This is a genomic window from Kitasatospora sp. NPDC001119 (assembly GCF_053598475.1).
The window spans coordinates 57672-112628 of record NZ_JBSFKI010000020.1; the positions used below are offsets into that span (position 1 = coordinate 57672).

Sequence of the window (54957 nt, forward strand, 5' to 3'; positions counted from 1 at the left end):
ACACCCCGATGACCTCCACCGCGGAGCCCAGCCCCCGGAAGTCCGCCACGTTGCGGGTGTACAGCGGCAGCCCGCGGGCCGAGGCGACCGCGGCGATCATCAGGTCGATCCGGCGCGGGCGCGGCTGCCGTCCGGCGGCGATGGTGAGGGTGACCAGCGTCCCGTAGCGGGCGGCGGCGGCCGCGTCGAAGGGCAGCGGGTCGAAGTCCGCCATCGCCGCGCCCAGCACCTCCAGCCGGGCGGCCCGGCTGGCCGGGTCGCGGGCCATCGACACGCCCTGCTGCAGTTCGGCGAAGGTGATCGCGGTCAGCTCGGGCACGGCCGGCAGGTCGGAGGGGCTGAGCAGCGCCAGGTCGATGTAGACGCAGGTGTCCAGCACCCCGGCCGGCCGCCGCCGGGGTGCTCTGCGGCGCTCAGCCACGCCGCCGCTCGAACGGGTCGTCGCCGTCGTCGCCCACCAGCTCCTCGGGGCCGAAGTCCTCCTCGGCCTCCTTGCGCATCTGCTGGTAGTCCACGCGCGGCAGCTTCACGTGCCGGGCCACCAGCTCCTCCGCCGTGAGCCGCCGACGCCCGGGCACCGGCCGCAGCTCCGCGACCTCGACCCCGTTCCTGGTGATGTGGAACGTCTCCCCCGCCTCCACCGCGTCCATCACGGCGGCGGAGTTGTTCCGGAACTCCCGCTGGGTAATCGTCTTCACCTCTCCACGGTAGCCCCGTGTAGCCCCGTCGGCTACACCCCGGACGGCCGCTTTTCGCCGCTCCGAGGAGGGGGCCTTCGGGTACGAACGGAATCGGGCGGGACCAGGTGGGGGCGCCAGGGGGACACCGTGGGGGACGTCCCCGACACAGGCGGGAACCCGGGGGCTCGTAGGATCGTCCTGCTGGTACGTCAGGAAGCCGATGGGACACCGGGAGGGGGAGCGCGTCGTGGCCGTTGTGGCGATGCTGCTGGGCCTGCTCCGGGTGCTGACCGGGGAGCTGGTGGCCGACAGCGGGACGCTGGCGTCGGTGGCCGCCGTCGCGGCCGTGGCACTGGTGGCCGGGGCGGTCGCCGGGGCGCTGGCCGGGGCGCGGCTCCTGGGGGCGCGGGCGCCGGCGGCGGTGCGCAGCGGGGTGCTGCGGCGCCGGGCGTTCGGTACGGCGTTCCTTCCGCAGCGTGATCCGGACGCCCGGGGCAGGCGACGCCCCAGGGCGCCGGGAGCGGCCCCGGCGGCCGCGTAGTTCCGTCCGACGTCCTTCCAGGCGTTCTTCCGATCGTTCCTGCCGGACGTTCTTCCAGGCGTTCCCCGTGGCCGTCCTCCGCCGATCACTCATGTCCTGAGACCCCGGAGGGCTCGCTCCACCATGTCCGTACTCGCTGTTCTCGACCCTGCCGTCGCCGTGGCGCACGCCGTCGTCGCCGCCGTCGCCCACCTGGTGCCGACCGCCTTGGCCATCGTCCTGTTCACCGTCGCCGTCCGCTTGGCGCTGCACCCGCTGGCGCGGGCGGCGGCGCGCGGGGAGCGGGCCAGGGCGCGGCTGGCGCCGAAGGTCGCCGCGTTGCAGAGGAAGCACAGGGACCGCCCGGAGCGGCTGCGGGAGGCGCTGGCCGAGATGTACCGGAAGGAGCAGGTGTCGCCGTTCGCGGGGTGCCTGCCGGTGCTGGTGCAGATCCCGTTCTTCTCGGTGATGTACCGCCTGTTCACCACCCCGAACGACCTGCTGGACCACACCCTGTTCGGGGTACCGCTGGGTCTGCACGTCACGGGCGCGCAGGGTGCCGGGCAGTGGGCGGTGTTCGGGGTGCTGTTCGCCGGGCTGGCGGCGGTCGGGGTCGTCAACTTCCGCCGGGCCCGGCGCACGGCCGCAGCAGCAGCGGCGACGGCGCAGCCCGCCCCGCAGCCGGGGGCGGGACTGCTGCCGTACCTGTCGTTCGGGTCGGTGCTGTTCGCGGCGCTGGTCCCGGTGGCCGCCGTGCTCTACCTGCTGACGACCGGCGTCTGGTCGGCCGCCGAGCGGGCCTGGCTGTACCGGGACGGGACGCCGGTGCCGGCGGCCGCGATGATGGGCTGACGGCCCGGAGGGGCCGTCAGAAGTGGCGCAGCAGCTCGGGGAAGGCCCCGAGCCGCAGCGTCGCCTCGTCCGGGCCGAGTTCCGCGTGCTCCAGCACCCAGGTGTGCTCGTGCGGGATGAAGACGGTGCGCAGGCCGGCCCGGCGGGCGGGGGCGATGTCGGACTTGGGCGAGTTGCCGATCATCCAGGTCCGGCCCGGGTCGAGGCCGAGGTCGGCGGTGAGCTGCCGGTAGGTGTCGACCGACTTCTCGGCGACGATGTGGACGCCGCGGAAGTGGTGGTCGATGGTGGACGCCGTCACCTTGCGCTGTTGTTCGCCCTGGTCGCCCTTGGTGAGCAGGAGCAGCTGGTGGCGGTCGGCGAGGGCGGCCAGGGTGTCGGCGACGCCGGCGATCAGTTCGACGTCGCGGCTGGTCAGCGGGGTGAGCAGGTCGTCGATCCGGGCCTGCTCGGCGGCCGTGGGGGTGCGGTCGTTGAGCCGCTGGAGGCAGTCGGCGAGGCTCTGCCGGAAGACGGTGGCGCCGTAGCCGAGGGTGGCGGAGTTGACGGCCTCGATCTCGTTCAGCAGGGCCCGGGTGCGCTGCTGCTCCTGCGGGGCGGCGACCCAGTCCAGGAAGCCGTCGATGACCCGCTCGAAGAGGACGTTGTTCTCCCAGAGCGTGTCGTCGGCGTCGAAGATCAGGGTCTGGTCGGTGTGCATCCGGTCGCTCTCCAAGGGGGGTCAGGCGGACGGCAGCAGGCGGGCCGCGCGGTCGAGGGTCTCACGGAGGTTGTCCTCGGTGGTCCGCCGCTTGGCCTCCTCGACGGTGAGCCACTCCAGCGGGGACGCCGGGTTCTCCGGCCGGGCCTGCTCCGGGGTGGCGGTGGCCAGCAGGAAGCGCAGGTCGGCGTGCTCGTGGGCGGGTTCGGCGGGCGAGGCGGGGACGGGCACCACGGCGAGGTGGACGAGGGCGGGGCCGGGCCAGGGGGCGAGGTCCGTCAGGCCGGTCTCCTCCAGACCCTCGCGCAGGGCGATGTCCAGCGGGAGGGTCTCGCCCGGGTCGCCGTGGCCGCCGACGTGCAGCCAGGCCTGCTGGCGGACGTGCCAGCGCAGCAGGACGCGGCGGGTGGGCGGGTGGACGATCAGCGCGGAGGCGGTGAAGTGCAGCGGGAAGGTGCCCCTGTTCCAGGCTTCGGCGACGCCGAGGAGGCGGCGGGCGCGCTCGTGGTCGGCGGTCTCCACCGGGCCCCGCGGACGGTGGTCGGCCAGCAGTCGGGCCGGGTCGGGGCTCTGGGACGGGCCGCCCGTGGTCACCATGGGTCTGCGCTCCTCGTTCCGCGCCGGGACCGCGGACCGCGTCAACCGGCGTGCGGGGGCGGGCAGTCGGGCCCGGGGCTTCGGGTTCCGGCGAACCCGCGCAGCCTAGCCCGGGGGTACTCGGGCGGCCCACCGGTTTTCACCGCGGGCGCTCCGGCGGACGTCCGCGACGCTCGCGCGCGACGTGAGCACCGGACGTTCCGACGACGGACACCTCCCGTACCTCCGGCGGCATGCCGCCTGGTCCGGGCGTTCCCCCGGAGGCCGTAGCCTGTGGTGATCGTTTTCGGGACAGGTGGAGGGATGTCGTCATGGTGGCTGCTCCGGCGCTCGCCGAGCTGCGCGAGGTGTGCCAGCCGCAGGCCAAGCTTCAGAGCCGCAACGGCGAGCACTGGGCGGGCCGGATGTACATGCGGCGGATCTCGCTGCGGACCACCCGGCAGCTGGTGCGCACCTCGGTGTCGCCGAACACCCTCACCTGGGTGATGGTGGTGTGCGGGGTCGGCGGCGGCGCGGCCCTGCTGATCCCGGGCCCGGCCGGTGCGGTGCTGGCCGTCGTGCTGTTCCAGCTGTTCCTGCTGTTCGACTGCGTGGACGGCGAAGTGGCGCGCTGGAAGCGCCAGTTCAGCATGGCCGGGGTGTACGTGGACCGGCTCGGCGCCTATCTGGCGGACGCCGCGCTGATGATCGGCGCGGGTGTCCGGGCGGCGCGTGGCGGGTCGGAGCTGTGGGTGTCGGCGGGTCTGGCGGCCGCGCTGGGCGTGGTGCTGCTCAAGGCCTCGACGGACCTGGTGGACGTGGCCCGCGCCCGCAGCGGGCAGCTGCCGGCGACCGAGGAGTCGACGCAGCCGCGTTCCCAGGGCATCGCGACGGCCCGCAAGGTCGCCTCGCTGTTCAAGATCCACCGGGTGACGAACGGCATCGAGGCCTCGCTGGTGCTGCTGGCGGCGGCCGCGGTGGACGCCGGGCTCGGGAACCTGGACGCCACCCGGTGGACGCTCGCGGGCATCACGGTGATCACCTGGGGCATGGTGGTCGCGCACCTGGCGTCGATCCTCTCCTCCTCGCGGCTGCGCTGATCCGGGCGGCGTCCCGGCCGCCGGGTGACGGGGCGAGGCGCCCTGCTCCCGGGGACCGAGGCGCCCCTCCCCCGCCCGGGGGAGCCCCCGGCGGCGGGCCCGCCGCCGGGGGGACGCGGCGGGCCGGGGCCGCGCGGAAGGGTGGGGGCATGACGACGCCCCGGCCCGCTGCCGCCGCCACCGCCGTTCCCGCCGCGCCCCGTTGGGCCGTGCGCGCCGCCCACCTCGCCGCCGTCACCGCGCTGCCGGCCGGGCTGTGGCGGCTCGGGCTGGTGGCGGGCTGGCACGGCGGGTACACGGAGGCGGGCTACCGGGCGATGGGCCTCACCGGGTGGGGCGCGGTGTGGCCGGTCTTCCTGAGCCTGTTCACCGAGGCGCTGGCGCTGCTCACGATCGGGCTGGTCCGCCCGTGGGGCACGGTGCCGCCGCGCTGGGTGCCGTTCTTCGGCGGCCGCCCGGTCCGCCCGCGTGCGGTGGTGCTCGCGGCCTCGCTCGGCGCCGTCGGCCTGGCCCTGCTGTGGACGCCGTTCGTCGGCTGGTGGGCCCTGCCGGGTACGGGCATGACCCCGCTCGGCCACACCCTGGTCGGCTTCCTCTACCTGCCGACCGTCGCCTGGGCGCCGCTGCTGGCGGCCGTCACCGTGTCGTACCACCGCCGCCACCGGGCGCCGTCGGCGGCGATGACGCTCCCGCAGACGGCCTGAAGCAGAGCCGGGCAGGCATGTGACGCGGATCACGGCAGCGCCCGGGGCCCGCCGGACAGGACCGGGTGTGGAGCAATCGATACGGGCGCGGATCCGCGCCGGGGACGCCGAGGCGTTCGGGCAGGTCTTCGAGGATCACGCCCGGGCGGTGTACCGGCACGCCGTACGGATGACCGGGGACCGGACCGTCGCCGAGGACGTGGTCTCGCTGACCTTCCTGGAGGCCTGGCGGCTGCGCGCCCGGATCGCCCCCGAGCGGGAGGACGGCGCGGAGAGCCTGGCGCCGTGGCTGCTGGGCATCGCCGGGAACGTCATCCGCAACACCCGCCGGGCGGCCCGCCGGCACCAGAAGGCGATGGCCAAGCTGCCGCCGCGCGAGGTGGTGCCGGACTTCTCCGGCGAGCTGGCGGGCCGGATCGCCGACGCCGAGGAACTGGCCGCCGCGAAGGCCGCGTTGGAGCGGCTGCGGCCGGCCGAGCGGGAGGTCTTCGCGCTGTACGTGTGGGAGGGGCTGGACCACGCGGCCGTCGCCGAGGCGCTCGGCCGCCCGGTGGGTACGGTCCGCTCCCGGCTCTCGCGCGCCCGCGCCCGGCTGCGGGAGCTGACCGAGCGGGAGCTGGCCGCGGCGCGTTCGGCGCGGGCGGAGCGGCGGGGCGCGCCGCCGCCGGAGCAGCCGGGCACGCCGCGGCCGGGGCAGCGGGCGGGCCACCGGGCGGCGGAGACCGCGCAACGCCCGGGCAGCACCGGACAGGTACCAGGTGACCGCACCCCCGCGGTCCGGCCGACCAAGGAGACGATCCGATGAGCGCCACCCCCCGGCACCGGTCCGAACAGGCCGATCGGGAGGAGCTGGCCCGGCTGCTGCCGGCCCCGGCCGCTCCGGTCCTCCCCCGGAGCCGCCACCTCCTGCTCAAGGAGCACCTGTTGGACAGCATCACCGACCCGGACGGCACCCCCGACACCCCCCGGCGCACCGCCCCCCGACGCACCGCCCGTCGGCGCGGCCTGCTCCTGGGCGCCGCCCTCCCGCTGGGGCTGGCCGCCGCGCTGACCGGGGTCCTGCTCACCACCGGCACCGACGGCTCCGCCCCCGGCGGCGACGACAGCGGACGGTCGCTGGGCAGCAGCAGCGGTGTCGCGTACACCCTGGAGAGCGAGGAGGAGGTGGTCCGGCTGACCATACTCGAGGACTACAAGCCGGTGGACGTGGACCAGTTGCAGCGCGACATCGACCGGTTCGGGATCCGCGCCCGGGTCTACCCCGGCGAGCCGGGCTGCAAGGCGCGCGAGCCGAAGCAGCCCTCCCACGTGGACCTCACCGCCGGGTGGGACATCGAGCACGGGCCCGGGGAGCCGCTCGTGCTGACCGTCCACCCCCGTCGGCTCCCGGCGGGCACGGAGATCTTCATCTACCTGCCGCTGGCCAGGACTTCGCCGGCCAACAGCTCCCGCGAGATGCAGGCCGGACTGATGAAGTCCCCGGGCCCTTCCTGCATGCCGGCCAAGGAGTACGTCAACCCGCTGGCGAGCCTGTACCCGACCCCTCCGGCGAAATGACCCGGCCCGGCCCGTAGGCGCCCGCCCCCTTCCGTGGAACCAGTCGGACTACATATGCAGTCCAACGACATATACAGTCGTCCGACAGTCGACAGAAGGGGGCGCGCCCATGCCACCCCGCACCACGACCCGGCCCGACCCGACTCCGCTCGCCACCGGTCGAAGCACCGCCCGAACCGCCGTGCGTGCCACAGCCGCCACCGTCCGCGCCGCCGTCGTCCGGACCGCCGCCACCCGGCCCGCCGTCGTGCTGCTCGTCGGCTACCTGGCCGAGCTGCTGTTCCGTCTCGTCCTCGTCCGGTCCATGGACTTCCCGTCCGTCCACCCCGACGAGGACTCCTACCTCGCCGAGGCCCGGGTGCTGGCCGGCGGCTCGGCGACCGAGATCCCGGTCGGCGTGGTCATCCCCGGCGGCTACCCCCTGCTGATCTCCCCCGCGCTGCGCCTGGCCGACGACCCGACGACCGCCTACCACCTGGTCATGGGCGTCAACGCCGCCGTCAACGCCCTGGTCTTCCCGCTCGCCCACGTCGCGCTGCGCCGCCTCGGCCTGAACCGCCGCGTCTCGTACGCCTTCGCCGCCGCGACCGCGCTGCTGCCGCCGGTGGTCTTCTACTCGCAGTTCGCGCTGACCGACGCCGTCCTGCCCGTCCTGGTGCTCGCCTGGCTGCTCTGCCTGCACGGCTGGCTCGCCGACGGCCCGCCGCGGCGCCGCACCTGGCACGCCGTCGGGGCGGGGGCGTCGGCCGGCTACGCGATGGCGGTGCACGACCGCGGCGGCGTGGTGGTGGCGCTGACCGCCGCCGTCCTGCTCGGCGTCCTGCTGCTGCGCCGGGCGCCGTGGCGCGCCACGGCGGCCGGGCTCGCGGCGCTCGGCCTCGGCGTGCTCGGCGCCGAGCTGCTGTCGGCCTGGCTGCACGCGCGGTTCACCGTCCCGGACAGCGACGTCGGCGGCTCGCTCTGGAAGGGCCTGACCGATCCGGGCGCCGCCGTGCAGACCCTCGCCCGGGCGGCCGGTCAGATCTGGTACTTCACCGTCTCCACCTGGGGTGTCGGCGGGCTCGCCGTCGTCGCCTGCCTGTGCGCGGTGTTCGACCGCCGCCGGCCGCCCGCCCTGCGGACCACCGGCGGCGTGCTGGTGGCCCTGCTGCTCGGCACGGCCGTGGCCTCCGCCGCCGCCCTGCCGCTGGACGGCCGGGTCGACGACTGGGTGTACGCCCGGTACACCTCCTACCTCGTACCGTCGGCCTTCGTCGCGGGCGTCGCGGTGCTCGCGCGGTACGGTCGCCGCGCGCTGGTCCGGACGGCGGCGGTCGCGGCCGGGCTCGTCCTGCTGCTCGCCGGGGTCGTGGCGCTGGCGGCCGGCGAGCGGCTGCACACGTCGATGTTCATCCCCTGGACCCTGCCCGACGTCTCCTTCCTGGCCGCGGACTGGGGCCGGATCGACCTGCCCCGCACCTGCGCCGCCGTGCTGGTCCTGCTCGGCGCGGCGGTCCTGGTCCGCCACGCCGGGGGCCGCCGGGTGCTCGGGGCGCTCGGCGTCTCGCTGGCGCTGTTCGCCGCCTTCGCCACCACGACGATCACCGCACAGGTCGCCCGGCCGCACGCGGAGGGCCGCGAGGGCCTGGCGACCGGCTTCACCCGCGCCGCCGGGATCACGGCGGACGACAACGTGGTGTTCGCCTGGGACGTCGACTGGTCACTGCGCGCCGCCCAGACCTTCGAGGTCTACCGGGGGCGGGTCTGGTCCCGCGACCCCCGCTGGCAGCCCGTCCCGGCGGAGGCGAACGTGATGGTCCTCCCGCTGCCCGGGGAGGGGAGGCCGCCGGAGGCGTACTGGCCGGGCCACCCCGCCGACTGGTACGTCGAGCGCTTCGACGCCCGGCAGAACTGGGCGGTCTGGCACCGGCGTTGAGCGCCCCGGTGTCGCCTAACCCGCCGTACCGGCGTGGGCGACGGCGGCGGCGTGGGCGGCGAGGACGGTGTCGAGCAGCCCGGGGAAGCGCTGCTCCAGGTCGACGGTGCGCAGGGCGGAGAAGCGCCGGTTGGCCTCCTCGCGCTGGACGATCAGGCCGGACTCGCGGAGCACCTTGAAGTGGTGGCTCAGGGTGGAGGGCGCGACGTCCACCGGGAAGGTGCCGCAGGCCCGTTCGGGCTCGGTGCGCAGAACGCGGACGATGGTCATCCGGGTGGGGTCGGAGAGCGCGTGCAGGACGTCGAAGAGGTCGATCTCCTCGGCCGCGGGGTGGGCGAGCGCCGGTCGTCGGCGGGTGCTGCGGGGCATGGGTCGACCTCCCTGATCTGCGATGTTCGACATCCATGGAAATGGCGTGGTACCACTGTCCCGCGCCAATTTCGTCGTTCGTCGAACATCGTAGTCGAGGGGGCCCGACATGCGTGCGCTGGTGATGACCGCACCCGGTGGAGCGGAGAACTCGGAGGTCCGGGAGATCCCGGTGCCGCACCCCGGACCGGGCCAGGTGGCGGTCGACGTCGCCCACGCCGGACTGAACTTCGTGGACGTGATGACCCGCCGCGGCGACGCCGCGTACGCCGCCGAGTGGCCGTACCGGCCCGGCAAGGAGGTGTCCGGTACGGTCCGCGAGCTCGGCGCCGGGGTCACCGGCCTGGCGGTGGGCGACCGGGTGGTCGCCGCGCCGGTCGGCGCCGGGCTGGCCGAGGTGGTGGTCGCGGAGGCCGCGCTCACCGTGCCGCTCCCGGACGGGGTGGCGCTGCGCGAGGCCGCCGCCGTCCCGCTGGGCCTGGCCACCTCGGTGCTGCTGCTGACCGACGCGGGCCGCTTCACCGCCGGGGACACCGTCCTGGTCCACTCGGCGGGCGGCGGGATCGGCAACGCCGTCGCCCGGCTCGTCCCGCTGCTCGGCGGCGGCCGGCTGATCGGCACGGTCGGCCGGCCGGAGAAGGCCGCGGCGGCGCTCGCCTCCGGCTACGACCACGTCTTCGCCCGCGGCGCGGCCGACGGCCCTGGCGCCGACGGACCTGGCGCCGACGGAAGCGGTAGCGGCGAAAGCGGCAGCGGCGGCGGACCGGCCGAGGCGATCCGCGCCGCCACCGGCGGCCGGGGCGTCGACCTGGTGCTCGACCCGCTGGGCACCGCCGCCCTCGACCTCGACCTCGCCGTGGCGGCGCCCGGCGCGCGGATCGTGCTGTTCGGCAACGCGGGCGGCGGCGCCGTCGCCGACCTGCCCCCGCTCGGCCACCTGATGGCGGGCAACCTGACCGTCACCGGCTTCAGCCACCGCGGCCTGGCCGCCACCGCCCCCGAGCGGCTGGCCCGCGCCGTCCGCCGGGTCCTCGGCCTCCTCGCCGACGGCGGCCTGGACCTGCCGGTCACCGAACTGCCCGGCCTCGACGCCGTCCCGGCCGCCCACGACGCCATGCAGGAGGGCCGGGCGACCGGCAAGTACGTGGTGCGCGTCGGCGGTTGAGCCCCTCGCACCCGCGGGTACGGCAACGCGCCCTGCACGGGACGTCGACTCCGCCGACTTCCCGTGCAGGGCGCGCTACGTCACTTCACCGGGCGGATCAGCTCGCGGACCCGGCGGAGGCCCCGGCGGAGGGGGCGGAGGACGCGGAGCCGGCCCGGCCGGTGGCGGTGGGCGCGGTACGGACGGAACGCTTCAGAGCCATGTGCATGACAGGACTTCCCTTTCGATGAGGAGGGGACGGGAGTCGCCCGCGACGACGCGTCAGCTCAGCGGCTTGCCCGGGCACCAGGCGTCGCCCCAGGCCGTCGTCTGGACGCAGTGGTGGCCGTCGTGCACGCCGCCGGGTTCCGTCAGCGTCGCGCCGTCGAACACGGAGGCGCTGGCCGGAGCCACCCCGCCCAACCAGGCGGCGGCACCCAGCGCGACCACGGCCAGTGTCCGCGTCACGATTCCTCGCATGACGACAACTCCCATCACTTCGGGGACGGTTCCACACGTTCCGGGCGTTTCCGCAGTTCCTGCCGCATCGCCCGGTCCGTGCTCGTCACCCTGCCAGGCGGCGGATGGCCACGGCATCCCCCGCAGGGGATCATGAGCCTGCCTGGCAGCTTTAGGAGGCATGCGATGCACCCCGTGACCGGCCCCGACCCGACCGTCCCCGACCCGACCGCCGACGTGCCCGCGCTCGACAGCGCGGCCGTCACGCTCTACCGGTGGACGGTGGTGCACGAGCGCCTCACCCCGGCCACCCTCGCGCAGGCGGCGTCGGAGACCGACCTGACCCTGCCGGAGTGCGAGGCGGCCGTCCGGCAGCTCACCGGGGCCTGCCTCCTCCAGGAACTGTTCCCCGACGACCGCCGTACGGACGGGAACCGTACGGACGCGCCCCCGGTCGCCTGGCAGCCCGTCAGCCCCCAGGCCGCGACCGCCCAGCTGCTCTCCGCCCGCGACACCGCCCTGCGCGCCCGGGAGGAGGCCCTGCGCGAGCAGCGGCGGATCGTCCAGCAGCAGCGCGACGGCCTCGCGGCGCTGGTGCCCGTCTACCTCCAGGCCCGTCAGCACGCCTTCCCCCAGGGCACCATCGACCGCCTGCCGGACAAGTTCGCGGTGCGCTCGCTGCTCGCCGACGTGATCGACTCCTGCCGCAGCGAGGTGCTGGTCTCCAAGCACGGCGGTTCGTTCTCCCCGGCCGCCCTGCGCGAGGCGCTGCCGCGCGACCTGGCGCTGCTCGACCGGGGCGTCCGGATGCGCAGCCTCTACCAGCACGCGACCCGCTTCGACCAGCCCACCCGGGTGCACGCCGAGCAGCTCATCGAGGCCGGCGCCGAGATCCGGACGCTGCCGGAGGTGCTGCCGCAACTGATCATCGTGGACGGCTCGCTGGCCCTGCTGCCCGCCAGCTCCGGCGGCGCCCTGATCATCCGCGAGCCCGACCTGCTCTCCTACCTGCTGACGGTCTTCGAACGGGACTGGGAGAACGCGGCCCCGTTCGCCAGCGGCCCGCAGGCCGCGCACGACGTCACCAAGACGATGAAGCAGAGCATCCTGGTGCTGCTCGCGAAGGGCCTCAAGGACGAGTCCGTCGCCCGCCGCCTCGGCATCTCCCTGCGCACCTGCCGCCGCCACGTCTCGGACCTGCTGGACGGCCTCGGCGCGCACAGCCGCTTCCAGGCCGGCGTGGTCGCCGAACGGCTGGGCCTGACCTCGCACCCGGTCCCGGACGCCCCGGCCCCCGACGAGGAGCCCGAACCGGCCCCGGCCTGCCCCGCCTGCGGCGGCCCGCTGACGGCCACCGCCCCCTCCCCCGCCCGCCCGCGCCCCGGCGGCCGCCCGCCCCGCTACTGCTCGCCCCGCTGCCGCTCCCGCGCCTACCGCACCCGGCAGCGGGAACGCGCGGACGGCGTCACGTAACCCCCCGGCGGCGTGACGTAACCCGGGATGCGCCCGCGAACCGGGCCGGTGGAGTCGGGCCGGTGGAGTCGGGCCGGTGGAGTCGGGCTGGTAGCCGTCCGGGCATAGCCCCGGGCGCACCGGTGTTGGGGGCGGGCATGACCAAGGTTCTGGTGATCGGCGCAACCGGCAGTGTGGGCAGGCACGTTGTGGCCTCGCTGGTCGAAGGCGGCCACGAGGTAAGGGCGTTGGTGCGGGACGAGGCGGCATCCCGGCTCCCCGCGGGCGTCGAGGCCGTCCAGGGCGACCTGACCCGGCCCGAGAGCCTGGAGCCCGCGCTGGCCGGCGGGGTGGAGGCGGTCTACCTGATGTGGCCCGGGCTGCCCGTGCGGCCCCGGGTGGTGGAGCTGATCGCCCGGCACGCCCGGCGGGTCGTCTACCTGTCGACGGACGTGGCGGACCTCGCCGACGACGAGCCGGCCGTCGTCTTCCACCAGGAGATCGAGCGGCTGATCCGGCGCTCGGGCCTGGAGTGGACCTTCGTCCGGGCGATCGACTTCGCGGGCAACCTGCCGGCCTGGGCCGACCAGGTGCGGGAGGGCGTGGTCCGCCGGCCGTACGGGCGGGCACGGCGATCACTGGTGCACGAGCGGGACATCGCGGACGTCGCGGTGCGGGCGCTCACCGAGGACGGGCACGGCGGCGCCGCGTACGTGCTCACCGGCCCGGAGTCGCTCTCGCACGCCGAGCCGGCCGGGATCATCGGCGAGGAGCTGGGCGTCGCGGTGCGGTGGGAGGAGCTGCCGCCGGAGACGGTCCGCGAGGAGCTGACGGCGGCCTGGGGGAACGCCGCGTTCGTGGCGGCCCGGCTGCGCGCCTGGGAGTCGTTCACCCGGGAGCCGGAGCGGGTGACCGGCACCGTGGAGGAGGTGCTCGGGCGTCCGCCGCGCGATGTCCGCAGCTGGGTGCGGGACCACGCGGCGGACTTCCGCTAGGGCGGCCCGGGCGGGGGTCAGTACCGGACGGCCTTGACCACCACCGGCAGCAGCGTCCGGTCGGCCGGCTGCCTGCTGAAGGCGACGGGCTCGGCCGTGCCGTTCGCCGGGACGTTCTCGGCGCCGACGACGGCGCTGTCCACGGTCTTGCCGCTGGTGTCGGTGAAGTCGACCTGGACGGCGTAGGAGGCCGCTTCGAGCCCCCGGTTGCGGATCGTGACGACCACGGCGTGCAGGCCGCCGGTGTTCTGCCGGTTGATGCCGGTGATCGCGACGTCGTTCACCGCGTTGCCGCCGTCCGGCTCCCCGCTGAGCACCGAGGCGGCCTTCTCCCTGGTCGTCACCTGCTGCGCCGAGACGGAGGCCTCGAAGGCGGAGGCCGCCGCGGCCTTGGAGGCGACGGACGCCGCGGAGGCCTCCGAGGCCGAGGCGATGGCCGCGGACGCCGAGGCCAGCAGCGACTCGGCGGCGGAGGCGACGGCGGAGGGCGGCTCGCCGGAGAAGGCGCCCGCGTTGGGCGGGGTGGCCGTCGCCGATCCGGCCGCCGTGCCCGAGGAGCTGCTGCTGCAGGCCGCGAGCACGGCGACGCCGGAGGCCGCCACGATCAGCGCGACCGTCCGCTGCGGCGTCCACCTCCGGCCCGGTCGGCGGTGGCTGGGGGGACTGTGGAGTTCACGCACCGAGGGATCCCTCTCCTGGTCGGTGTTCGGCGGCCGAGGGGCCCGTACGTCCCCATGCTTGGCAACATCCCGCTCCACAGCGACAGCTCCTGACCCGTCCGAGTGGCCCAGGCCCCCGGCGGAACGGCGGACCGGGAAAGACGAACCGCCCCGGGCGCGCGAGCACGGCGCGCCCGGGGCAGGGCTTCGAGGACCGGCGGAGCTCAGGCCTTGGCCTGGTCCGCCTCCTCGGCACCGGCCCCCGCCGGCACCGGAACGGAGCGCAGCCGGGACGCGGGCGGCGCGGGGATGACGGCGGCGACGGCGGCCGCGATCAGCGCGACGCCGCAGCCGATCACCAGGCCGACCCGGAAGCCGCCCTCCGAGGGCAGGGTGTGGCCGCCCAGGGTGACGGTCATCTGCGACAGCACCACGCCCATCACGGCGGCGGACACCGAGGTGCCCAGCGAGCGCATCAGGGTGTTGAAGCTGTTCGCCGAGGCCGTCGCGGTCAGCGGCACCGCGCTCATGATCAGCGCGGGCATCGCGCCGTAGGCCAGGCCCACGCCGCTGTTGCAGACGATCGTCACGATCAGCACGCCCCAGGTGGAGCCCATCAGCGGCAGCGCCAGCCCGTACCCGACGGCGATCGTCAGCGCCCCGGCGACCAGGGTGAACTTCGGTCCGCGCGCGGCCGACAGCTTGCCGCCGAACGGGGAGACGACCATCATCATCAGCCCGCCGGGCGCCATCCACAGGCCCATCGCCAGCATCGACTGCCCGAGCCCGTAGCCGGTGGCCTCCGGCAGCTGGAGCAGCTGCGGCACGATCAGCGCCTGGGCGTACATGCCGAAGCCGACCAGGACGGAGGCGGCGTTGGTCAGCAGCACCCGGGGGCGCGCGGTGACCCGCAGGTCCACCAGCGGCTCGTTGACGCGCAGCTCCCAGCGGGCCCAGAGCAGCAGGATCGCGGCGGAGGCGGTGAACAGGCCGAGGGTCCGGGTGCTGCCCCAGCCCCAGTCGCCGCCCTTGGAGACGGGCAGCAGCAGGCAGACCAGGCCGACGCTGAGGCCGATCGCGCCGACGTAGTCGAAGCGCCCGCCGGCGGCGGGGCGGCCGTCCGCGGAAGCGGAAGCGGCCGGGGCCGGGATGATGACCCAGAGCAGGCCGATGATGACGACGGCCAGTACGGCGGTGCCCCAGAACAGCACGCGCCAGCTGGCGTAGTCGGCGACGCCGGCCGCGATCGGCAGGCCGAGGCCGCCGCCGATCCCCATGGAGGCGCTGACCAGGGCGATCGCCGAGCCGAGCCGCTCGGGCGGCAGCACGTCGCGCAGCAGGCTGATGCCGATCGGCACCAGGCCCATGCCCATGCCCTGCAGGGCCCGTCCGGCGATCATCGGCACCACGGAGTCGGCCACCGCGCACAGCACCGAGCCGAGCAGCAGCGGGACGCAGGAGGCGATGAGCATCGTCCGCTTGCCGAGGAGGTCGCCGAGGCGGCCGCTGATCGGGACGAAGACGGCGGCGGAGAGCAGGGTCGCGGTGATGACCCAGGAGGCATTGGACGCGCTGGTGTGCAGGAGTTGCGGGAGCTGACTGATCAGCGGGGTGACCAGGGTCTGCATGATCGCGGCGACGGTGCCGGTGAAGGCGAGCACCGCCACGATCGGACCGGTGCGGGGGGTGGGGGCGGGGCCGTTGATGACGGGCCTCCTCGGGCGGTCGAAGAGCAGTCGAAGAACGTTCGAAGAGCGTTCGAGAGCGGAAACATGCACAAAACACACGATGTGCATGAAACACAAGACGGTCAGCTTACACAGGATGTGCGCGATGCACATCATGTGTGCCGCGCACGCCTCTGGCATACTGAAGGGTGATCCACGGAGAACCCGCAGGTCGAAGCGGTGATGAAGGGACTTCGACATGACCAGCCCCACGCACGAGGTCGCCCTCGAGTTCCTGGTGTTCGCCCGGCACCGCGACCTCAGCCAGGTCAACGCCCGCCCCGAGGGCAGCCAGCTCGAACGCAGCGCCTACATCCTGCTCAGCCGGGTCGACGCCGAAGGGCCGATGTCCATCGGCCAGCTGAGCGACGCCTTCGCCCTGGACGTCTCCACCCTCAACCGGCAGACGGCGGCCCTGAAGAGCGCGGGACTGCTCGAACGCATCCCGGACCCGGACGGCGGCATCGCCCGCAAGTTCCGCCTCACCGAGGAGGGCCGGCGCCGGCTGGACGCGGAACGCGAGGCCCACGTACGGGCACTGAACCTCGTGATGACGGACTGGCCGGAGGAGGACATCGCCTCCTTCGCCGGCTTCCTGCGCCGCTTCAACACCGGCATCGAGCGGCTCGACGGCCGCCCCTGGCCGCGCGACTGAGCCGACGCGGGCGCCGCGCGGGACGTCGGCCCGGCAGGGGAGCGCACGGGAAGTCGGCGGGGCCGACTTCCCGCGCGGGGCGGCCTGGAGAATGCCCGGCATGGGAACGGACATCAACGGATTCATCGAGTGCCGGGCGTGGTTCCCGCGCGACGAGGACGGGAAGCCGGCCTGGCAGGCCGCCGTCGCCCTCGACCTCCTCAACACCACCAGGAACTACGACGCGTTCGGCTGCCTCTTCGGGGTCCGCAACCACGCCAACTTCCGTCCGCTGGCCGCCGATCGCGGGCTGCCGCCGGACGCCTCGCAGACCGTGCGGGCGGCGGTGGACACGTACGGGACCACCTTCTACGGCACCACCTGGATCACCTGGGCCGAGGTGAGGGCCGTGGACTGGGCCGAGGCGGCGGAGGCACCCGACAGCCGGCTCCACGAGTACCGGCGGACCCCCGACGGGCTCACGCTCGTCGGCAAGAGCGCCTGGAACCGGCGCTTCGGCGAGACCCTCGGCATTCCCGTACCGGTGCCGACACCGGGACCGGGGCCGGAGCCGGGCGAGGTCCGGACCTGGCCCGAGGGCAGCGAGTGGGTGGTCGACGACGTCGTCTACCGCTCCGAGCGGATGGACCGCCGCGACGCCGTCCGCGAGGACGGCGAGTGGAAGCCGGTCTGGACGGTCATGGAGGCCCTCGCCTCGCAGCACGGTGACGACAACGTCCGGCTGGTGGTCTGGTTCGACTACTGAGCGGCGCCCGCCCGCAAGCGCCGCCCGCCGGTCGCAGCTCGGCAGCCGGCTCAGCCGTCGGCGCGGATCCGGTCGGCGACCGGGAAGTCGGTCCCGCAGTCGGGGCAGGTCGCACCGCCGAACACGTGGGTGAGCGCGTGCGCGACCTCGCGCTGTCCGTCGGCGAGCGCGAGGTCGTGGAGGCGCCGCCCGATGCCGTCCAGGTCCGCGGGGGCGGTCGGCCGCAGGGGCCGGGTCTCGATGTCCCCGTCGGCGAGCGCGTAGTCCTCGCCGGTGGAGAAGTGGCCGCGTTCGCCGAAGACGATGAACAGGCCCTCCCCGCAGCCCGGGCAGGAGACCTCGTACTCCTCGCTCCCGAGCCCCCAGGCCAGGTCCTCGCTCCACCCCGCGACGCCTTCGAAGCCCAGGACGGCTTCCAGGAGGTGGACGTACTCCCCGCGGTCCGTGGCGGTCCGCAGGTACCGGTTCGCGGCTGCCAGCAGTCCGGCGATCTCCGCCGCGTGCTCCGCGCGGACGTCACCCGCCTCGTGCAGCTGGTCGGCGCCGGCCGTGATCGCGCCCGCCAGCACCACGGCGTTGACCGCCTGGTCCCGGTCCCCGCGCCCGGCCAGGTCGGCCAGCCAGGGCAGTGCCGCGAAGCTGGCCGGGTAGACGCTGCCCTGGTGGCACAGGGCCGACCACAGGTCGTTCCAGAGTTCGGCGCTGGGCTCCGCCGCGATCCGGTCCAGCAGGGCGGGTACGTCCTCGGCGGAGCCGTAGGCGTGGTGGAGTCGCGACCAGTCCGTCATGCGGCGATCCAACCAGGTCGACGGGCGCCACCCGTCAGCGGGCCGGGGGGAGTTGGGCGAGGAGGGCGGGGCCGGTCCAGGCGGGGGTGGCGGCGGGGGCGGCGGCCTCGGCCCGGCGGACGAGGGTGATCAGGCGGGCGTTGGCGGGGGCGGTGAGGCCGTGGCGTTCGGCGAGGGCGACGATCTCGCCCTGGAGCGAGTCGATCTCGGTGGGGCGGCCTCGCTGGAGGTCCTCCCACATCGAGGAGCGGGCGGTGGCGTCGATCCGCAGGCTCGCCCCGGCCAGCCGCTGGAACAGGGCGTCGGGCAGGCCGAGCACCCAGGGCATCAGCCCCGGCGGCACCGGGCCGAGCCGAGCCGGTGCGACCCCGGCGGCCCGGAACGCCGCCAGCGCCTCCCGCTGGCAGCGCGCCACGCACCGCCGGTACGCCCGCTGCCCGACCTGCTCGCGCAGCGGAAGCCCGGAGAGCGCGTTGACGGCGTTGTTGAGGTTCAGCAGCAGCTTGGCCGCCTGGACGGCCGGCATGTCCGGCCGCAGGTCCAGCCGGAGCCCGCTCGCCCGGGCCGCCCCGGCGAGGGCGGCGGCCCCCTCCCCCGCCGCCAGCATCAGCGACCCGCCGCTGCCCTGGTGAACGGCGGCGGGCCCGGTCCGCACCACGTTGTACGGGACCATGCCGGCCAGCACCCGGTGGGCGGGCAGCGCGGCCGCGAGCGCCCGGGTGTTGCGCAGGCCGTTCTGGAAGCTCACCACCACCGTGTCCGGGCCGAGGTGCGGGGCGAGTTCGCGGGCGGCGGTCGCGGTGTCGGCGGACTTCACGGTGACCAGGACGTGGTCGGCGCCGGCCACGGCCGCCGGGTCGGTGGCGGCGGTCAGGTCCCGTACCTCGCGGCGGGCCCCGCCCGGGCCGGTGAGGGTCAGCCCGGCCGCGTCGATCGCCGCCATCGCCGCCGGCCGCCCGATCAGGGTGACGTCGGCGGTCGCGGCGAGCATGCCGCCGAGGTGGCAGCCGATGGAGCCGGCGCCGAACACGGCGATCCGGAGCCTGCGTTGGGCGGGGGTGGCGGGCACGGGGGGCTTCTCCGAGGGGTGGGCGGACGGGGAGGGGGCGGGGAGGGCGGGGGCCGTCAGTCGAAGAGGTCGGGGTCGGAGGCGGTGATCTGGTCCCACAGCGGGCGAGCCTGGAACCAGCCGGCCAGCGGGGTCCCGACCTGGCCCCGGGTGATCAGCGCGGTCTCCCGGTCGATCGGCTTGGGGGTGCCGGCCGCCATCGCGAGCAGCTGCGCCTGGCAGGAGCGCTCCATGGTGACGAACCACCAGACCGCCTCGGCCACGGACTGGCCGACGGTCAACAGGCCGTGGTTCTGCAGGATGACGGCCTTGTGGCTGCCGAGCGCGGCGGCAACCCTCTTGCCCTCCTCGGTGTCGGTCACGACGCCCCGGTAGTCGCTGTACAGGCCGTGGTCCTCGAAGAAGGCGCAGGCGTCCTGGGTCAGCGGGGCGAGCGGGATGCCCAGGCTGGAGAAGGCCTTGCCGTGGAGCGAGTGCGAGTGGGCGGCGGCGACCGCGTCGGGGCGGGCGGCGTGCACCTGGGAGTGGATGGCGAAGGCGGCCCGGTTCACCGGGCGGGTGCCGTGCAGCAGGGTGCCCTCGTGGTCGACCAGGATCAGGTCGGAGGCCTTGATCTGGCTGAAGCTCATGCCGAACGGGTTCACCCAGAACCGGTCCGGGTGCTCCGGGTCGCGGACGGTGATGTGCCCGGCGACGCCCTCCGAGAAGCCGAACCGCCCGAACAGGCGGAAGCCCGCGGCGAGTTGCTCCTTGCGGTACCGGCGCTCCTCCTCCACCGAGTCGAACACCGGCGGCAGCGGCAGGGTGACCCCTTCGGGGGCGGGGCCCACGACGCCGATCGCCGCGTACGGGTCGGCGGGCTTCTGCGGTACGGGCATGGCGGCTCCTCGGGGTGCGGTCGGTCCGATGGGCAGGGGTGACGTGTCACGCCGGATTTCCGGCGGACGTACGGAAGCGGTGGAGCAGTTCGCGGGCGGGCGGGCTGTCGGCGTCGAAGGCCTGCATGCCGTGGAGGTCGGACGGCACCCCGGGGCCCGCCAGCCAGACGCCGTGGCAGCTGAAGCAGAAGGAGACCTCGAAGAGGAGCCCGCCGGGGCCGTGCGCCCGGATCCCGTACCCGGGCGCGAAACAGCGGCGCAGTTCGCCCTCCGGCAGCTCGCCCATCAGGTCGAGGGCCTGCCGGAGGTGCTCGGAATCCCAGACGGTGAGGACCTCGCCGGTGACGGAGTCCGAGCCGTAGGCGCTCCTCGGATCCGCGATCCGGACCACTTCGATGAGGACGGTCTGCGAGGCGACGTCGGGGAGCAGCATGCGAACAGGATCACAGAGCGGGACTGTTCCCGGGAAGGTGTCGTCACTCCAGCCGGTGGCGGACGTCGCGGTTGCGCTTGTACTCGCGCATGAGCGCGAGGAGGTTGATCAGAGTGCTGGCCGGAACATTGCCGATGTCGACCAGGCGGCGGCCGTGGAGGTTGATGTCACCGGGAATGGCGGACGGCCAGAGGAGGCCGAACTCACGGCCCTCGGTGCGGAGTTCCACGATGAGTTCGGTGACCTGGCGCGAGGTGAGGTGGAGCAGGGCCGGGTCGGCGGGGTGGATCGGGTGGTGGGCGCTCACGCGGCACCGTCCTGCCGCAGCTCAAACCAGACGGTTTTGCCGAGATGCTGCGGGTCGACACCCCAGCGGTGGGTGAGGCCGGCGACGAGCTGGAGGCCCCGGCCGGTCTCGGAGAGGAGGGCGTGGGGGCCCAGGTTCGGGAGGAGTGGACTGCGGTCGGAGACGGCGACGCGGAGTGTGTCGACGCGGTGGTCGATGAGGATGACCGGGGAGGTCGTCTCGCCGTGGCGCCACGCGTTGACGATGAGTTCGACCATGGCGAGTTCGGCGTCCGCGATGAGGGAGGGCGGCCAGCCGGCGCTGGCCATGCCGTCGCGGAGGGCGTCGCGGGAGAGGGTGAGGGAGGGGGAGTTGATGTTGCGCACAGTGTCTCCCGATGGGGGAAAGGGTGAGACCGGCGGATGCGTCGCCGTGAACGAACCCACTGGACATGGGTGTTCTTCGGTGCCCGAGCGGCGTTACTGACGATCCGTTCGGTGATCGGTGCATCACAGACTGTAGGGCATAGGACGGTACATGTGCGAGCACTTCTCACACATGTACCCCTAAATGCGGCTGGACTCGCTGTAGTGCCCCGGTGGATGCTTGGGCACATGCCACCTACCCCAAGTGCACGCAAGCAGCGGGTTGGCATCGAGCTGAGGAAGATGCGCGATGCCGCCGGTACGACCACCACAGAGGCGGCCACCGTCCTTGGCGTGGATCGCACGAAGATCACACTCATCGAGCAGGCGACCTACTCCGTGTCTCCCGAACGAGTGGTCGCGCTGGCTCAGAAGTACGGCGAAGCCGACTCCGAGTACGTCGAGGCCCTCGCGGCGATTGCGGGCGACAAGACCAAGGGTTGGTGGGAGGAGTATCGCGGATCGGTTCCGCAGGGCTTCCTCGACATCTGCGAGTTCGAGCACCATGCGAAGGGCATGTACTCGTACCAGATCTGCCATCCGCCGGGCCCCATGCAATCGGAGCGCTACAGTCGCGCGATCTTCCAGGACAACCAGGTCCGGTTGACTCCGCGCGTCGTTGAGACGCGTGTCGAGCAACGGATGCTGCGATCCGAGATGTTGATGGCGAAAGGCACCCATCCATACACGGCGATCGTCCACGAGGCGGCTCTTCGCATGCAGTTCGGCGGCCGTGACGTGGCGCGGGAACAGCTGGACTGGATGCTGGAGTTGTCCCAGCTGCCACATGTCACGCTTCGAGTGATCAGCTTCGCGGCTGGAGGCTTCAAGGGACCCGGCCAGGCCATCTACTACGCGAACGGGCTCGTACCCAGGCTCGACACCGTCAGCTATGACTCCATGGAGGGCCCGATCTTCCTCCATCTGGCTGAGCACCTGGAGGAGTACCGCGCAGTCGTTGAACAGATGGCTGACAGGTCTCTCTCGGTTGCCGACTCCCGCGATCTGATCGCGAAGATCAAGAAGGAGATATAGCCGATGGAGAACCGTTCCTGGACCCGGCCCAACGCGTGCTCCAATGCGGGCAACTGCCCAGAGGTAGCAATCACCACCGACGCCGTCTATGTCCGCAGCAGCCTCCTGCCTGACGCCATCGCCCAGCTCACCCCCGACGAATGGCGTGACCTCGTCTCCGCCATCCGCGCGGGCGAGTTCGACGTCTGACGCCTCCCCCGCCGCACCGGCCGGCCCGCTCCACCCTCCGGCCGGTGCTCCGGCGGCCCCGATTCGGCGCACGGGCACTGAGCTGCTAATATTTCTTTCAGCGCGAGGAACATGAGCCCTCGTCAGGCGTCAGCGGTGCTACCAGAGCACGTCCTACTTTCAGTAGGAAGAGTCCGTGCAACCCGGGCCTGGCGCTCCATCACCGGAAGGGTCCGGCACCACACAGGTGCCGGACCCTTCCGCATTCCCCCGGCACTTAATCACTCGGCATCCTCTCCCCCGACTGACATCGTGGCGGGCATGGACCAGACGAAGCCACCCGTTCCCGACCTGCACGGCAGCATCGAACAGAACCTCGCCGAGCACGCCTGCCACCTGCACCGCCACCTGGAGCACGCGACCGTCACCGAGACCGCCGACCTCCTCATCGCCGACAGCGGGCTCGACGACGACACCTTCAACATCGTTGCGGCGGCACGCTTCACCGCCGGCACCGCCCCCGCCCGGCTCGCGGAGACCGTCCGGACGCTCACCGCGACCGGCCGCCCCTTCTCCCGGTGGGTCGGCCCCGCCACCACTCCCCCGGATCTCCCCACCCTCCTCTCCGCCGCCGGCCTCCAGGCCTCCGAGACCGAGACCGGGATGTGCCTGGACCTGCACACCGCCCCACCGGAGCCGTCCGCCGACGACCTGGACATCCGCCTCGCGACCACTCCCGAGCAACTCGCCGACTACGCGACGATCGTGGCGGCGAACTGGGACCCGCCGGCCGCCACGGTCCGCCGCTTCTACGCCGACGCGGCCGGGTCCGCCCTCCCCCCCGACTGCCCCGCCCGCTACCTCGTCGGGTACGTGGCCGGGCGGCCGGTCTGCTCGGCCGAGGTCTTCCTCTTCGCCGGGGTCGCCGGGATCTACAACATCGCGACCCTCGCCTCCGAGCGCCGGCGCGGTTACGGCGGAGCCATCACCCTGGCCGCCCTGCGCACGGCTTACGACGCGGGCTACCGCACCGCCGTCCTCCAGGCCTCCTCCGACGGTGAGCCCGTCTACCGCCGCCTCGGATTCCAGCCCTGCGGCCTGTTCACCGAGTACGCCGTCGCCCCCTGAACCCCGAACCCCCGGCCTCGTGGCACCGCGATTCGGCACACCGGCACTGAACTGCTAATATTCCTGATGTCGCGAGGAACATGATTCCTCGTCAGGCGTCAGCGGTACTACCAGAGTACGTCCTACTTTCAGTAGGAAGAGTCCGTGCAACCCGGGCCTGGCGCTCCACAGTCGGAAGGGTCCGGCACCACACAGGTGCCGGACCCTTTCGCGTTCCCCGCCCCGGCGAGGACGGCAACGGCCTCCCGTACCGGTGTTGATCTTTTGTCTACCAACTGGCGGTGCAATGACGCCACGGCCCGCGATCCGGCCGTGTCGAGCATCCAGTTCGGAGAACCCATGGAAAAGCGCCGCTCTCACCGCCGTTACCTGAGCGCCCTCCTGGCCTTATTCATGTCCCTGGGCCTCGTCGGCCTCCTCGCCCCGGCCGCGAGCGCCGAAGCGGACTCCTCGTGGCTGTCGTTCACCGCCGACAAGCGGCCGGACCTGTGCCTGGACGCGTCCAACGGCACCGGGCCCAAGGTGCAGCTGTGGACCTGCAACGGCTCCGACGCGCAGATCTGGTACTGGAACGGCGGCCTCTACCAGATCCGGAACAAGGCGACCGGCAAGTGCCTGTCCATGGAGGGCGGTCGGACGGACCAGCAGACGCCGCTGGTCCTCGACGCCTGCTCGAACCGGAAGAACCCCACGCAGAGCTGGTGGTACTACAACTCCAAGGGGACGCCGATCTACACCACCGAGGGCAACAAGCTCTGCGTGGACATCCCCAACGGCAACTTCGCCGAGGGCGTCCAGCCGTGGGCGTACGGGTGCAACAACTCCGACGCGCAGAAGTTCAACGCCGAGTGGCCCAAGGCCGTCAGCGACAAGGACTGGCTGCAGGCCTGCGCCCAGGGCTACTTCCCGGGTGACCCGAACAACACCGCCAACTGCACCTACCGGAGCGAGAGCTACACCCAGGGCTTCACCGACTACCAGCGCGGGGAGACCCACAGCAACTGCGCCCCGGGGAAGACCACGGCCGACACCATGTCCCTGAGCTTCCGGCAGTCGCGGACCTCCGAGGACAGCACGTCCGTCTCGGTGGGGCTGTCCACCTCGCCGGGGATCCTGGGCTCGCTCATCACCAAGGTGTCGCTGAGCATCGAGACCCAGTACGGGCACAAGTGGTCCTACACCAACGAGTACACCGGCACGCGCCAGGTGACCGTCAACCCCGGCCGGAAGGGCGCCCTCTACGTGCGCGTCGCGCACGCCGACAGCACCGGGACGTACACGGTGACGCTCAAGAACCCGGTCAACGGGGTCGCGAAGCGCGAACTGCGGAGCAGCGTCAAGCTCAACGCCCCGAGCGACGTCAACTGGTACGAGACCGCCTCGTACGAGGTCGGCTGCGGGCAGGAACTCCCCGCCACCGTCAACGACATCCCCAGCGGCGGCGGTGACCGCGGCACCCACGGCGCGGGCAACAACGGCCAGCGCGGCGGCCACCCCGACGGCTCCTGGGTCACCCTCGTCAACCAGGGCACCGGCCGGGCGGTCGACTCCGCCAACGGCGCCTTCGGCGACGGCAACAAGATCCAGGCCTGGAACCAGCACAACCCGAACGAGGCCTCCCAGGGCTGGCGGCTGGACCGCAAGGGGGACACCGGCGACGGTGTCCCGCAGTACGCGCTGACCAGCCGCCTCCGGGACGCGCAGGTCCTCAACCTCGCCGGCTCCAACAACCGCGACGTCCAGCTCTACCACTGGGACGCCACCGCCAACGGCATGTGGGCCTTCTTCGGCAAGGGAGACGGCTGGTACGAGGTCTACTCGGTGGCCGAGCGGAACAAGTGCCTGACCGACAACGGGTACGGCAACCAGATCACCATCGAACCGTGCACCGGGCGCGCCGAACAGCGTTGGGGCACCTACCTCTACTGACCCGGATCACCCGGCCCCGGCGTTCGCCGTCGTGGGCCGGAGCCCCCGGGACACGAACCCGCCCCCGCCGGATCCGCCGGCGGGGGCGGGAAGGTGTCGCCGGAGGCTCAGGGGGCGGCGGGGGCAACCACGTCCCAGAGCTGACGCGGGCTGTCGTCACGGAGCGCCTTCACCACGTTGGCGCCGTTGCTCTGCGCCGCGATGACGTAGTCCTGGTCCGTGGCCTCGGCGATGACGTACCTGTCGCCCGTCCGGTCGATCTGCCACTGCTGGGTCGGGATGTTGGGGTTGCACGCGACGAGCGGGATCGGCGTGCCGGGCTCCGCGAACGCCTGGAGGCACTTGTCGGGCTTCCCCTTGGACTCGATCAGGTAGCCGCCGGGGGTCGGGCGGAGGATCCAGTCCTGCCAGACCGTGCCGTTGGCCTGCCAGGTGATGGCGTCGGTCCCGTACTTGGCGGAGTCCAGGAAGCCGTTCACGGACTCGTTGTAGAAGCGCACTTCCTGGCCGCCGACGCGCACTTCGCCCGCCGAGGCGGGCGAGGCCGAGGCCACCGCGCCGGTGACGGCCAGGGCGGCGGTCGCGACGGCGGCCGCCTTCTTGATGCTGAACAAGGATTTCTCCTTCTGCGAGGGTGATTCCTCGAATTCCGTGACCGCGTACAGGGCCACGGAGCCGAGGGAACCACCCGCACCGGGCCCCCGCAACGGCAAGTAACCCGGGTGGAGTCAACGCACGAATCGCATTGCCCCGTCTGCCGCAGCGCGGAGTTGCGCCCGGGCTCCCCCTCCCTCCGGCGCAGTCCCTCGGCTCACCATTACGCCAGTCCTATTTGCGCATGATCAGAAAAAGGCCTGATCTCATCCTCTGCGAATTCCCGGAACGGAAGCCGGTTTTCCGCCACCGGGGGCCGGGGTAGGGCCGAGACGTTCGCATCCCGACCGTTTCATCATCACGGCGGGCGCGAAATCCTTGATGCTTTCTTATCGGAAGGACACCCTCATGCACAGGACCCTCCGCAACGCCCTCGCCACCGTCATCGTGACGGGTGCGCTCACCACCGCCGCCGCTCCCGCCGCCCTGGCCGCCGAGCAGACGCCGCCGACCGCGGGGGTGCAGGCAGAGCTCCGCAACCCGAAGACGATCAAGGTGGCCGACTACAACCAGGCCCGCGGCACCCTGATCAACGCCGGCAGCAAGACGGCCGCCAAGTCCCACCCGGCGCACGGTACGAAGGACGTCCCGGTCTCCCACGGCGTCAGCCTGCTGGCGGAGGCCCGCGACGAGTTCCGCGCCGCCGACAAGAACCTGCCGGCGAGCCAGAAGAGGTCCGACATGTCGATCCCGCACTACAACGCCATCCACAACGCGGCCAACACGATGCACATCGACACGTGGTGACACCGCCCCGCTGAGCCCGAACGCCCCGGCCCTCCCCCGGACTTCGGGGGAGGGCCGGGCCGGCCTCAGCCCTCCGGGGGCTTGGGCTCCTCCCGGGGCGCGCTCAGGCTGCCGTCCGGGTGGACGTCGAAGACCGTGAGCTTCTTGCGGCCGGTGATGGTGATCCGGTCCGGGCCGGACCAGTCGGCGCGCACGAAGTCGCCGCCCCGGGTGTCCCAGATCCCCATGCTCCAGTGGCGGGCCGACCAGCCGCTGCCGGCCACCAGCTCCACCCGGTAGACCGGATCGATCGAGGCCATGTTGGTCATGGTCAGCACCCGGTCCGGGTGGCCCGGGGCGGCCGTCCGCGCGGTCCGCCCCTCGCCGCTCACGAGCGCCAGGAACGCGATCAGCGGCCCACCGAAGACCAGCGCCACCATGGCGACGGCGCAGCCGATCTGCGACACCCAGGTCCGGAACTCCATCCCGATGTACAACGCGACGGCGGTCAGCACGACCGCCGTCCCGACCAGCAGGACCGGGTGGTCGAGCCAGCGCTCGACCACCACGAGCCCTCCCGACCGGGACTCGTACCGACCCACCGCGTAGGCCAGCAGCGCCAGGAGCGCCGCCCCTCCGAGCCCCCACACGATCCTTCTGCGGCGTACCGCTGTCACCTTCGCCCCCCGGCGGTTCTTGACCGAACTTTGGCGCGGACCCTACTACAGGCCCGCTACCGCGGCCGGGGCGTGGACGACGGGCCGCCCAATGTCCCGTCCTCGCCCACGGTGAACACCTGGACCTCCTTCTCCGAGGTCACCGTGATCCGGTCCGGGCCCGACCACTCGGCCCTGAGCAGGCGTTCGCCCGGCCCCCTGGCACCGAGGGACCAGTGGCGCGCCGACCAGCCGCTGCCGGTCAGCAGCTCCACCCGGCGGTCCGGCTCGAACGAGTCGGCGGCATCGGTGAAGACGAGCACCCGGTCCGGGTGGCCCGGGGCGGCCTCCCGCGCGGTCCGCACCCCGGAGTCCCCGGCCGCGAGCGTCGACAGCGCGAGCGGCACCCCGAGCAGGACCAGCGCCACCAGGCCGCCGGCCAGGCCGATCTGCGACTCCGGCGTACGGAAGTCCAGCTCGACGATCAGCGAGACCAGCACCAGCACGACCGTCGCCCCGACCAGCAGGACCGGCCGGTGGAACCAGAGTTCGAGCTCCACCAGCCCTCCCGAACGGGAGGCGTGCCGGCCCACCAGGTAGGCCGACAGCGCCACGAGCGCCACGCCTCTGAGCCCCCACGCGATCCCTCTGCGGCGTACCGCTGTCACCTTCGCCCCCCGGCGGTTCTTGACCGAACTTTGGCGCGGACCCTACTACAGGCCCGCTACCGGGACCGGGGCGTGGACGACGGGCCGGCCGGCGTCCCGTCCTCGCCCACGGTGAAGACCTCGATCTCCTTCTCCAAGGTCACCGTGATCCGGCCCGGACCGGACCACTCGGCCCTGACGAAGCCGTCCTCCTCCTCCCAGGTGCCGAGGCCCCAGTGACGGGCCGACCAGCCGGTGCCGGCCACCAGCTCCACCCGGTAGACCGGATCGATCGAGAAGGCGACGTCGGTGACGCTCAGCACGTGGTCGGAGCGGCTCGGGTCGGGCTTGCGGTCGACCAGCCGGCCGTCGCCGCCGAAGACGTACGCCAGGCCGCCGACCGCCGCCCCGATGACGAGCAGCGGCGACAGGACGGCCGCGAAACCGATCTGCGCCCACCTGGTGCGGAACTCGACCTGGGCCACCGCCGAGGCCATGGCCAGGGTGACGGCCGTGCCGAGCAGCAGCACCGGGTGGTTCAGCCAGCGCTCGACCTCGACCAGCCCGCCCTGGCGGGAGGAGAAGTAGCCCGGCAGGTACACCAGGAAGGCCGCCAGCGCCGCGCCACGGAGCCACCAGACGACCTGCCCGCGGCGCGTCACCGTCATTTGCTCCCCCCGGAGTTGCCCTTTGCCGGGACTTTACTACGGGGGTGCCGGGCGGCCCGGACGGCGGGTGCTCCGCTGTCCGGGCCGCCCGGCCTGGTCACTCCGCGCTGGTCACCCGGCCCTGGTCACTCGGCCCTGGTCACTCGGCGCACCGGCGATACCCCCGTCACCGCCGGTAGAAGACGCTCCGCGACCAGAAGTAGCCGACCAGCGTCAGCACGGTGCACCAGGCGAGGGCGATCCAGGCGCTGCTGCCGATCCCGGTGCCCAGCAGCAGCCCGCGCAGGGTCTCGATCATGGGCGTGAAGGGCTGGTACTCGGCGAACCAGCGCAGCGCCGTGGGCATGGAGTCCGTCGGCACGATGGCGCTGCCGATGAAGGGCAGGAACTGCAGCGGCATCGGCATGTTGCTGGCGCTCTCGACCGTCTTGGCCACCAGGCCGATGCCGGCCGATATCCAGGTCAGGGCGATGGTGAGGAAGAGCAGCAGCCCGGCCGCGGCCAGCCACTCCACCGGTCCGGCGTTGGGCCGGAAGCCCATCGCGAGGGCCGTGCCGACCACCAGCACCAGCCCGATCATGGTCTGGATGACGCTGCCGACCACGTGCCCCGCCAGGAAGGCGGAGCGCGAGATCGCCATCGTGCGGAAGCGGTTGACGATGCCCTCGGTCATGTCGGTGCAGATGCCGATCGCGGTCACCAGCGCCCCGGACGTGGCCGCCATCAGCACGATGCCGGGCGTGACGTAGTCGATGTAGTGGCCGCCGCCGATGCCGGCGCCCAGCGTGCTGCCGTAGGCGTAGTTGAAGAGCAGCAGCATCATGACCGGCGTCACCACGACCGCGAAGGTCAGGGACGGGTACCGCAGCGCGTGCTTGAGGTTGCGGCGCAGCATGGTCAGCGAGTCGCCGAGCGCGTGGCCGGCGGTACTGGTGGCCATACGCGTGGCCGTGTGCGTGGCCGTGTGCGTGGCCGTGCTCATCGCGCGCCCTCCCCGGTCAGTTGGAGGAACACGTCGTCCAGGTCGGCCGTCTCCACGACCAGTGACTCGGCCTGCACGGACGCGTTGTCGAGGGCGTCCAGCACGGCCTTCACCGTGAGGACGGAGTTGTCCCCCGGGATCTCCAGCCGCAGTGCCTCGGTGTCGGCCGTGGCGTACGGGAACAGGGCGGCGGCGGCGGCCAGCGAGCCGGCGTCGGTGAACCGGAGCCGGATCCGCCCGCCGGGGGCGTACCGCTTCAGCTCCTCGGCCGTGCCCTCGGCGACGATCCGGCCGCCGTCCAGGACGGCTATCCGGTCGGCGAGTTGGTCGGCCTCCTCCAGGTACTGGGTGGTGAGGAAGATCGTCACCCCGTGGTCGGCGACCAGGCTCCGGATGATCTCCCACATGGTGCGCCGGCTGCGCGGGTCCAGCCCGGTGGTCGGCTCGTCCAGGAAGATCACCCTCGGGTCCCCGACCAGGGTCATCGCGAGGTCGAGCTTGCGCCGCATGCCGCCGGAGAAGGTGGCGACGGCCTCGCGGGAGGCCTCGGTGAGGTCGAAGCGCCGCAGCAGCTCCTCGGCCCGCCTCCGCCCCTCCCGACGGCGGAGGTGGTTGAGGTCGGCCATCAGCAGCAGGTTCTCCTCGGCGGTGAGCAGGTTGTCCACCGCGGAGAACTGGCCCGTCACCCCGATCGCCTTCCGCACCCCGTCGGCCTCGCGTTCCACGTCGTGCCCGGCCACCCGGGCCGAGCCGCCGTCGGCGGGGATCAGGGTGGAGAGGATCTGCACGGTGGTGGTCTTGCCGGCGCCGTTGGGCCCGAGCAGGGCGAACACGCTGCCCGCCGGAATCTCCAGGTCGATGCCCCGCAGGACCGCCTTGTCCCCGTAGGACTTGGTGAGCCCCGTCGCCGAGACCGCCGGGAGCGAACGGACCGCCACGTCCGCCGGGGCCGCCGCGTTCGCCGCCATCACGCCCGCCGGACGATGACGTTGCCGACCTGGGTGCGGCCGCGGACCTCGACCGTCTCCACCGCGTCGCCCGGGCCCTTGGTGGGGCCGAGGTCGTTGCGGACGCCGCCGACCTTGCTGTGCACGTCGAGCCAGGCCGCCGTGCCCTCCGCGATGCCGACCTCCACGTCCCCCACGCTGGTCTGCAGGGTGACCTGGCCGCGGACCACCCGGCCGACCCGGATGTGGCCGTGCGCCGACTTGGCGGTCACGTTCCCCTCGGCCTGGCCGACGTGGATCCGCCCGTTGGAGGCGTTGGCGTGCAGCTCGCCGCGGACCTCGTCGATCTCGGTGTCGCCGCTGCTGTTCTTGACCGTCAGCCGGCCGCCGACGGAGCCGATCTCGATCCGGCCGGCTCCGGAGACCTCGGCGTCCCAGGCCGTCCCCCCGAGCCGGATGTCCCCGAAGCCGCTGTCGAGCCGGGCGCTGTCGGCGTGCTCGACCTGGATCCGGCCGAGCGAGGTCTTCAGCCGGCAGGCGCCGAGCGCCCCCTCGGTGACGAACTCGGCCATCGGGGACTCGCTGTGGACCTCGGAGCCGACCGGCAGCTCAACCAGGATCTCGACCGCGCCCTTCTTGCCGCTGAAGACGGAGCGCTGCTTGGGGGCCTTGATGCCGAGCCGGCCACCCGAGAAGTCGACCTGGGTCTGCTCGGCGGCCTTGACGTCCGCCTCCTTGGCCGGGTTGGCGGGCCGGACCTCGACCACGGCGTCGGTGCGCTTGCTCGCCTTGATCCAGACCGAGCCGATGTCGAACTCGAGGATGGCGGAGATCGGTCCGTCGGTCTCGTACGTAGGCATGGCTGTCCCGTCCTCTTGACTCGTGTGGGTGTCCCCGCTGGTCGGAGCGGGGGTGACGTCGAAGGTGCAGAAGGTGGTGCGGGAGGTGCTGCGGGCGCTACGGAGCTGTCAGTGGACCCAGCCGGTGAAGCCCTGGCCGCCGATGCTGCGCGGGACCCGGCTGCCCGGGTCGGCGACCGGCCGGCGGGCCGGCTCACCGCCCTCCAGGGCGCCGGCCAGGGCCCGGACCAGCCAGGCGTTGAGCGAGAGGCCGGCCTCGACGGCGGCCTCCTCCGCCCGGGCCTTGAGGTGGGCGGGCAGCCGGAGGTTGATCCGGGCGGTGCCCGTCTCGTCCGACTCCGACGCCACCGGAGGCACCACCGGTGGCACCACGGGCGGCACGACTGGTGCCACCGGCGCCGACGGTGGTGCCATATCGCCGTGGAAGGCATCCGATCCGGGCGGCGCCGTCACCACGAACTCCGGGTCGAGTCCGCGCAGGCGCACGTCCACCGAGCCGGGGGCGAGGTCGCGGGTGACTTCCCCCATGGCCGCCGACAGCGCGTTGAGCAGGGTGAGCCGCACGGCCGACTCCAGCGGGAGCGTCAGCCGCTCGGCCAGCGCGCGGGCTTCGTCCCCGCCGGTGGCGGCGGCCACCGCGAGCTCGTTCCGGAGGTTTTCCACATATGGCGTGAGGTCCATGGCCGTAAGCATGGCACAGCGGTGGCGCCATGTCGAGCATTTATGGCACCAATGTGGCGCCATCACCCGAACGGCGGTGACGCCAACCCGCACCGGAACACGGAACCGCCCCGCCGACCCCCGGGAACGAGGGGGTCGACGGGGCGGTTCACCAGGGGAAACGCGGACCGCGGGACGGTCAGGCCTGCTGCCAGCCCGCCAGGTAGGCGTCGATCTCCCCGGTCAGCCGGGTCTTGCCCGCCCCGTCCAGGAAGGAGGCCTCGACGGCGTTGCGGGCCAGCCCCGCCACCCCGGCCTCGTCCAGGCCCAGCAGTCGCGCCGCCACCGCGTACTCGGTGTTGAGGTCGGTGCCGAACATCGGCGGGTCGTCGCTGTTGACCGTCACCAGCAGTCCGGCGTCCACCATCCGCTTGATCGGGTGGTCCTCGATCCGCTCCACGGCCCGGGTGGCGATGTTGGAGGTCGGGCAGACCTCCAGCGGGATGCGGTGCTCGCCCAGGTAGTCGAGCAGCGCCGGGTCCTTCACCGCCTGGGTGCCGTGCCCGATGCGCTCGGCGCCGAGCATCCGGATCGCGTCCCAGACCGTCTCCGGCCCGGTGGTCTCGCCCGCGTGCGGCACGCTGTGCAGGCCGGCCGCCCGGGCCCGGTCGAAGTACGGCTTGAACTGCGGGCGCGGCACGCCGATCTCCGGGCCGCCCAGGCCGAAGCTGACCAGGCCCTCGGGGCCCAGCTCGGTGGCCAGCCGGGCGGTCTCCTCGGCGGACCGCAGCCCGGCCTCGCCCGGGATGTCGAAGCACCAGCGCAGCACCACGCCGAGCTCCTTCTCGGCGCGCAGCCGGGCGTCCTCGATCGCCTCCATGAAGGCGACCTCGGGGATGCCCCGGCGGACCGAGGAGTACGGGGTGATGGTCAGCTCGGCGTACCGGATGTTCTGCCGGGCCATGTCCTCGGCCACGCCGTAGGTGAGCGCGCGGACGTCCTCGGCGTCCCGGACCAGGTCCACCACGCTGAGGTAGACCTCGATGAAGTGCGCGAAGTCGGTGAAGGTGAAGTACTCGGCGAGCGCCGCCGGGTCGGTCGGCACCTTGGAGTTCCCGGCGTACCGGGCGGCCAGCTCCGCGACGACGCGCGGCGAGGCCGAGCCGACGTGGTGGACGTGCAGCTCCGCCTTGGGCATCCCGGCGATGAACGCCTCGATGCTCCGGTCGGTGGAGCCGATCCGGCTGGTGTGGGGGACGATCCGACTTCCGTCCGGCTGGACCACGGTGGTTCCCTTCTTCCTTCTCCGTGCTTCTACGCGCGTATCGCGAAGTTCGGCCCAGGATAGGCCCACGCCGGGGGCGCCGTCCCCGGATCACCCCCCGAGCGCGACCGCCACGGTGTGGATCAGCAGCCCGGCCAGGGCGCCGACCACGGTGCCGTTGATCCGGATGAACTGGAGGTCCCGGCCGACGTTGGCCTCGATCTTGCGGGAGGCGTCGTCGGCGTCCCAGCCCGCCACCGTCTCGGAGATCAGCGAGGTGATCTCGGTGCGGTAGGTGTCGACCAGGTACTGGGCGGCGTCCTGGAGCCAGCCGTCCACCTTGGCCTGGAGCTTGGGGTCGGTGGCCAGGCGCTCGCCGAAGCGGCGCACGCCGTCGCGGATGCGCCGGCGCAGTTCGCTGTCCTCGTCCTCGGCCGCGCCCATCACCAGGGTGCGCACGGCCGCCCAGGTGGAGTTGATCAGGTCCTGCACCTCGGGGCGGGCCAGCAGCTCGCCCTTGGCCCGCTCGACCCGGGCGATGGTCTCCGGGTCGGTCTGCAGCTCGGTCGCGAAGTCGGCGAGGAAGTTGTCGATCGCGCCGCGGGCCGGGTGGTCCGGGTCGTCCCGGATCTCGGTGACGAAGCGCATCAGCTCCTTGTAGACCCGCTCGCCGACCTGGTGGTCGATGAACCTGGGCGTCCAGCCCGGGGTCTTCTGGGTGACCTTCTGGACCACCTCCTCGTGGTTGGTGGTCAGCCAGCCGTGCGCCCGGACGGCGACCAGGTCCACCACCCCGTGGTGCCCGCCGTCCGCGACCACCTTGCCGAGCATCCGGCCCATCGGCTCGGCCACCGAGGTGGCCGCGGCCCGCCTGGTCACCGCCTCGGCGACCACCGCCCGCACGTCGTCGTCGCGGAGCACCGCGAGCAGGCCACGCAGCGCCGCCGAGGCCTCCTTGGTGACCCGCTCGGCGCTGCCCGGCGCGGCCAGCCACTCCCCCAGCCGGCGGCCGATGCCGAGCGCCGCCAGGCGGCCGCGGACCACGTGGCCGGAGAGGAAGTTCTCGCCGACGAAGTCGCCGAGCGAGCGGCCGAAGGCGTCCTTCTTGGTCGGGATGATCGCGGTGTGCGGGATCGGCAGGCCGAACGGCCGGCGGAACAGCGCGGTCACCGCGAACCAGTCGGCCAGCGCGCCGACCATGCCCGCTTCGGCGGCGGCCGCCACGTACCCGGCCCAGGGGCCGGCGCCGGCCGCCTTGGCCCAGGTGGCCAGGGCGAAGACCAGGGTCGCGAAGGCCAGCAGGCCGGTCGCGATGGTCTTCATCCGGCGGACGCCGCGTCTCTTCTCCTCGTCGGCCGCGGTGAACCGGACTCCGGGGCCGGTCCCGCTGAAGGCATCGTCACTCACCCCGCCAGTCTGCCCGTTGCCCGGCGCGGACGGGGGCGCGCATCGCGATCACGCGCCCCGGGGGCCTCACGGGGCCGGGCGAGGAGGGGCCTCACTCCCCGCCCAGCACCATCCGCCGCACCTCCGCGCCCGCCCATCGCTTCGGGTCCGTGCACCGCCGCCCGTCCAGCAGCACCCGCACCCCCGGCAGGTCCACCGGCGCCAGGTCCCGGTACTCCGGGTGGTCCGCCTGCAGCACCGCCGCCACCACCGGCTCCCCGCCGTACGGCGGCAGCCCGAGCGCCGCCAGCTCCTCCGCCTCGTACAGCGGGTCGCTGACGTACGGCCGCGCGCCCGCCGACCGCACCGCCTCGACCAGCGGGAACACCCCGGAGTACGCCGTCTCCTTGACCCCGCCCCGGTACGAGGCGCCGAGCACCAGCACGCCCTGCCCGGCGATCCCGCCCGGCACCGCGCCCGCCAGCACGCCCACCGCGTACCCCGGCACCGCCAGGTTGGCCTCGCGCGCCGCCCGGACCACCGTCGCCCCCGGGTCGTTCCACAGGTACAGCCGCGGGTACACCGGGATGCAGTGCCCGCCGACGGCGATGCCCGGCCGGTGCAGGTGGCTGTACGGCTGCGAGTTGCAGGCGTCGGCGATCTCCGCGAAGTCCACCCCGACCTCGTCCGCGTAGCGGGCGAACTGGTTGGCCAGCGCGATGTTCACGTCCCGGTACGTCGTCTCGGCGAGCTTGCTGAACTCGGCCGCCTCCACCGAGGCCAGCTCCCAGACGCCGTTGGGCCGGGGCAGGTCGGGGCGCGGGTCGAAGTCCAGCACCGCCCGGTAGAACTCGGCGCCGCGCCGGGTGGAGGACGCGTCCAGGCCGCCGACCAGCTTGGGGTAGCGCCGCAGGTCCGCGAAGACCCGTCCGGTGCGGACCCGCTCCGGACTGAACACCAGCGCGAAGTCCGTCCCGGCCGCGAGCCCCGACCGGGCCGACAGCCGCGGCGCCCAGCGCTCCCTGGTGGTGCCGACCGGCAGGGTGGTCTCGTAGCTGACCAGGGTGCCCCGGCGCAGCCCGGCCGCGACGGCGTCGGTGGCCGCGTCCAACAGGGCGAAGTCCGGGCTGCCGTCGGCGGCGGTGACCAGCGGGACGACCACGACGACGGCCTCGGCCCGGGCGACCGCGGCCGCGGTGTCGGTGGTGGCCCGCAGCAGGCCCTCGGCGACGACCCGCTTGAGCGCCTGGTCCAGGCCCGCCTCCCGGGGGAACGGCGGCACGCCCCGGTTGACGCTGTCCACCACGCCCGGCGCGATGTCCGCGCCGGTCACCCGGTGGCCCTTCAGCGCGAACTGCACCGCCAGTGGCAGGCCCAGCTTGCCCAGCCCGACCACGCAGACGTCCAGGCTCATCCCCGTCCTCCGTTCACCGAGTCGGCCAGCCGGCGCCACGCCGGGTTCCTCCGCAGCCCGCGCCGCACCTGCTCCGGAACGAGACCGCGCCACAGCTGCCGCGCCAGGTCCAGCGGCCCGGCGGCCGCCTCGACCTCCGCCACCGCCGCCTCCTCGCGCAGCAGGAACAGCTCGTCCGGCAGACCGAGCCGGGCGTCCCGGAACGCCGGGTAGCCCGCGTACTGCCGCCGTCCGTCCACCACCACCGGCGGATCGCCGTGCGCCGCCTCGTAGCGGACCTGGTCGCGCAGCGCCTCCGGCCGTACCGCGCAGGCGAGTTCGAGCCGCACCCGCTCGGCGACCGGCAGCCGGTGGTACACCTCGCGGGCACCGAACCGCTCGACCAGCCGGGCGGTCTCGACGCACACCCGCTCCTGCATGTCCGCGGTCAGCAGCAGGAAGCCCTCCCGCAGCAGCCGCGGCACGTCCCAGCCGAAGCTGCGGGCCCGGATGGCGTCCAACTCCTCGCCCGGCTCGGCCAGTTCGACGGCCACCTGCTGCAGCGCGGCGATCCCGCGCAGCCGGTCCAGCACCCCGGCCCGCTCGGTGACGTTGCCCCGGTCCTCGCGCAGCACCAGGAAGTAGCAGTCGTAGGAGGCGAGGACGGACACCCTGGCCGCCCGCAGGCAGGCCTCCAGGGTGAACGGCTGGTCCGAGAAGACCTTCAACCCCTCGTCGCGGCGCAGCCCGTGGCGCCGGACGAGGTCGAGCCGGAACAGCTTGGTGTCGGCCAGCGCCCAGGCCAGCGCGGAGTCGGCGAAGCCCACCGACTCGGCGTCGGCGTGGAAGATCCCCTGCGGCACCAGCCGCCCGTTCACCCCGACCTGCTTGGGCACCACCACGTCCGAGCCCCAGGCGTCGGCGGCCGTGACCAGCCGCTCCAGCGCCTCCTCGCCGAGCCAGTCGTCCGCGCCGAGGAACAGCACGTAACGGCCGCGGGCCAGCTCCAGGCCGCGGTTGGTCGGGCCGGCCGGGCCGCCCGAGTTGGACTGGTGCACCACCGTGAACAGCCCGGGGTGGCGGGCGGCGTACTCGTCCAGCAGCTCCCCGCCGCCGTCCGTGGAGCCGTCGTCCACCGCCACCACCTCCAGCCGCCCCGGCGCCAGGGACTGCCCGACCAGCGAGTCCAGGCAGGCGGTGAGGTACGGCATGGTGTTGTAGACCGCGACCACCACGGTCACGTCGGGTACGGCCATCGGGTGGCGGGCCTCCGGTTCCGGACATCGGCGAGTGATGCCGGGTCAACTCACGGTGGGGGCCGGGGGTCACGACGATCACCCACACCGGTGACGCGGAACAGAACGCACCCCCGGTCGTCGCACGGGTGAGCGACGGCCGGGAGGGCGAACCAGGCCCCGGCACCCGTCAGCCGATCGCGACCTCCGCGTACATCCGGGCGATCACGTCCTCGATGGCCGGCTCGCGCACCGACAGGTCCACCAGCGGGTAGCGCGCGGCGACCGCCGCCACGATCGGCGCGGCGCTCTCCTGGGCCGGGAAGGCCAGCCACTGGCGCGGCCCCTCGACCCTGGTGACCCGGGCCCCGGGCACCTCGACCGGGTGCCCGAGTTCCTGCGCGAGGTCCACCACCAGCGTCCGCTCGCTGCGGCCGGTGGCGTGCAGCCCCTCCAGCCCGCCGTCGTACACCAGCCGGCCGTGGTCGATCACCATCACCCGGCCGCAGAGCTGCTCGATGTCGGTCAGGTCGTGGGTGGTGAGCAGCACGGTGGTGCCCCGGTCCCGGTTGACCTCGCGCAGGAACTCCCGCACCCGGCCCTTGCTGACCACGTCCAGGCCGATGGTCGGCTCGTCCAGGTAGAGCACCCGGGGGTCGTGCAGCAGCGCCGCCGCGAGGTCGCCGCGCATCCGCTGGCCGAGCGAGAGCTGGCGCACCGGGGTGTCCAACAGCCCGCCGAGGTCGAGCAGTTCGACGCAGCGGTCGAGGTTCTCGCGGTACCGGGCGTCGGGGATCCGGTAGATCCGGCGGGCGAGCTCGAAGGAGTCGCGCAGCGGCAGGTCCCACCAGAGGGTGGTGCGCTGGCCGAAGACGACGCCGATCCGGCGGGCCAGCGCGACGCGCTCCCGGGCCGGGTCGACCCCGGCCACCCGCAGCCGTCCGGAGCTGGGGACGAGGATGCCGGTGAGCATCTTGATGGTGGTGGACTTGCCGGCCCCGTTGGGCCCGATGTAGCCGACGCACTCGCCGGCCTCGACGGTGAAGCCGAGCCCGTCCACCGCGCGGACCTCGCGCCTGGCCCGGCTGAACCGGCCGGTGCGGGTCCGCACGGTGAAGGTGCGGTGGACGTCCTGCAGTTCGATCAGTGCCATGGGGTTCCTCACGAAGCGAAGCGAAGCGGCGGGGGTTCAGCTGCCGGTGCCGCGGTAGGCGCGCAGCCCGGCCCGCCAGGCGAGTCCGGCGGCGAGGACGCAGACCGCGGCGGCCACCGGGGAGGCGAACTGGAAGGCGGTGGGCAGGCCGAGCGGGTCGGGCCGGTCGAGGATGCGCAGCGTGGGCAGCCAGTTGACGAAGGCCAGCGGGACGCCGAAGACCACCGCGGCGACCAGCTCCTTGGCGAAGATCGTCGGCGGGTAGTGCAGCAGGGTCGCGCCGCCGTAGGTGAAGGAGTTCTGGATCTCCTTGGACTCGCCCCACCAGAACTGGACGGTGGCGCCGCCGACGTAGACCGCGCCGAAGATGACGGTGCCGCAGAGCAGCAGGACGGGCACCAGCAGCACCCGGTCCCAGGTCCAGTGCACGTCCAGGGCGGTCAGCGACCAGACCAGCACGGCGACGGCCTGGAGCGGGCGGCCGAGCCGGCGCAGCGTGAAGCGCTCCGCGCACAGCTGGGAGAGCGCGGGCGCGGGCCGGATCAGCATGGTGTCCAGCGAGCCGCTCCGGATCCGCGCGCCCAGGCCCTCGGCCGAGCCGACCAGCAGGTTGGCCGTGCCGAGCGAGAAGGCCGCGGTGGCGTAGAGGAAGGCCGTCTCCGGCAGGCTCCAGCCGCCGAGCCGGTCGGTGTGCCGGAACATGATCACCAGCACCACGAAGTCGAGGGAGTGGGTGACCAGGCTGGCCACCAGGTTCAGGGCGAAGGAGGCCCGGTAGGCCATCATCGAGCGCATCCACATCCGGGCGCAGAGCCACCAGGAGCGCAGCGCCCAGGCGGTGCGGGGCCCGAGGGGCTCGCGGGGCCCGAAGGAGTCGCGGGGCCCGAGGGGCTCCCGTACGAGCTGCTCAGCCACCCTGCACCACCACCCTGCGGGTGGCCAGCCACTGGGCGCCCCGCCCGGCGGCGAGCAGCACCGCCGCCCAGCCGAGCTGGAAGCCGAGCGCCCCGAGCAGCGCGGCGCCGCCGGTCCGCTCCAGGAAGACGTCGGTGGGGACGTTCACCAGGGCCGACCAGGGCAGCACCCGGCCGAGGTCGCCGAGCCAGCCGGGGAACAGCGCGACCGGCAGCAGCATCCCGGAGAAGAACATCGAGACCACCAGCATCACCGAGCGCACCCCCTCCGAGTCGTGCAGCCAGAAGCCGGTGATCGAGACCAGGAAGCGCAGCCCGAAGCTGACGATCACCGCGAGCAGCGCGGAAAGCAGGAAGAACGCCCAGGTCAGCGGGTGTTCGGGCAGCCGGATGCGGAACACCAGCGCGCCGATCAGCATCGGCACGGTGCCGCGCACCAGCGCCTGGAAGCCGGCCCGGCCGAGGTCGGAGGCCAGCCACCAGCCCTGGAAGTCGACCGGGCGGTAGAGGTCGACGGCGATGTCGCCGCTGCGGAAGCGGTCCTGGAGGTCGTCCTGGAAGCCGCCGCCCCACACCGCGACGGTGACCAGCAGGCTCTGGCTGACCCAGATGTACGTGACGGCCTGGCTCTGGTCGTAGCCGCCGAGGCCGGGGCGGGCCTGCCAGAGGGCGAGGAAGGAGGAGGCCAGGATGATGCCGAAGACGGTGTTGGTGAAGGTGCCGGCCACGGTGGCGGCCCGGTAGGTGGAGTAGCGGCGGAAGGCGCCGCGGGCGACGGCGGCGTAGAGCATATTGTCTCCTTGTCGACAAATGTGGGCAGAGGGAGGCGCCCCTCGACATCCGCGCACGCCCCAGCGGCTCCGACCGGCCGTACCCGGGGGGTGCCGGGCCTGGCGGGCGGAGCTGCGGAAGTCGGTGCGCCGGAAAGCCGGTGCACTGGAAGGCCAGTGCGCCGAAAAGTCGGTGCGCTATGCGGTTTTCACCTTTCACCGTACCTCCGGCCCGCACCACCCGCACCCGGTTTTTCCGACCTGAGCCGACGTCAAATAGCAGATAATCTCGGCATGACCTTGAGCACCCGCCGCCAGGCCAAACGGGCCGCCCGCCGCGAGGCCCGCCGCGCCCTCCCGCTCTGGCGCCGGCTCCTGCCCACCTGGCGGATCACCCTCGGCACCCTCACCGCGCTGCTCCTGCTCGCCGCCGGCGGCTTCGCCGTGCTCTACGTCATCGTCCCGGTGCCCGACCCCAACGCCCACGCCGTCGCCCAGAACAACATCTACCTCTACGCCGACGGCACCACCGAGATCGCCCGCACCGGCGCCGTCAACCGCACCGACGTCACCATCGACCAGATCCCGCTCCCGACCCAGCAGGCCGTCGTCTCCGCCGAGGACCGCACCTTCTACCAGAACCGCGGCATCGACCTGAAGGGCATGCTCCGGGCCGGCTGGAACACCCTGCTCGGCAAGGGCATGCAGGGCGGCTCCACCATCACCCAGCAGTACGTCAAGAACTACTACCTCACCCAGGACCGCACCATCGAGCGCAAGGGCCGCGAACTGCTCATCGCCCTCAAGGTCGACCAGCAGCGCGACAAGCGCGAGATCCTCGCCGGCTACCTCAACAGCAGCTACTTCGGCCGCGGCGCCTACGGCATCCAGAGCGCCGCCCACGCCTACTACGGCGTCGACGTCTCCCAACTCACCCTCGGCCAGGGCGCCTACCTCGCCTCCCTGCTCCAGGCCCCCAGCCTCTACGACGTCAAGACCGCCACCCCCGCCAACCGCGAGAAGGCCGTCGCCCGCTGGAACTACGCCCTCGACGGCATGGTCCAACTCGGCTTCCTCACCCCCGCCGACCGCGCCGCCACCACCTTCCCCGACCCGATCGACCCCCAGCCCGCCACCGGCCTGGCCGGCCAGGCCGGCTACCTGGTCGGCGTCGCCGACGACTACCTCGTCTCCTCCGGCACCATCGACGCCGCCACCCTCAAGGCCGGCGGCTGGCGCATCACCACCACCTTCGACAAGCCCCGGCAGGACGCCTTCGCCAAGGCCGTCCAGGAGCAGCTCACCGGCGAACTCGACCCCCAGGCCCGCCCCACCACCGACACCGACGTCCGGGTCGCCGGCGCCTCCGTCGAACCCGCCACCGGCCGGGTCGTCGCCGTCTACGGCGGCCCCGACTACGCCAAGCAGCCCTACAACGACGCACTGCGCCAGGACAACCAGATCGGCTCCACCTTCAAGCCCATCGACCTCGCCGCCGGCCTGGTCGCCCAGCACGACCTCGACGGCCGCCCGATCACCACCGAGTCCCGCTACGACGGCACCAGCGAACGCCCCGTCACCGGCGGCCCCACCCCCTACGCCCCGCCCAACGAGGACGGCGTCGACTACGGCAACATCACCCTGCGCTACGCCATGGTGAAGTCCGTCAACTCCGTGTACGCCCAGGAGGGCGTGGACGCCGGACTCGCCCGCGTCCGGGAGACCGCCGTCAGACTCGGCATCCCCGACAGCGTCCGCGGCATGGACCCGGCCAACACCTCGATGACCCTCGGCACCGCCACCCCCAGCGCCCTCGACCTGGCCGGCGCCTACGCCACCCTCGCCGACCACGGCCAGGCGCACACCCCCTGGTCCGTCCTCAAACTCGAACGCGTCAACCCCGGCGGCGCCGTCGACGTCCCCAAGATGCCCGAGCACAACCCCACCGACGCCCTCGACCGGGAGATCGCCGACTCCGTCACCGACGTGCTGCGCGACGTCATCAGCCCGCGCGGCACCGGCGCCGCCGCCCTCGACCTCGGCCGCCCCGCCGCCGGCAAGACCGGCACCACCGACTCCAACCTCTCCGCCTGGTTCGCCGGCTACACCCCCGAACTCGCCACCACCGTCGGCCTGTTCCGGGAGAACCCGAAGACCCACGCCAAGGAACCGCTGGCCGGCACCGCCGGACTCAGCCGGATCAACGGCGGCGCCTTCCCCACCCGGATCTGGACCGCCTACACCGCCGCCGCCCTCGACGGCACCCCCACCCAGGACTTCGACCTCCGGACCGGGCACGGCGCCACCACCGCCACCCCCTGGCCCGGCGTGTCCGCTAGCAGCAGCCCCAGCGCCACCACCCCGACCACCGCCCCGGCCGCCGGCGGCGAACCCGCCACCACCGACCCGGCCCCCGGCACGCCCGCCGGCCACACGCCCAGCGCCCCCGCCGCCACCGGCCAGCCCCCCACCGGCCCCAACACCCCCAGCCCGCAGGCCACCAGGCCGACGACCACCGACCCGGAGCAGCCCAGCCCCACCCCGAAGCCCACCCTGGTCCAGCCGACCCGCCCCACGGCCCTGCCCAGTGCCACCGGCGGCCCCGCGAGCCACCCGGTGCCGCCGCCCCCGACGCCCTGAGCCCCCGATCGGCTCCCGGTCAGCCCCTGAGCTCCTTCTCCAGCGGGGTGCGGAACCGCGGCGTCACCCGCACCTCGCCCAGCCAGCCCGCCAACCGCTCCGCCTCCGCCGCGACCGCCCGCTCCGCCTCCGCCCCGGCCCCCCGGAACAGCCGCCACACCACCTCGCCGTCCGCGCGCTGTGTCCAGCCGCCCACCACCTCGCCGCACCACCACACCGTCGGCCCGGCGTTGCCCGCCCGGTCGAACAGCGCCGGCACGTCCTCCGGCCGCAGGTACCAGTCCCGCCCGCGCCAGCCCATCACCGCCGGGTCCAGCGCGGGCAGCAGCGCCGCCCACGGCTCCGGCTCCGCCACCGGCCCCTCGTCCCCCGGCAGCACCAGGGCGGGCGCCCCGCCGGCCAACGCCACGTCCAGCGCCCCGAGATCGGCCAGCGCCCGGCGGACGTCCCCCAGCGTCCAGCCCGTCCACCACTTCACGTCCTCGACCGTCGCCGGCCCGTACGCCGCCAGCCAGCGCCGCACCACCTCGGCCTTCGCCTCCCGCACCGGCACCTCCGGCCACTGCGGCACCAGCGCCCACGGGTAGCTGCTGCTCAGCCACGACCCGCGCGGACGGCAGCGGCGCACGTGCCCGTCCGAGGCCAGCAGCCGCAGCAGCCGGCTGCCCACGCTCTGCCGCGCCTCGTACGCCTTGCCCGCCGACATCAGCATCGTCTCGCGCAACTGCGGTACGTCCTCGGAGAGTTCCTTGGTCGTCGCCTCGCCGCGCCCGGCCAGCGCGGCCAGCACCTCGCGCTCCGCCTCCGCCAGCCGGGCCTCGTCCCAGCCCTCGGCGTGGTCCCGCAGGTGCTTCAGCAGCGTCGCCCGCTCCTTCGCCGCGATCGCCCGCGCCGCCGCCGAACTCACGTACGGGGCCAGGCCCTCCGTCACCGCGAAGATCGTCCGCCGCATCGACAGCAGCTTCACCAGCGAGACGTCCTCGTACAGCGCCCGGTCCACCTCCGCCGCCGAGGGCTCGGCCAGCCTCGCGCAGGCCGACAGGTACACCGTGGCCGCGTCCGTCGCGTGCAGCCCGACCACCGCGTCGGCCACGTCCTCCACCCGCGCCGCCCGCACCGACGGCGCCAGCAGCTGACGCCGCCCCAGCCTGGCCCGACGCTCCCCGTCCCCGATCACCGGCACACTCATGCCGGGACCCTAGCGCGCGGCACCGACAACGCCCCCGACCCCCGCGGCGGACCGCCATGTCGCGGACCCCCGCCGCGAAAGCACGGTGCCCCCGACCCGGGTCGGGGGCACCTCAGGGCACGGAGCGGATCAGACCGTCACAGGTACAGCCCGGTCGAGCCCTCCGTGTCGCCGAAGCGGGTGGCGGCGACGGCGTGCAGGTCGCGCTCGCGCAGCAGCACGTAGGTGGCGCCGCGGACCTCGACCTCCAGCTTGTCCTCCGGGTCGTACAGCACCCGGTCGCCGGGCTCCACCGAGCGCACGCTCTGGCCCACCGCGACGGCCTCCGCCCAGGTACAGCGCTTGGACAGCTCCGCCGTGGCCGGGATCAGGATGCCGCCGGTCGAACGGCGCTCGCCCTCGCCGCCCTCGATCCGCACCAGCACGCGGTCGTGCAGCATCCGGATCGGCAGCTTCTCGCCGAGCCGGTCGTGGCGGGCGGGCTCCTGCGCGTCGTCGGAGCGCGTCGGTTCGTGGTTCGTACTCACGGTCCCGAAGGTACCTCCCCCGGGCGCGGGGCGTGACGCTGGCCCGGTATCCGGAAGGCCCGGCAGGCGGAGCGCCGGGCGCGCGGAAGCCCGGGCACGCGAAAGGCCGGGCACCCGTCGCGCCCGGCCCCGCCGTCCCGCTGTGCGCTCAGCCCTTGCGGCGCTTGCGCGCCGAGGCGACCAGCAGCACCAGGCCCACGCCGACCAGCGCGGCCGGGACGATCCGCTCGCGGCGCGGCTGCCCCTTCTCGTCCACGAACTGCGCCCGGACCTTCTCCACCACGCCGCTGGCGGCCACGTACGCCCGGGCGGTCTTCTCCTCGACGGCGGCCACCGCCTTGGCCTTGACCTGGGCGGTCACCGTGCTCGGGTGGACGCGGACGGCCAGCTCGTCCAGGGTCGACGCCAGCCGGTCACGCGTCCGCTCGATGTCCGCCTCGATCTGGGCGGTCGTCCGCGCCGACTTGTCCTGCGTGCTCGCCTCGCCCACTCGGGCCACCCCATTCACTCGCCGATGTTGTTCCATCCGATCCCTGCGATCGGTGCGACTGACCCAGTGTGTCAGCTGCCGCACACGGTCGCGCGGCCCCACCCACCATCGGAGGTAAGTTTGCCGTGGTACGACCGCCCGTCCCAGCATCCAGGAGAGTACGACCGTGAGTGAGCGTCTCCAGCCCGGCGACACCGCGCCCGCCTTCAGCCTGTCCGACGCCGACGGCAACCAGGTGTCCCTCGCCGACCACGCGGGCCGCAAGGTCATCGTCTACTTCTACCCCGCCGCCCTGACGCCCGGCTGCACCAAGCAGGCCTGCGACTTCACCGACAACCTGGAGGTCCTCGCGGACGCCGGCTACGACGTCATCGGCATCTCCCCGGACAAGCCGGAGAAGCTCGGCAAGTTCCGCGAGGCCGAGAACCTCAAGGTCACCCTGCTGTCCGACCCGGACAAGGAGGTGCTGGAGGCGTACGCCGCCTTCGGCGAGAAGCAGAACTACGGCCGCACGTACCTGGGCGTCATCCGCTCCACGATCGTCGTGGACGAGCACGGCAAGGTCGAGCACGCGTTCTACAACGTGCGGGCCACCGGCCACGTCGCCAAGCTGCTGCGCGACCTCAAGGTCGGCGCGTAAGCGTCGGCGCGTAAGCACGGCCGGAACGACGAAGCGGTGGCGGCACACCCCCCGACCGGGTGCACCGCCACCGCCGTCCTCACCTCAGCGGACCGCCCTGATCAGCAGGTCCCGAGGTCGCTCCAGACGCCCCACGAGCCGCTGGCCGCGGGGTCGTCGCCCTTGGTCCACCACTTGTTCTGGTAGTAGTGGCCCTTCCACGAGACCTTGGTGGGCGTCGCGTAGGTGGTGCCGGCGTCCCAGCTCGGGGCGGCCGCGCAGGTGCCCGAGGTCGGGGTCGCGGTCGGCGTCGGCGTCCCGGTCGGGGTGGCCGTCGGCGTGCCGGTCGGCGTGCCCGTGGGGGTCGGCGTCGGGGTGGCCGTCTGCGACGGCGTCGGGGTCGGCGTGCCGCCGTCCACCGCGCCGCGGGTCAGGTCGCCCTTGATCCCGTACAGCGTGCCGCCCACGTTGACCGTCCAGTTCGACGGCGTGGACACCGGCAGGTAGTAGACGAAGTCCATGTCGATCGAGGCGCCCGGCGCCAGCGACTGCCAGCCCGGCAGCTTGACCGACACCCGGTTGTAGGTGCCCTTCAGGCCGCCCACGTTGCCCGGGCCCGGGTTGTCCTGCTTGATGACCTGGAGGCCGAAGCCGGACTGGTCCTTGGCGTTGCCCGGGGCCGAGTTGCCGTAGTCGAACTGGAACTCGGTGCCGCCCGGCAGGGTCAGCGTCGAGTTGTTGACGATGTGCAGCTTCGGGTTGATCGGGTAGTTCGAGTCGCCCAGCGCGAAGTTGGTGAACGACACGTCGATCGGCAGGGTCTGCTGCGGCAGCGCGGTCGTCGCGCGGACCGCGCCGTACGGGGCCGCCGACTTGAACTTGTCGTACATCAGCGAGGTCAGCGTCGAACCGGGCACGTACTCGCCCTTGCCGCCGTTGGCGGCCGCGTCCCACTTGTAGTCGCCCGCGAGCTCCCAGATCATCGCGCCGCCGGCGCCCTGGTTGACGATGTAGTCCGCCTTGGCGCCCACCGACTGCTCGTCCTCGGTGGAGAGGAACACCTTCTTGGCGTCGTTCCACAGCCACGGCGCCACCAGCGCGGAGCTGTAGTTGCGGGTGTAGGTGCCCTGCAGCGCGGTGTCGGAGACGCCGTACTTGGCCAGGTAGTCGGGCAGGATGCCCTTCTCCAGGTTCTTGGCGTGCCACATCGGGTTCGACCCGGCCGGGGACTCCTTGCCCGCGTCGTCCTTGTCGTTCCAGATGTTGTCGATGCCGACCGCGCCGTCACCGCAGGCCGTCAGGCCGGAGCCGGCCGGGCAGGTGGTCGCCGAGGCGGTGCCCCAGAGGCCGTTGGTGCCGCCCTGCACGTTCTTGAAGCCGCGGGTGTAGTACGGCAGGCCGACGTTGATCCGGCCTCCCGGCATCGAGCCGCGGAAGTAGTGGTACGACCAGTCGGCGTTCAGGTAGCCGATGCCGCCGTACTGCCCGGTGCCGTAGACGTTGGCGGCGGCCAGCTCGCCGTCCTTGCCGTCGTCGTACAGCGAGGCGTTCGGGCCGACGTACTTGTTCCAGGCGCCGTGCAGGTCGTACGACATGATGTTGACGTAGTCCAGGTACTTCGCCACCTGGAAGGTCTCCATGCCGCGCAGCAGGTAGCCGGAGGACGGGGCGGCGACCGACAGCAGGTAGTGCCTGCCGTCGGCGGCGCCGGCCTTGTCCAGGCTCTCGCGCAGGGTCTTCATCAGCGCCGCGTAACCCTTGGCCAGCGAACCGCGCTTGGCGTTGGCGAGCTGCCAGTCCAGCGGGTTGCCGGCGTCCTTCATCGAGGTCGGGTACTCGTAGTCGACGTCGACGCCGTTGAAGCCGTACTTGCGGATGAAGTCGACCGAGGAGGCGGCGAAGGTGTCGATGCCGGCCTGGTTGACGCTGCCGTCCGGGTTGACGGTCATCGAGTAGAAGCCGCCGGAGTTGACGCGCTTGCCGTCGTCCCCGAAGTAGCCGCCGGTCTCGGTCCAACCGCCCACCGAGATCAGGGTCTTGACGTTCGGGTACTGCTTCTTGAACTTCGCCAGCAGGTTGAAGTGGCCCTTGTACGGCAGGCTCGGGTCCAGCTCGGCGCCGGGGACGCCGGGGAAGGAGATCCCGGTGGCCTCGTTGGTCGGGCCGTCGGTGCCGACCGAGAGCTTGTTGTCGCCGCCGACGTGGCCGAAGGCGTAGTTGAGGTGGGTGACCTTGTCCCAGGGGATGTCGGTCGCCAGGTACGGGGCGTCGCCGTTCTTGCCGGTGCGCCAGCCGGTGAAGTAGCCGATGATGCGGCGCTGGTGGTCCGCGCCCATCTTCTCGCGCCCGCTGGTGTCGTAGACGGAGCAGTACGGGACGTCCACGCCGGGCGTCTGGTACAGGCCGTCGGGCCGACAGGCCGCGTTGTCGACGGCCGCCGACGCCTGCGAGGGCGCCGCACCCAGCGTCGCCATCAGCAGTCCGGCCAACGAGGCCGCCGCGAGCGAGGCCACACCGGCGCGGGCCGCCGGGCTCTTCCGGCGGTGCGCGGCGGTGGGACGCCGCTCCGCCGTGTTTCGGATCAACACTCGGTCCTCCAGGAGAGAGTGTCGGCGCGTGCCTGTGGGGGAGCACGCACGTGGGGGTTGCAATTGGCGGAGAAGCTATGTGGTCTGAACCACATAGGTCAATAGGTCTGTACCAATTGGTAATCAACAGCCAAACATCACAGGTCGGGAGCGCGCGACATCCAGTCAGCCCCCTGGCCGAAACCCACTCCCGGCACCCCCGGGGCGACCCGACGGACCCGGCGCCACCGCCGCCGCGGGGCCCGGACGCGGCACCGGCGGGGCGACGGCGGAAGTCGCTGTCCCCACACTCGGCGAAGCCCTAGACTGGTCGCCATGCGGCCTTGGCGGAATTGGCAGACGCCTGGGTTTTAGGTGCCCATGGGAGAAATCCCGTGAGGGTTCGAGTCCCTCAGGCCGCACTGGCCTTAAATTCGAAGGCCCGCCCCGAGAGTGATCTCGGGGCGGGCCTTCGACGTGTCCGCCGGACGGGGTGTCAGGCGATGAGGTCCTTCACGACCGGGGCGAGGGCGCGGAAGGCCTTGCCGCGGTGGCTGATGGCGTTCTTCTCGTCGGCGGTGAGCTCCGCGCAGGTGCGGGTCTCGCCGAGGGGCTGGAGGATCGGGTCGTAGCCGAAGCCGCCGTCGCCGGCCGGGGCGGTGCGCAGGGTGCCGAGGAGGCGGCCCTCGACGACGCGCTCGGTGCCGTCGGGGAGGGCGAGGGCGGCGGCGCAGAAGAAGTGGGCGCCGCGGTGCGGCTCGGCGATGTCGGAGAGCTGGGCGAGCAGCAGGTCGAGGTTGGCGCGGTCGTCGCCGTGCTTGCCGGACCAGCGCGCGGAGAAGATGCCGGGCGCGCCGTTCAGCACGTCCACGCAGAGGCCGGAGTCGTCGGCGACGGCGGGCAGGCCGGTGGCGCGGGCCAGGGCGTGGGCCTTGAGCAGGGCGTTCTCGGCGAAGGTGACGCCGGTCTCGGGGACGTCCGGGATCTCCGGGTAAGCGTCGGCGCCGACGAGTTCGACGTCCAGGCCGGCGTCCGCCAGGATGGCGCGGAGCTCGGTGACCTTGTGCTGGTTGCGGGTGGCGAGGATCAGGCGGGTGGACATATCGCCCACCCTACCGAGTGGCCGGAGGCGGTCAGCCGGTGCAGAGCGAGGTGAGGTTGCCGGCCGCGTTGCCGAGCGGCTTGAGGTCCGGGACCTCGTTCCTGTCCGCCGCCCGCTGCACGTTCTCGACCTGCTTCTGCAGATCGGTCACGGCCTTGGCGACGTCGGTGTTCTTGGAGTTCTTCCCGACCTGGTCGAGGTCGTTCTTGAGCTTCTGCAGGGCCTTCCCGGCGGCCGCCGAGTCGTTGCTCGCGTTGTCGTACGCCTGGGTGACGTCGGCGAGGTCGCCGGTGATCCTCACGGCGGTGTTGCCGCAGTCGAGCGCCTTCTGGGCGGCGGAGCAGCTCACCATGCTGAGCGGGAGGATCGCGATGAGTCCGGCCACGGCGAGGGCGGCGGGGCGGGCGATGCTCGACGGCATCCGATCCTCCTGGGGGGCGCGGGTTCCGTGGGGTGGGACGCGCGCAGAGGGGTGCGCGGTTCCCGCAGCGGGGGTGCTGCGGGAACCGTACGGTCTCCGGACCCGGCCTGTACAGCAGGCCGACCGTCAGGTCGACCCTTCGGCGGGCCGTTCGCCCCGCGGCCCCACCCGCGGCCCGTACGCGCGTCCGTACCGGTCCGAACGGCCGTCCCCACCCACGGGTTGACCGTCCGTCCGTTCCGCTCCACGGCCGCGGGGCCCTCGCCGGTTCAGCCTTCCAGGGCCTTGCGCTGGATCTCGTCGAGCTCCGCGCAGCCGAGGCTGCCGAGGTCGAGCAGCCGGTCGAGCAGCTCGCGGTCGAACGGGGCGCCCTCGGCGGTGCCCTGGACCTCGACGAAGCGGCCGTCGGAGGTGCAGACGATGTTCATGTCGGTCTCGGCGCGCACGTCCTCCTCGTACTGGAGGTCGAGCATCGGGACGCCGTCGATGATGCCGACGCTGACGGCGCTGACGCCGCCGGTGATCGGCTGGCCCTTGGCGCGCAGCAGCTTCTTGTCGCGGGCCCAGGCGACGGCGTCGACCAGGGCGACGTAGGCGCCGGTGATGGCGGCGGTGCGGGTGCCGCCGTCGGCCTGGAGGACGTCGCAGTCGAGGACGATGGTGTTCTCGGCGAGCGCGCGGTGGTCGACCACGGCACGCAGCGAGCGGCCGATGAGCCGGCTGATCTCGTGGGTGCGGCCGCCGATGCGGCCCTTGACGGCCTCGCGGTCGCCGCGGGTGTTGGTGGCGCGCGGGAGCATGGAGTACTCGGCGGTGACCCAGCCCTCGCCGCTGCCCTTGCGCCAGCGGGGCACGCCCTCGGTGACGCTGGCGGTGCACAGCACCTTGGTGTCGCCGTAGGAGATGAGGACGGAGCCTTCGGCGTGCTTGCTCCAGCCCCGTTCGATGGTGATCGGGCGGAGCTGGTCGGGGGTGCGGCCGTCGATGCGTGACATAGGCACTGAGCGTAGTCGCTCCGGGGGGCCGCTTCCGGAGGCGAGCCGGAGAGGGCCGGGACGCGCCACGGCCCGCCGTCCCCCTGAGCGGGTCGGCGGGCCGGGCGGGCTGAACCTGGGTGGTTCAGCTCACATCATGTCCTCGATGTCGGCGGCGATCGGGTCGGCGTCGGTGCCGATGACGACCTGGATCGCGGTGCCCATCTTCACGACGCCGTGGGCGCCGGCGGCCTTGAGGGCGGCCTCGTCGACCAGGGAGGCGTCCTTGACCTCGGTGCGCAGGCGGGTGATGCAGCCCTCGACCTCTTCGATGTTGTCGATGCCGCCCAGACCGGCGACGATCTTCTCAGCCTTGCTGGCCATCTGGTTTCTCCCTCTGTCTCGGCCCTTCGGCGGCTCTGCCGGGTGCCGTCCTGCGCTGGTGCTGGGTGTCCCTCGACCGTCGTGCGGTGAGGTGCGTGCCGGTGGCTGACGCGGGTTCGGCCGCGGTCGGCCTGCGAGCGGCGCGACCAGCATCACCCGTGCCGGTCCGGTCCGCCACGTTAGTCCACTTTCGGCCCATTCCGGCGGGCAGGCTCCGGATCGCCGCCCGAGGATGACGATCAGCGGGGCTCGCGCCTCCGGAGTGCGACCTGCGTCAAGTGGTCTACACCAATATATGTGTACTCCGACGAACGCGGGAACGGCCCCGGGTGTTCCCGAGCCCTGCCCGAGGGTCCCGCCGGGCCCCCGGCAGGCAACTGCTCTCGGAGGGCGAAGGATGAGTTCGGCAGGCGCCACGGCCCCGCAGGCCAAACGATGGCACATCTTCTACGGCGGCCTCCAGAAGATGGGCCGCTCCCTGCAGCTCCCGGTGGCGGTGCTCCCCGCCGCGGGCATCCTCAACCGCCTCGGCCAGCCCGACGTGTTCGGCAAGGACGGCCTCGGCTGGGACAACGTCGCGAAGGTCTTCGCCTCCGCCGGCGGCGCGCTGCTCGACTCCTCCTTCGGCCTGCCGCTGCTGTTCTGCATCGGCGTCGCGATCGGCATGGCGAAGAAGGCGGACGGCTCGACGGCGCTCGCCGCCGTGGTCGGCTTCCTGGTGTACTACAAGGTCCTGCACGCCTTCCCGGAGAGCTGCAAGCCGCCGACGGTGCTGGTCAGCGACCAGTGCGTGGACTACAGCTCGGCGAAGGCGGCGGCCGCGACGTTCCAGAACCCGGGGGTGCTCGGCGGCATCCTGATCGGCCTGATGTCGGCCTGGCTGTGGGTGCGGTTCCACCGCACCAAGCTGGTCGACTGGCTCGGCTTCTTCAACGGCCGCCGCCTGGTGCCGATGATCACCGCGCTGGTCGGCATGCTGACCGCCGTGGTGGCGCTCTGGGTCTGGCCGCCGATCGGCCGCGGCCTGAACGACTTCTCGCAGACCCTCTCCGACCTGGGCGCGGGCGGCGCCGGCATCTTCGGCCTGTTCAACCGGGCCCTGCTGCTGATCGGCATGCACCAGCTGCTGAACACCTTCGTCTGGTTCCAGTTCGGGGAGTTCACCAGGCCGGACGGCGCGATCGTGCACGGCGACATCCCGCGCTTCCTGGCGGGCGACCCGACGGCCGGCCAGTTCCAGTCCGGCTTCTTCCCGATCATGATGTTCGCGCTGCCGGCCGCCGCGCTCGCGATCGCGCACTCGGCGAAGCCGCACCGGCGCAAGGAGATCTACGGCCTGATGCTCTCGGTCGGCCTGACCTCCTTCGTGACGGGCGTCACCGAACCGATCGAGTACTCCTTCGCCTACATCGCCCCGGCCCTGTACGCCGTGCACGCGCTGCTGACCGGCGCCTCGATGGCGGTGACCTGGGGGCTCGGGGTGCACGACGGGTTCAGCTTCTCGGCCGGCCTGATCGACTACGTGATCAACTGGGGACTGGCCACCAAGCCGTGGCTGATCATCCCGATCGGCCTCTGCTTCGCCGTCGTGTACTACGCGCTCTTCCGGTTCATCATCGTCAAATTCAACCTGAAAACTCCCGGTCGGGAGGACGAGGCCGAGGTCGAGGACGTCACCAAGGCCTGAACCCGGGCGTCACCCGAGTTATCCCCGCAAAGGCCTCCGGACCACCGGTCCGGAGGCCTTCGGCATTTCCGAAAGCCCGGCCGACCGGGCCCAACGCGCCTGGCAGGGCCCACCGGAGCACGCTGTGCTTTTGTTGCGCGATTAGCCAAAATCGATTTTGTTGCGCAGTCGGCCAAAATCCCAATCGCGGTCGCTACCATGATCGCCATTCGGTAAGTAGGTTTCGATTTCATAGCGCTTCCCGGCGACACCGCTTTCCGGGGTTCCTCGACTTCTCCACCCGTGCTACAAAACTGGTCTACACCACGTGTGGTGTAGACCAGTTCGCGGTTCGGCCCCTGTGCCTTCCCCCCGACCGACCGCCATGCCGTTAGGAACCCACCCCCATGAGTCAGTCTGCGCAGGCACCGGCGCCCGCCACGGCTCCGGCCTCACCCAGCCCCGCCAAGAAGTTCGGCCAGAACCTCCTCCAGGGTCTGCAGAAGATCGGTCGCAGCCTCCAGCTGCCCATCGCCGTGCTCCCCGCAGCCGGTCTGCTGATGCGTCTCGGCCAGGACGACGTGTTCGGCAAGGACGGCCTCGGCTGGGACAAGGTCGCCGCGGTGTTCAACACCGCCGGCACCTCGGTCTTCGACGCTCTGCCGATGCTCTTCGCGGTGGGTATCGCGATCGGCTACGCCAAGAAGGCGGACGGCTCCACCGCCCTCGCCGCCCTGGTCGGCTTCCTGGTGTACAAGAACGTGCTCACCGCGTTCCCGATCACCGAGTACAAGATCCTCCCCGGCAAGGACGAGGCGGCCACCTACCAGAACCCGGGTGTGCTCGGCGGCATCGTGATCGGCCTACTGGCCGCGGTGCTGTGGCAGAAGTACCACCGCACCAAGCTGGTCGACTGGCTCGGCTTCTTCAACGGCCGCCGCCTGGTCCCGATCATCATGGCCTTCGTCGGCACCGCCGTCGGCGTCTTCTTCGGTCTGGCCTGGGGCCCGATCGGCGACGCCATCAAGAGCCTGAACGACACCCTGATCGGCGCCGGCGCGTTCGGTGCGGGCGCCTTCGGCCTGGTCAACCGCGGTCTGCTGCCGGTCGGCATGCACCAGTTCGTGAACTCCTACGCCTGGTTCCAGACCGGTGACTTCACCAAGCCCGACGGCACCGTCGTGCACGGCGACCTGACCCGCTTCTTCGCCGGCGACCCGACCGCCGGACAGTTCATGTCGGGCTTCTACCCGATCATGATGTTCGCGCTGCCCGCCGCCGCGCTGGCCATCGCCCACGCCGCCAAGGCGCACCGCCGCAAGGCCGTCACCGGCATGATGGTCTCGCTGGCCCTGACCTCCTTCGTGACCGGTGTCACCGAGCCGATCGAGTTCGCCTTCGTCTTCATCGCCCCGGTCCTGTACGTCATCCACGCGCTGCTCACCGCCGTCTCGATGACCGTCACCTGGGCGCTCGGCGTGCACGACGGCTTCACCTTCTCCGGCGGCCTGATCGACTACGCGCTGGCCTGGAACAAGGCCACCGACCCGTGGATGATCATCCCGCTCGGCCTGGCCTTCGCCGCGGTCTACTACTTCCTGTTCCGCTTCGCGATCACCAAGTTCGACCTCAAGACCCCCGGTCGCGAGGACGACGACGAGATCGAGGACGTCACCAAGGCCTGACGCCCGCGTCACCGCCCGCTCCCGAGGCCCCGTCCCGCCGCTGCTCCCCCAGCGGCGGGGCGGGGCCTTCGGCGTACCCGGGCGCGCCCACGCGGCTCCGGCGGCTCCCCGACCGGACTCCCGCCGGGCTCAGGCGGGCGGAAACGACGGTTGACGAACCGCCGGACGCCCTGGTCAACTGAAGCGGTGAACGCCTCGTGCCCGCTGGTCACCCGCAGCCACATCGACTTCGGTCGCGTGTGGTCCGCGGCGTGTCGCGGCTGAGCTGACCGTTCCCCCACCGCCGCCCGGCTGACGTCCCGCCCGGCACCGGTCCTCCCTCCCCCGCCCGTACGGGCTCCGCCCGCGGGCCGCCACCGCGCTCCGGCGCGCCCCCGCGCACCCGTGTCCCCGTACGGGCGCGCCGGTGCCCGCACGCGTCCGCACGAGGAAGCCAGGCTCACCATGCCCCGCCAGTTGCACCTGTCCGCAGCCCTCGACAGCCCCGGCCGTCTCGACGCCGGGCACTACACCGCCCTCGCCCGCCTCGCCGAGCGGGCCACCCTGGACTTCGTCACCCTCGACGACTCCTTCGCCGCCGAGCCGAGCCGCCCCGACGCGCTCGCCGCCCTCGCCCGGACCGCCCCGCTGACCGGCCGGGTCGGGCTGGTGCCGACCGTCACCACCACCCACACCGAGCCCTTCCACACCTCGATCTCGGTCAACACCCTGGACTGGGTGAGCGAGGGCCGGGCCGGCTGGCTGGTCGGCGTCTCCACGACCGAGGCCGAGGCGCGGGCCTTCGGCCGCCGCCCCGTCGCCGCCGAGGACGAGCTGTGGGCCGAGGCCGC

At 72.8% G+C, this 54957-nt stretch carries 59 protein-coding genes and 1 tRNA gene (2 of these 60 running past the window's edge); 23 read left to right on the forward strand and 37 right to left on the reverse strand.

From position 1 onward, the window contains the following. Both ACWDD9_RS24430 and ACWDD9_RS24435 read right to left on the reverse strand, forming a co-directional pair. On the reverse strand, positions 1–421 hold the 5' portion of the coding sequence (locus ACWDD9_RS24430; protein ID WP_449812651.1) for a PIN domain-containing protein. The gene continues 2 nt to the left of window position 1, outside the view; only the first 421 of its 423 coding nucleotides appear in the window; it begins with the start codon at positions 419–421; only part of the stop codon is in view: it crosses the left edge, with 1 base visible at position 1. Further along, positions 414–698, reverse strand: coding sequence for a type II toxin-antitoxin system Phd/YefM family antitoxin (locus ACWDD9_RS24435; protein WP_049649701.1), 285 nt, complete (start codon positions 696–698; stop codon positions 414–416). The genes ACWDD9_RS24430 and ACWDD9_RS24435 overlap by 8 nt, the downstream gene beginning before the upstream one ends. A 229-nt stretch (positions 699–927) precedes the next feature. Between ACWDD9_RS24435 and ACWDD9_RS24440 the strand changes: the two genes are divergently transcribed. Together ACWDD9_RS24440 and ACWDD9_RS24445 are read left to right on the forward strand one after the other, a co-directional pair. Then, positions 928–1221 carry a DUF6412 domain-containing protein gene (locus tag ACWDD9_RS24440; protein WP_234348221.1) on the forward strand — a complete coding sequence of 98 codons (294 nt, stop codon included), beginning with the start codon at positions 928–930 and terminating at the stop codon, positions 1219–1221. A 123-nt stretch (positions 1222–1344) separates the two neighbouring features. Then, entirely contained in the window at positions 1345–2052 is a 708-nt protein-coding gene (locus ACWDD9_RS24445; protein WP_117487926.1) for a YidC/Oxa1 family membrane protein insertase, read from the forward strand. A 16-nt stretch (positions 2053–2068) separates the two neighbouring features. On the opposite strand, the gene ACWDD9_RS24450 is transcribed toward ACWDD9_RS24445, so the two are convergent. Next, a complete protein-coding gene (locus ACWDD9_RS24450; protein ID WP_049649704.1) occupies positions 2069–2752 on the reverse strand; it encodes an HAD family hydrolase in 684 nt (227 codons plus the stop codon). Between the two features lie 21 nt (positions 2753–2773). Beyond that, positions 2774–3349: an NUDIX hydrolase gene (locus ACWDD9_RS24455; protein ID WP_449812652.1), complete on the reverse strand. Its 576-nt coding sequence runs from the start codon at positions 3347–3349 to the stop codon at positions 2774–2776. A 311-nt stretch (positions 3350–3660) separates the two neighbouring features. Here ACWDD9_RS24455 and ACWDD9_RS24460 point away from each other — a divergent pair, with 311 nt between their 5' ends. From ACWDD9_RS24460 to ACWDD9_RS24480, 5 genes are all read left to right on the forward strand, one after another. Continuing rightward, positions 3661–4428 carry a CDP-alcohol phosphatidyltransferase family protein gene (locus ACWDD9_RS24460; protein ID WP_117487932.1) on the forward strand — a complete coding sequence of 256 codons (768 nt, stop codon included), beginning with the start codon at positions 3661–3663 and terminating at the stop codon, positions 4426–4428. Between the two features lie 149 nt (positions 4429–4577). Then, positions 4578–5132 carry a hypothetical protein gene (locus tag ACWDD9_RS24465; protein ID WP_449812653.1) on the forward strand — a complete coding sequence of 185 codons (555 nt, stop codon included), beginning with the start codon at positions 4578–4580 and terminating at the stop codon, positions 5130–5132. Between the two features lie 67 nt (positions 5133–5199). Next, a complete protein-coding gene (locus ACWDD9_RS24470) occupies positions 5200–5937 on the forward strand; it encodes an RNA polymerase sigma factor (RefSeq protein WP_449812654.1) in 738 nt (245 codons plus the stop codon). Next, on the forward strand, positions 5934–6689 hold the full coding sequence (locus tag ACWDD9_RS24475; RefSeq protein WP_449812655.1) for a hypothetical protein: 756 nt from the start codon (positions 5934–5936) through the stop codon (positions 6687–6689). Before ACWDD9_RS24470 ends, ACWDD9_RS24475 begins: the two co-directional genes overlap by 4 nt. Before the next feature lie 109 nt (positions 6690–6798). After that, a complete protein-coding gene (locus ACWDD9_RS24480; protein WP_449812656.1) occupies positions 6799–8604 on the forward strand; it encodes a hypothetical protein in 1806 nt (601 codons plus the stop codon). A 15-nt stretch (positions 8605–8619) separates the two neighbouring features. Here the strand turns inward: ACWDD9_RS24480 and ACWDD9_RS24485 are convergent, their stop codons facing one another. Beyond that, a complete protein-coding gene (locus tag ACWDD9_RS24485) occupies positions 8620–8973 on the reverse strand; it encodes an ArsR/SmtB family transcription factor (RefSeq protein WP_387968119.1) in 354 nt (117 codons plus the stop codon). A gap of 109 nt (positions 8974–9082) precedes the next feature. Here ACWDD9_RS24485 and ACWDD9_RS24490 point away from each other — a divergent pair, with 109 nt between their 5' ends. After that, entirely contained in the window at positions 9083–10138 is a 1056-nt protein-coding gene (locus ACWDD9_RS24490) for a quinone oxidoreductase family protein (RefSeq protein ID WP_416874847.1), read from the forward strand. Between the two features lie 261 nt (positions 10139–10399). Here ACWDD9_RS24490 and ACWDD9_RS24495 read toward each other — a convergent pair whose 3' ends face one another. Next, positions 10400–10585: a hypothetical protein gene (locus ACWDD9_RS24495; RefSeq protein ID WP_449812657.1), complete on the reverse strand. Its 186-nt coding sequence runs from the start codon at positions 10583–10585 to the stop codon at positions 10400–10402. Positions 10586–10762: 177 nt separating this feature from the next. On the opposite strand from ACWDD9_RS24495, the gene ACWDD9_RS24500 reads away from it, so the two are divergent. Both ACWDD9_RS24500 and ACWDD9_RS24505 read left to right on the forward strand, forming a co-directional pair. Next, entirely contained in the window at positions 10763–12049 is a 1287-nt protein-coding gene (locus tag ACWDD9_RS24500) for a helix-turn-helix transcriptional regulator (RefSeq protein WP_449812658.1), read from the forward strand. 137 nt (positions 12050–12186) lie between these two features. Beyond that, complete coding sequence (locus tag ACWDD9_RS24505; protein WP_449812659.1) at positions 12187–13023, forward strand: NmrA family NAD(P)-binding protein; 837 nt, start codon at positions 12187–12189, stop codon at positions 13021–13023. Between the two features lie 17 nt (positions 13024–13040). On the opposite strand, the gene ACWDD9_RS24510 is transcribed toward ACWDD9_RS24505, so the two are convergent. Both ACWDD9_RS24510 and ACWDD9_RS24515 read right to left on the reverse strand, forming a co-directional pair. Continuing rightward, a complete protein-coding gene (locus ACWDD9_RS24510) occupies positions 13041–13703 on the reverse strand; it encodes a hypothetical protein (RefSeq protein ID WP_234348259.1) in 663 nt (220 codons plus the stop codon). A gap of 203 nt (positions 13704–13906) precedes the next feature. Beyond that, entirely contained in the window at positions 13907–15388 is a 1482-nt protein-coding gene (locus ACWDD9_RS24515; protein WP_375874790.1) for an MFS transporter, read from the reverse strand. Positions 15389–15608: 220 nt separating this feature from the next. On the opposite strand from ACWDD9_RS24515, the gene ACWDD9_RS24520 reads away from it, so the two are divergent. Together ACWDD9_RS24520 and ACWDD9_RS24525 are read left to right on the forward strand one after the other, a co-directional pair. Further along, positions 15609–16064 carry a MarR family winged helix-turn-helix transcriptional regulator gene (locus tag ACWDD9_RS24520; RefSeq protein ID WP_049650286.1) on the forward strand — a complete coding sequence of 152 codons (456 nt, stop codon included), beginning with the start codon at positions 15609–15611 and terminating at the stop codon, positions 16062–16064. A gap of 100 nt (positions 16065–16164) precedes the next feature. Further along, positions 16165–16809, forward strand: coding sequence for a hypothetical protein (locus ACWDD9_RS24525; RefSeq protein WP_449812660.1), 645 nt, complete (start codon positions 16165–16167; stop codon positions 16807–16809). Between the two features lie 50 nt (positions 16810–16859). Here the strand turns inward: ACWDD9_RS24525 and ACWDD9_RS24530 are convergent, their stop codons facing one another. Genes ACWDD9_RS24530 through ACWDD9_RS24555 form a run of 6 tightly spaced genes read right to left on the reverse strand, consistent with a single transcriptional unit; the run spans position 16860 to position 20649 of the window. Beyond that, positions 16860–17597 carry a hypothetical protein gene (locus ACWDD9_RS24530; RefSeq protein ID WP_449812661.1) on the reverse strand — a complete coding sequence of 246 codons (738 nt, stop codon included), beginning with the start codon at positions 17595–17597 and terminating at the stop codon, positions 16860–16862. 34 nt (positions 17598–17631) lie between these two features. Beyond that, positions 17632–18666 carry a 2-dehydropantoate 2-reductase gene (locus tag ACWDD9_RS24535; RefSeq protein WP_449812662.1) on the reverse strand — a complete coding sequence of 345 codons (1035 nt, stop codon included), beginning with the start codon at positions 18664–18666 and terminating at the stop codon, positions 17632–17634. Between the two features lie 56 nt (positions 18667–18722). Further along, positions 18723–19544 (reverse strand): class II aldolase/adducin family protein, encoded by an 822-nt coding sequence (locus ACWDD9_RS24540; protein ID WP_117487958.1) that lies wholly within the window; start codon positions 19542–19544, stop codon positions 18723–18725. Positions 19545–19590: 46 nt separating this feature from the next. Next, a complete protein-coding gene (locus ACWDD9_RS24545; RefSeq protein ID WP_049650290.1) occupies positions 19591–19977 on the reverse strand; it encodes a hypothetical protein in 387 nt (128 codons plus the stop codon). A 43-nt stretch (positions 19978–20020) separates the two neighbouring features. Further along, entirely contained in the window at positions 20021–20284 is a 264-nt protein-coding gene (locus tag ACWDD9_RS24550; protein WP_074005068.1) for a hypothetical protein, read from the reverse strand. After that, positions 20281–20649 carry an ATP-binding protein gene (locus tag ACWDD9_RS24555; RefSeq protein WP_079272654.1) on the reverse strand — a complete coding sequence of 123 codons (369 nt, stop codon included), beginning with the start codon at positions 20647–20649 and terminating at the stop codon, positions 20281–20283. The genes ACWDD9_RS24550 and ACWDD9_RS24555 overlap by 4 nt, the downstream gene beginning before the upstream one ends. Before the next feature lie 228 nt (positions 20650–20877). On the opposite strand from ACWDD9_RS24555, the gene ACWDD9_RS24560 reads away from it, so the two are divergent. From ACWDD9_RS24560 to ACWDD9_RS24575, 4 genes are all read left to right on the forward strand, one after another. Beyond that, positions 20878–21723 carry a DUF5753 domain-containing protein gene (locus ACWDD9_RS24560; RefSeq protein ID WP_380743785.1) on the forward strand — a complete coding sequence of 282 codons (846 nt, stop codon included), beginning with the start codon at positions 20878–20880 and terminating at the stop codon, positions 21721–21723. Positions 21724–21726: 3 nt separating this feature from the next. After that, positions 21727–21912 (forward strand): DUF397 domain-containing protein, encoded by a 186-nt coding sequence (locus ACWDD9_RS24565; RefSeq protein WP_449812663.1) that lies wholly within the window; start codon positions 21727–21729, stop codon positions 21910–21912. A gap of 342 nt (positions 21913–22254) precedes the next feature. Then, the gene (locus ACWDD9_RS24570) at positions 22255–23019 is read left to right on the forward strand and encodes a GNAT family N-acetyltransferase (protein WP_449812693.1); all 765 of its coding nucleotides are present in this window, start codon (positions 22255–22257) and stop codon (positions 23017–23019) included. A gap of 393 nt (positions 23020–23412) precedes the next feature. Further along, positions 23413–24948, forward strand: a complete 1536-nt coding sequence (locus tag ACWDD9_RS24575; RefSeq protein ID WP_388047431.1) for a ricin-type beta-trefoil lectin domain protein — start codon at positions 23413–23415, stop codon at positions 24946–24948. Positions 24949–25055: 107 nt separating this feature from the next. Here ACWDD9_RS24575 and ACWDD9_RS24580 read toward each other — a convergent pair whose 3' ends face one another. Next, positions 25056–25562: an RICIN domain-containing protein gene (locus tag ACWDD9_RS24580; RefSeq protein WP_380743791.1), complete on the reverse strand. Its 507-nt coding sequence runs from the start codon at positions 25560–25562 to the stop codon at positions 25056–25058. Between the two features lie 388 nt (positions 25563–25950). Here ACWDD9_RS24580 and ACWDD9_RS24585 point away from each other — a divergent pair, with 388 nt between their 5' ends. After that, a complete protein-coding gene (locus ACWDD9_RS24585) occupies positions 25951–26349 on the forward strand; it encodes a hypothetical protein (RefSeq protein ID WP_198959475.1) in 399 nt (132 codons plus the stop codon). A 65-nt stretch (positions 26350–26414) separates the two neighbouring features. On the opposite strand, the gene ACWDD9_RS24590 is transcribed toward ACWDD9_RS24585, so the two are convergent. The 14 genes from ACWDD9_RS24590 to ACWDD9_RS24655 all read right to left on the reverse strand — a co-directional run bounded on the left by ACWDD9_RS24590 (position 26415) and on the right by ACWDD9_RS24655 (position 39884). Continuing rightward, entirely contained in the window at positions 26415–26978 is a 564-nt protein-coding gene (locus tag ACWDD9_RS24590) for a hypothetical protein (RefSeq protein ID WP_449812664.1), read from the reverse strand. Positions 26979–27061: 83 nt separating this feature from the next. Further along, the gene (locus ACWDD9_RS24595) at positions 27062–27598 is read right to left on the reverse strand and encodes a hypothetical protein (RefSeq protein WP_449812665.1); all 537 of its coding nucleotides are present in this window, start codon (positions 27596–27598) and stop codon (positions 27062–27064) included. Between the two features lie 110 nt (positions 27599–27708). Further along, complete coding sequence (locus ACWDD9_RS24600) at positions 27709–28299, reverse strand: hypothetical protein (RefSeq protein ID WP_449812666.1); 591 nt, start codon at positions 28297–28299, stop codon at positions 27709–27711. A gap of 166 nt (positions 28300–28465) precedes the next feature. Beyond that, complete coding sequence (locus tag ACWDD9_RS24605) at positions 28466–29239, reverse strand: ABC transporter permease (RefSeq protein WP_449812667.1); 774 nt, start codon at positions 29237–29239, stop codon at positions 28466–28468. A 38-nt stretch (positions 29240–29277) separates the two neighbouring features. Further along, positions 29278–30249, reverse strand: a complete 972-nt coding sequence (locus ACWDD9_RS24610) for an ATP-binding cassette domain-containing protein (RefSeq protein WP_449812668.1) — start codon at positions 30247–30249, stop codon at positions 29278–29280. Next, positions 30249–31088, reverse strand: a complete 840-nt coding sequence (locus tag ACWDD9_RS24615; RefSeq protein WP_049650301.1) for a DUF4097 family beta strand repeat-containing protein — start codon at positions 31086–31088, stop codon at positions 30249–30251. The genes ACWDD9_RS24610 and ACWDD9_RS24615 overlap by 1 nt, the downstream gene beginning before the upstream one ends. A gap of 108 nt (positions 31089–31196) precedes the next feature. Further along, positions 31197–31769, reverse strand: a complete 573-nt coding sequence (locus ACWDD9_RS24620; RefSeq protein ID WP_449812669.1) for a toxin-antitoxin system HicB family antitoxin — start codon at positions 31767–31769, stop codon at positions 31197–31199. Between the two features lie 178 nt (positions 31770–31947). Further along, positions 31948–32988 (reverse strand): adenosine deaminase, encoded by a 1041-nt coding sequence (locus ACWDD9_RS24625; protein WP_369808275.1) that lies wholly within the window; start codon positions 32986–32988, stop codon positions 31948–31950. 135 nt (positions 32989–33123) lie between these two features. Next, positions 33124–34419 carry a DUF445 domain-containing protein gene (locus ACWDD9_RS24630; protein ID WP_259316613.1) on the reverse strand — a complete coding sequence of 432 codons (1296 nt, stop codon included), beginning with the start codon at positions 34417–34419 and terminating at the stop codon, positions 33124–33126. 91 nt (positions 34420–34510) lie between these two features. Then, entirely contained in the window at positions 34511–35806 is a 1296-nt protein-coding gene (locus ACWDD9_RS24635) for a nucleotide sugar dehydrogenase (RefSeq protein WP_049650311.1), read from the reverse strand. A 2-nt stretch (positions 35807–35808) separates the two neighbouring features. Continuing rightward, the gene (locus ACWDD9_RS24640; protein ID WP_053111993.1) at positions 35809–37047 is read right to left on the reverse strand and encodes a glycosyltransferase family 2 protein; all 1239 of its coding nucleotides are present in this window, start codon (positions 37045–37047) and stop codon (positions 35809–35811) included. A gap of 169 nt (positions 37048–37216) precedes the next feature. Continuing rightward, positions 37217–38179 carry an ABC transporter ATP-binding protein gene (locus ACWDD9_RS24645; RefSeq protein ID WP_049650304.1) on the reverse strand — a complete coding sequence of 321 codons (963 nt, stop codon included), beginning with the start codon at positions 38177–38179 and terminating at the stop codon, positions 37217–37219. Between the two features lie 36 nt (positions 38180–38215). After that, a complete protein-coding gene (locus ACWDD9_RS24650) occupies positions 38216–39094 on the reverse strand; it encodes an ABC transporter permease (RefSeq protein WP_449812670.1) in 879 nt (292 codons plus the stop codon). Further along, positions 39087–39884 (reverse strand): ABC transporter permease, encoded by a 798-nt coding sequence (locus ACWDD9_RS24655; protein ID WP_074005053.1) that lies wholly within the window; start codon positions 39882–39884, stop codon positions 39087–39089. The genes ACWDD9_RS24650 and ACWDD9_RS24655 overlap by 8 nt, the downstream gene beginning before the upstream one ends. A 273-nt stretch (positions 39885–40157) precedes the next feature. Here ACWDD9_RS24655 and ACWDD9_RS24660 point away from each other — a divergent pair, with 273 nt between their 5' ends. Continuing rightward, on the forward strand, positions 40158–42503 hold the full coding sequence (locus ACWDD9_RS24660; protein WP_074005052.1) for a transglycosylase domain-containing protein: 2346 nt from the start codon (positions 40158–40160) through the stop codon (positions 42501–42503). A gap of 19 nt (positions 42504–42522) precedes the next feature. Here the strand turns inward: ACWDD9_RS24660 and ACWDD9_RS24665 are convergent, their stop codons facing one another. From ACWDD9_RS24665 to ACWDD9_RS24675, 3 genes are all read right to left on the reverse strand, one after another. Further along, on the reverse strand, positions 42523–43692 hold the full coding sequence (locus ACWDD9_RS24665; protein WP_049655696.1) for a winged helix DNA-binding domain-containing protein: 1170 nt from the start codon (positions 43690–43692) through the stop codon (positions 42523–42525). Between the two features lie 137 nt (positions 43693–43829). Then, the gene (locus ACWDD9_RS24670) at positions 43830–44132 is read right to left on the reverse strand and encodes a GroES family chaperonin (protein WP_049655715.1); all 303 of its coding nucleotides are present in this window, start codon (positions 44130–44132) and stop codon (positions 43830–43832) included. 235 nt (positions 44133–44367) lie between these two features. Further along, entirely contained in the window at positions 44368–44709 is a 342-nt protein-coding gene (locus tag ACWDD9_RS24675; protein WP_049655697.1) for a DUF3618 domain-containing protein, read from the reverse strand. Between the two features lie 166 nt (positions 44710–44875). Between ACWDD9_RS24675 and bcp the strand changes: the two genes are divergently transcribed. Then, complete coding sequence (gene bcp / locus ACWDD9_RS24680) at positions 44876–45349, forward strand: thioredoxin-dependent thiol peroxidase (RefSeq protein WP_049655699.1); 474 nt, start codon at positions 44876–44878, stop codon at positions 45347–45349. 101 nt (positions 45350–45450) lie between these two features. Here bcp and ACWDD9_RS24685 read toward each other — a convergent pair whose 3' ends face one another. After that, positions 45451–47802: a chitinase C-terminal domain-containing protein gene (locus tag ACWDD9_RS24685; RefSeq protein ID WP_449812694.1), complete on the reverse strand. Its 2352-nt coding sequence runs from the start codon at positions 47800–47802 to the stop codon at positions 45451–45453. A gap of 431 nt (positions 47803–48233) precedes the next feature. Here ACWDD9_RS24685 and ACWDD9_RS24690 point away from each other — a divergent pair. Further along, a tRNA-Leu gene (locus ACWDD9_RS24690) sits at positions 48234–48317 on the forward strand. Positions 48318–48391: 74 nt separating this feature from the next. Here ACWDD9_RS24690 and rdgB read toward each other — a convergent pair. The 4 genes from rdgB to ACWDD9_RS24710 form a co-directional block, all read right to left on the reverse strand. Continuing rightward, complete coding sequence (gene rdgB / locus ACWDD9_RS24695) at positions 48392–48997, reverse strand: RdgB/HAM1 family non-canonical purine NTP pyrophosphatase (protein ID WP_074005051.1); 606 nt, start codon at positions 48995–48997, stop codon at positions 48392–48394. 31 nt (positions 48998–49028) lie between these two features. After that, on the reverse strand, positions 49029–49418 hold the full coding sequence (locus tag ACWDD9_RS24700) for a hypothetical protein (protein ID WP_049655703.1): 390 nt from the start codon (positions 49416–49418) through the stop codon (positions 49029–49031). 269 nt (positions 49419–49687) lie between these two features. Then, positions 49688–50413 (reverse strand): ribonuclease PH, encoded by a 726-nt coding sequence (gene rph / locus ACWDD9_RS24705; RefSeq protein WP_049655704.1) that lies wholly within the window; start codon positions 50411–50413, stop codon positions 49688–49690. Positions 50414–50542: 129 nt separating this feature from the next. Continuing rightward, positions 50543–50776, reverse strand: a complete 234-nt coding sequence (locus tag ACWDD9_RS24710; RefSeq protein WP_030060521.1) for a glucose PTS transporter subunit EIIB — start codon at positions 50774–50776, stop codon at positions 50543–50545. A gap of 397 nt (positions 50777–51173) precedes the next feature. Here ACWDD9_RS24710 and ACWDD9_RS24715 point away from each other — a divergent pair, with 397 nt between their 5' ends. The 3 genes from ACWDD9_RS24715 to ACWDD9_RS24725 form a co-directional block, all read left to right on the forward strand. Further along, positions 51174–52463 (forward strand): PTS transporter subunit EIIC, encoded by a 1290-nt coding sequence (locus tag ACWDD9_RS24715; protein WP_049655706.1) that lies wholly within the window; start codon positions 51174–51176, stop codon positions 52461–52463. A 386-nt stretch (positions 52464–52849) separates the two neighbouring features. After that, positions 52850–54127 carry a PTS transporter subunit EIIC gene (locus tag ACWDD9_RS24720; protein WP_049655708.1) on the forward strand — a complete coding sequence of 426 codons (1278 nt, stop codon included), beginning with the start codon at positions 52850–52852 and terminating at the stop codon, positions 54125–54127. Positions 54128–54571: 444 nt separating this feature from the next. Beyond that, on the forward strand, positions 54572–54957 hold the beginning of the coding sequence (locus tag ACWDD9_RS24725; protein WP_449812671.1) for an LLM class flavin-dependent oxidoreductase. 688 nt of this gene lie beyond the right edge of the window; the window shows 386 of its 1074 coding nt (coding positions 1–386); the start codon lies at positions 54572–54574; the stop codon falls past the right edge of the window.

Bases quoted from the DNA above. Each gene is read 5' to 3' on its own strand.
- ACWDD9_RS24665 (WP_049655696.1), bottom strand. From the start codon at position 43,692: ATGAGTGTGCCGGTGATCGGGGACGGGGAGCGTCGGGCCAGGCTGGGG.
- ACWDD9_RS24615 (WP_049650301.1), bottom strand. From the start codon at position 31,088: ATGCCTACGTACGAGACCGACGGACCGATCTCCGCCATCCTCGAGTTC.
- ACWDD9_RS24450 (WP_049649704.1), bottom strand. From the start codon at position 2,752: ATGCACACCGACCAGACCCTGATCTTCGACGCCGACGACACGCTCTGG.
- ACWDD9_RS24715 (WP_049655706.1), top strand. From the start codon at position 51,174: ATGAGTTCGGCAGGCGCCACGGCCCCGCAGGCCAAACGATGGCACATC.
- ACWDD9_RS24560 (WP_380743785.1), top strand. From the start codon at position 20,878: ATGCCACCTACCCCAAGTGCACGCAAGCAGCGGGTTGGCATCGAGCTG.
- ACWDD9_RS24530 (WP_449812661.1), bottom strand. From the start codon at position 17,597: ATGACGGACTGGTCGCGACTCCACCACGCCTACGGCTCCGCCGAGGAC.
- ACWDD9_RS24670 (WP_049655715.1), bottom strand. From the start codon at position 44,132: ATGCTGCACGACCGCGTGCTGGTGCGGATCGAGGGCGGCGAGGGCGAG.
- ACWDD9_RS24485 (WP_387968119.1), bottom strand. From the start codon at position 8,973: ATGCCCCGCAGCACCCGCCGACGACCGGCGCTCGCCCACCCCGCGGCC.
- ACWDD9_RS24520 (WP_049650286.1), top strand. From the start codon at position 15,609: ATGACCAGCCCCACGCACGAGGTCGCCCTCGAGTTCCTGGTGTTCGCC.
- ACWDD9_RS24710 (WP_030060521.1), bottom strand. From the start codon at position 50,776: ATGGCCAGCAAGGCTGAGAAGATCGTCGCCGGTCTGGGCGGCATCGAC.
- ACWDD9_RS24565 (WP_449812663.1), top strand. From the start codon at position 21,727: ATGGAGAACCGTTCCTGGACCCGGCCCAACGCGTGCTCCAATGCGGGC.
- ACWDD9_RS24480 (WP_449812656.1), top strand. From the start codon at position 6,799: ATGCCACCCCGCACCACGACCCGGCCCGACCCGACTCCGCTCGCCACC.
- ACWDD9_RS24500 (WP_449812658.1), top strand. From the start codon at position 10,763: ATGCACCCCGTGACCGGCCCCGACCCGACCGTCCCCGACCCGACCGCC.
- ACWDD9_RS24610 (WP_449812668.1), bottom strand. From the start codon at position 30,249: ATGGCGGCGAACGCGGCGGCCCCGGCGGACGTGGCGGTCCGTTCGCTC.
- ACWDD9_RS24455 (WP_449812652.1), bottom strand. From the start codon at position 3,349: ATGGTGACCACGGGCGGCCCGTCCCAGAGCCCCGACCCGGCCCGACTG.
- ACWDD9_RS24685 (WP_449812694.1), bottom strand. From the start codon at position 47,802: ATGGCGACGCTGGGTGCGGCGCCCTCGCAGGCGTCGGCGGCCGTCGAC.
- ACWDD9_RS24525 (WP_449812660.1), top strand. From the start codon at position 16,165: ATGGGAACGGACATCAACGGATTCATCGAGTGCCGGGCGTGGTTCCCG.
- ACWDD9_RS24490 (WP_416874847.1), top strand. From the start codon at position 9,083: ATGCGTGCGCTGGTGATGACCGCACCCGGTGGAGCGGAGAACTCGGAG.
- ACWDD9_RS24655 (WP_074005053.1), bottom strand. From the start codon at position 39,884: ATGCTCTACGCCGCCGTCGCCCGCGGCGCCTTCCGCCGCTACTCCACC.
- ACWDD9_RS24585 (WP_198959475.1), top strand. From the start codon at position 25,951: ATGCACAGGACCCTCCGCAACGCCCTCGCCACCGTCATCGTGACGGGT.
- ACWDD9_RS24465 (WP_449812653.1), top strand. From the start codon at position 4,578: ATGACGACGCCCCGGCCCGCTGCCGCCGCCACCGCCGTTCCCGCCGCG.
- ACWDD9_RS24545 (WP_049650290.1), bottom strand. From the start codon at position 19,977: ATGCTGCTCCCCGACGTCGCCTCGCAGACCGTCCTCATCGAAGTGGTC.
- ACWDD9_RS24575 (WP_388047431.1), top strand. From the start codon at position 23,413: ATGTCCCTGGGCCTCGTCGGCCTCCTCGCCCCGGCCGCGAGCGCCGAA.
- ACWDD9_RS24645 (WP_049650304.1), bottom strand. From the start codon at position 38,179: ATGGCACTGATCGAACTGCAGGACGTCCACCGCACCTTCACCGTGCGG.
- ACWDD9_RS24660 (WP_074005052.1), top strand. From the start codon at position 40,158: ATGACCTTGAGCACCCGCCGCCAGGCCAAACGGGCCGCCCGCCGCGAG.
- ACWDD9_RS24460 (WP_117487932.1), top strand. From the start codon at position 3,661: ATGGTGGCTGCTCCGGCGCTCGCCGAGCTGCGCGAGGTGTGCCAGCCG.
- ACWDD9_RS24720 (WP_049655708.1), top strand. From the start codon at position 52,850: ATGAGTCAGTCTGCGCAGGCACCGGCGCCCGCCACGGCTCCGGCCTCA.
- ACWDD9_RS24640 (WP_053111993.1), bottom strand. From the start codon at position 37,047: ATGGCCGTACCCGACGTGACCGTGGTGGTCGCGGTCTACAACACCATG.
- rdgB (WP_074005051.1), bottom strand. From the start codon at position 48,997: ATGTCCACCCGCCTGATCCTCGCCACCCGCAACCAGCACAAGGTCACC.
- ACWDD9_RS24605 (WP_449812667.1), bottom strand. From the start codon at position 29,239: ATGGCCACCAGTACCGCCGGCCACGCGCTCGGCGACTCGCTGACCATG.
- ACWDD9_RS24620 (WP_449812669.1), bottom strand. From the start codon at position 31,769: ATGGACCTCACGCCATATGTGGAAAACCTCCGGAACGAGCTCGCGGTG.
- rph (WP_049655704.1), bottom strand. From the start codon at position 50,413: ATGTCACGCATCGACGGCCGCACCCCCGACCAGCTCCGCCCGATCACC.
- ACWDD9_RS24600 (WP_449812666.1), bottom strand. From the start codon at position 28,299: ATGACGGTGACGCGCCGCGGGCAGGTCGTCTGGTGGCTCCGTGGCGCG.
- ACWDD9_RS24475 (WP_449812655.1), top strand. From the start codon at position 5,934: ATGAGCGCCACCCCCCGGCACCGGTCCGAACAGGCCGATCGGGAGGAG.
- ACWDD9_RS24445 (WP_117487926.1), top strand. From the start codon at position 1,345: ATGTCCGTACTCGCTGTTCTCGACCCTGCCGTCGCCGTGGCGCACGCC.
- ACWDD9_RS24540 (WP_117487958.1), bottom strand. From the start codon at position 19,544: ATGCCCGTACCGCAGAAGCCCGCCGACCCGTACGCGGCGATCGGCGTC.
- ACWDD9_RS24700 (WP_049655703.1), bottom strand. From the start codon at position 49,418: ATGCCGTCGAGCATCGCCCGCCCCGCCGCCCTCGCCGTGGCCGGACTC.
- ACWDD9_RS24505 (WP_449812659.1), top strand. From the start codon at position 12,187: ATGACCAAGGTTCTGGTGATCGGCGCAACCGGCAGTGTGGGCAGGCAC.